Raw genomic sequence first — 56,629 nt, forward strand, 5'->3', positions numbered from 1 at the left:
AACGGCGTCGCCCCCGGGCCGGTGCTCACCCCGATGACGGCCATGTTCGCCACCGACGACGCGGCCAGGAAGGCGTGGGAGGCCCGGATCCCGCTGGGCTCGATCGCCCAGGTGGCCGACATCGTCCCCGCCGTGCTCTTCCTGGCCTCCGACGGCGCCCGCCACATCACCGGCGTCAGCCTCCAGGTGGACGGCGGCCAGCTCCTGGCCTGACCCGCCACCGGCGGGGCCGGGCCGCCACCCGGCCCCGTCGGTCAGTCCAGGGACACCCCGTCACGCAGGTGGACGATCCGGCCCGCGGTCACGGTGGCATCGACCGCGACCTGCGGCAGGTCGGCCGGCGCGACCTCCAGGGGGTCGCGCTCCAGCACGCAGAAGTCGGCGGCCTTGCCCCACTCCAGCGACCCCTTCCACGCCTCCGCGCCGTCCTGGACGGCGGGCGCGGTGGTGTAGCAGCGCAGCAGGCGGGTCATCAGCCGGGGGCGCGGCGCCCGCTCGCCGAGCAGCCCGCACGCCGCCGCCACCTGCGCCCGCCAGTCGGGCGTGGTCACCGGCCCGTCGCTGCTCAGGGTGAACGTCAGCCCGCCGGCCAGCAGTTCCTGCAGCGGCCAGGCCGTCCCGGCGACCTCCGGGCCGAGCGCGCCGGCCACCCAGTCGGCGGTGGCCGCCGCGATCACCGGCTGCGTGGTGAGGCCCATGCCGAGCCCGGCCATGCGGGCGATCTGGGCGGGGTTCACCAGGTCGCCGTGGATGACGTAGTGCCGCCTCGCGGCCGCGCGCTCGCCCGCCGGTTCGGCCGTCAGTTCGGCCACGGTGTCCACGAACGCGTCGATGGACCGGTCGCCGGTGGCGTGCACGCCGACCTGGAGGCCCGCCCGGTGCGCCAGCCGGATCATGGTGCGCAGGTTGTGCTCGCGCGCGGCGTCGTCCGCGCCCGCCACCAGCAGCGATCCGTGGCCGCCCGAGGTGTAGCGGTGGCAGGTCCAGGCCGAGCCCATGGGCGGGATGCCGTCGGCGAAGATCTTGAGCCCGGTCACGTTGAGCCAGGCGGGGTCGGTGCGGGGGAGGGGCGTGTCCAGGCCGGCGGCGACGTCCTCCAGGGTGCTGGGGCCGTCGAGGGTGCCGAACAGCCGCAACACGGTCACCCGTGCCCGCAGCTCGCCCTCCTTCGCCAGCGTCGCGTAGGTGTCCAGGACGGCCTGCGAGAAGCAGCCGGTCTCGCCGTCGTCCTCGCCGGGGCCGAGGCCGGGCTCGGTGTAGCTGGTGATGCCGAGCGAGGCGCAGATCCGCCCGGCGCGCAGGATGGCGGCCCGCCTGGACTCCTCGTCGGCCAGCAGCCGGCCCTGGTGGGCGGACAGGCCGTTCTCGCTGATCAGCGTGTCCGGCCAGACCGCTCCCAGCCAGGCGGCGTGCAGGTGCGAGTCGTTGATGCCGGGCAGGACCGTCCGGCCGGCCAGGGAGAGCACCCGGGTGCCGGGCCCGGCGTGCGCCAGGGCCTCCTCGTCCGTCCCGACCGCCACCAGGCGGCCGGCGCGCGCCGCCAGGCCGCTGGCCCGCCCGTCGCGGGCGTCGAAGGTGAGCACGTTGCCGCCGACCGCCACGAGGTCCGCGTACTCGTCCGCTGACACCGGGTTCCTCCTGAGGGGCTGTAATTGTTTGTCAACGAGTGTAGATTAACCACACTTAACGGTCGAAAGCCACGAAGGTGACCATGCCTACGAGAACCGCCGCCGCCGTCCTCACCGAGCACGGCAAGCCCCTCAGCCTTCAGGACGTACCGCTGCCCGACGCCGTCGAGCCCGGCGCCGCCCTGGTGCGCATCACCTGCACCACCCTGTGCGGCACCGACGTGCACCTGTGGGCCGGCCAGATGACCTTCCCCGGGATGTTGCCGATGATCCTTGGCCACGAGATGGTCGGCGAGGTCGTCGAGGCCGGGCCGGGCACCACCGACGCCCTCGGCCGCCCGATCGCCCCGGGTGACCGCATCGGCTGGTCGGAGTCCACCTGCGGCCACTGCTACGGCTGCGCCGTGCTGCGCCAGCCGGTCGCCTGCGCCAACCGCGGCTACGGCTTCACGCAGCGCGCCGACCGCCCCCCGTACGCCACGGGCGGCCTGGTCGAGTACTGCTACGTGACCCCGGGCGCGGCCAAGCTGCTGCTGCCCGCTGACGTCAAGGACACCTGGGCCTCGATGTCGGGCTGCGCGGCCAAGACCGTGCTGCGCGCCGTGGACCGGGCCGGCGGCATCAGGACCGGCTCCACCGTGGTGGTGCAGGGCGCGGGCGCGCTCGGCATCTTCGCCACGGCCGTCGCCAGGATCGCCGGGGCCGGCACCGTCATCACCGTGGGCGGCCCGGACGACCGGCTGGCCGCCGCCCGGCGCTTCGGCGCCGACGCGACCGTCTCGACCGACCTGGGCAAGGACGAGCGCGTCGCCCGGATCAGGGAGCTGGCCGGGGAGCGCGGCGCGGACTACGTGTTCGACCTGGCCGGAGCGCCCACCGTGGCCGAGGAGGCGGTCGCGGTGGCCGCCCAGCGCGGCACCGTCGTGATCGTCGGCTCCACCGGGTTCGAGCTCGCGCCCGTGCCGCTCGGCGCGGTCATGGGCAAGGAGCTGACCGTGGTCGGCTCGCTCAACGGCGACATCGCCGACTACCACCGCTCGATCGAGTTCTTCCAGACCTTCGCCGCCCGCATGCCGTGGGACGAGCTGTTCAGCGAGCCCGTCGGCCTGGCGCGGGCCACCGCCTGCGTCGAGTCGATGTCCAGGCTCGGTGAGATCAAGGCCGTCATCGACCCCCGCCTGCCCTAGGAGAGCCACCGTGCAGACCATCCCGCGCCGCCGCATCGGGCGCACCGGACCGGAGACGGGCGTGCTCGCGCTCGGCTCCTGGCACACCTACGACCGCATGGACTTCCACGACGCGGTCGCCATGATCCGCGAGGCCGTGGACCACGGCATCGACCTGTTCGACGTCGGCGTCTACGGCTTCCCCGGCATGCCGCCCGTGTTCACCGACGTGATCTTCTCGGCCCTGGTGCGCGCGGCCGGCCTGCGCCGCGAGGACTACCTGCTCTCCTCCAAGCTGTGGCTGGAGGGCTACCCGGAGCACAGCCTGCGCGACCAGCTGCTCAACGCCCTGTTCCGGGCCGGCGCCGACCACGCCGACCTCGTGGTGCTGGGCGACCTGCGGCACGACGGCGTGGACCTGCACCGGCTCGTCCTCGACCTGGCCGGCCTGGCCAAGGAAGGGCTGATCCGGAGCTGGGGCGTCAACAACTGGTCGGCGTCGAACGTGCAGACGCTCATCGACGCCGCAACCGGCGAGGGCGTCGAGGGCCCGGCCATCGCGCAGCTGAAGTACAGCGTCTCGCGACGCTCGATCCCCGACGGCGCGCCGTTCGCCCGCATCTTCGCTCAGGGCGTCACGCTGCAGTCCTCCGACGTGCTGGAGGGCGGCGTGCTGCTGGGCAAGGGCGTGGACCGGCAGGTCGGCCGCGACCCCGGCGGCATCAGGGAGCGCATCGCGGCCTCGGCGGGCGAGCTGGCCGCGATCGCCGCCGGCCTGGACGCCACCCCGGCGCAGGTGTGCGTGGCCTTCACGCTCACCCACCCGGCCAACACCACCACCCTGTTCGGCGCGACCAGCCTGGACCAGCTGCGCGACAACCTGGCGGCCGTGGAGCTGGTCGAGCGGGTCGGCGCCGAGGAGCTGCGGGCGCTGGTGGCGCCGCTGTGGGCCGACCAGGACGCCGTCGATCCGGAGGGGCCGTGAGCACGCCGCCGAGCAGGGGGTACGAGGGTTTCGGCGGCACGGCCCGCGAGCTGGCCTCGCAGTCCACGCCCTGGTGGCCGCGGCCGCGACGGGCGCGTCCCGGGGCGCCCAACGTGGTGGTCGTGCTGGTGGACGACCTGGGGTTCAGCGACCTGTCGCCGTTCGGCTCGGAGATCGACACGCCGCACGTGCAGGCGCTGGCCGAGTCGGGATACCGGTTCACCAACTACCACAGCACCCCGCTCTGCTCGCCCTCCAGGGCCGCGCTGATGACCGGGCTCAACCCGCACCGGGCCGGGTTCGCGATGGTGGCCCACGTGGACCCGGGCTATCCCGGCTACCGGATGGAGATCCCGCGGGAGGTGCCCACGCTGGCCGAGTCGTTCCGGGCCGGCGGGTACGCGACGTTCATGGTCGGCAAGTGGCACCTGACCATCGAGTCCAAGCTGCACGACGGCGCCGACAAGAGCTCCTGGCCGCTCCAGCGCGGTTTCGACCGCTACTACGGCTCCATGGACGGCTTCACCTCCCTGTTCCACCCGCACCGCCTGATCAGCGACAACGGCCCGATCCCCGACGAGGGCTTCCCGGACGACTTCTACCTGACCGACGCCCTCACCGACCGCGCCATCGGCATGATCAACGGCCTGCGCGCCAACGACGCCGACAAGCCGTTCTTCCTCTACTTCGCCCACCAGGCCGTGCACGGCCCGGTGCAGGCCAAGCCGGCCGACGTCGCCAAGTACCGCGGCCGCTACGACGCGGGCTGGGCGAGGATCCGCGAGGAGCGCTTCGCCCGCCAGCTGCGCGACGGCCTCTTCCCCGAGGGCACCCGGCCGTCCGACCCGGACCTGGCGCCGTGGGAGGAGCGCACCGAGCTGTACGCCCGCCACATGGAGGTCTACGCCGCCGCCGTGGACGCCGTGGACCAGAGCCTCGGCCGGCTGGTCGAGCACCTCAAGCGCATCGGCGAGTACGACAACACCGTCATCGTCGTCACCAGCGACAACGGCGCGACCGCCGAGGGCGGCCCCGAGGGCACCCGCAGCTACCTCAGCCGCTTCGTGCACCTGGCCGGCCTGCCCGACGACTGGTGCCACGACGTGCCGCGCGACCTCGGCCTCGTCGGCGGCCCCCAGGTCCACGGCCACTACCCGCGCGGCTGGGGGAACGTCTCCAACACCCCGTTCCGCCGCTACAAGGGCCACGCCTACGCGGGCGGCATCCACGTGCCGTTCGTGTTGTCGTGGCCGGCCGGGCTGCCCAGGCAGGCCGGCGACCCGGGCGTGCGCGACCAGTACGCCTACGTCACCGACGTCGCGCCCACCCTCCTCACCCTGGCCGGCCTGGACCAGCCGCCGGACGTGGACGGCGTGCCGTTCGACCACTTCCTGCGCGAGCGCGACCGGCCGAGCCGGCACCGCTCGCAGTACGTCGAGAGCGGCGGGCAGCGCGGCTACTTCGAGGACCACTACAAGCTCATCGCCCCGCACCTGCCCGGCACGCCGTTCACCGACGACGGCTGGGAGCTGTACGACATCGCCCGCGACCCGGCCGAGACCACCGACCTGGCCGCCGAGCAGCCGGAACGGGTGGCCGACCTGGCCGCGAAGTGGCGGGCGGCGGCCTGGCTCAACACGGTCTTCCCGCTGGCCGACACGCCGGACATGCTCAACACCCGGCCGCCGGCCGAGCTGGCGCTGTCGGAGCCGGTCACGATCCACCCGGGCACCCCGGTGCTGGAACGGTTCCGGTCGAGCAAGCTCACCGCCATGCGGTCGTTCACGATCGAGGCGTGGCTGGAGCGGCGGCCGGGCGACGAGGGCGTGATCGTGGCCCACGGCGACCAGGGCGGCGGCTACGTCCTGTACGTCGAGGACGGCGAGCTGCGGCTGACGTACAACGCCTACGGCGTGCCGGTGCGGGCGGCCGGCCCGATCCCGGCGGAGGGGCCGGTGACCGTCACGGCCCGTTTCACGGCGCTGCCGGAGGTGCGCTGGGACATCGAGGTGCTGGCGGACGGCAAGCCGGTGCTGGCCGTCGAGCGGGTCCCGCAGCTGCTCGGCATGGCCCCCTTCACCGGCATCAGCGTCGGCTTCGACTACGGCGGCCCGGTGGACTGGGAGCTGCACGAGCGCCGGGGCGTGTTCCGCTACCGGCGCGGCCTGGACCGGGTGCGGTACGTCCCGGGGGAGAAGGCGCCCTACAACCCGGAGATCATCGCGCTGGCCGAGGACCTGGCGCAGCGCGCGATCGAATGACGGGTCACAGGTGGTAGGCGTACTCGCCGAACTCCCAGTCGGTGACGTGCCGCTGGAAGCGGGCGACCTCGTCGCGCTTGTAGGCCAGGAAGGCGGCGGTGAAGTCCTTGCCGAGCAGCTCGGTGAGCTCGCCGTCGGCCTCCAGGGCGTCCAGGGCCTCGGGCAGGGTCATCGGCAGCACCGGGGCCTTGGAGGCGTCGTAGCCGTACCCGACGAGCGGCGCGGGCGGCTCCTGGGCCGCCCGCACGCCCAGCAGCGCGGCGGCCGCGGTCCCGGCGACCAGCAGGTACGGGTTGGCGCTGGCGTCACCGAGCCGCAGCTCGAAGCGGGCGCCCGCGCCGCGCTCCGGCGGGACGCGGAGCATAGCGCTGCGGTTGTCGAGCCCCCAGTCGACGAGCCAGGGGGCCAGCGTGTCGGGGCCGAACCGCTTGTAGGAGTTGACCGTCGGGTTGGCCAGCGCCGCCAGCGCGGGGGCGTGGGCCAGCACGCCCGCGATCGCGTGCCGCGCGGTCGCCGACAGCCCGTACGGTGCGGCCGGGTCGTCGAAGGCGTTGCCGCCGTCCTCGCCCAGGCACGACAGGTGCAGGTGGAACCCCGACCCGCCTTCGTCGTTGAACGGCTTGGCCATGAACGTCGCCAGCCTGCCCTCCACCCGCGCCAGCTCCTTGACCGCGGCCTTGAACCAGAAGGCCCGGTCGGCCGCGTCGAGCGCCTCGGAGTGCCGCAGGTTGATCTCGAACTGGCCGCTGCTGAACTCGTGGTTGCCCGCCGTCACGCCGAGGCCGAGGTCGCGCAGGTGCCGCAGAGTGCGGGTGAGGTGGCCGTCGGGGTCGCCGCGGCGGCCGGCGGTGTAGACGTTGCCGGTGGCCTCGGCGTAGCGCTGCCAGCCGCCCGCGGGGGCCGGGTCGCACAGGAAGTACTCCAGCTCGGGCCCGACGACCGGGCGCAGGCCCTGCTCGGCGCACCGGGCCAGCACGGCGCGCAGCAGGTCGCGGGGCGACTCGGGGGCCGCGGCGCCGGTGGCCGGGTCGACGACGTCGCCGTGGCACCAGGCCACGCCGGGCTCCCACGGCAGCGGCGCCAGCGTGGCCAGGTCGGGAATGACGGCGATGTCGGGCAGCCCCGCGTCCAGGCCGCCGCTGATGTCGGCGGTGCCGCCGCGCGGGGTGGAGTGGTAGACGGCGCGGCAGAAGGCGAGGCCGTGACCGAGGGCGTCGGGCAGCGCCTCCAGCAGGACGTCGCGGGCGCGGTCGGTCCCGGTCAGGTCGGGGTAGGTCACGCGGACCACGTCGACGCCCCGCTCGGTCAGGCGGTCGATGTGCTGCTGCACCGGTCTCTCCTAGGGTCGTTTGACGCCAAACGTAACGGGCTCGTATTGGCTGCCGCAAGAGCTGTTGACCGATCGGCCTCCATGTTCATATTTTATTTGGAACCAAACGAGTTCCAGGAGGACCATCTTGGCCGGCGTCCGCGGCTACTTCCACCCCAAGACGGCCACGGGCCGCTCGTCCCTCGTCCCGGAGCCGCCCTGGCACTACTCCGGCGACCTGCTCACGATCGAGTACCGCACCGACCCCGGCCGGGTGCGTGAGCTGCTGCCCGAACCGCTGGAACTCGCCGCCGAGGACCCGGGCGCGGTCGCGCTCATCTGGGCCGACTGGCAGTCCTGCGCCGCCTCCGGCGAGGAGCTGCTGGACCCGGTGCGCTCGCAGTACAAGGAGGCGTTCGCCGTCGTCCGGTGTTCCTACCGGGGGCGGACCTACTCCAGGTGCGTCTACATCTGGGTGGACAAGGACTTCGCCCTCGCCAGGGGGCTGCACCAGGGCTATCCGAAGAAGCTGGGGTCGATCCACCAGACCAGGCCGCACCCGTACGGCCCCGCGCCCCGCATCGAGGCGGGCGCCCGGTTCGGCGCGACGCTGGCCGCCGCCGACCGCCGCCTGGCCCAGGCCGTGGTGACCCTGCGCGAGCCGTCGCCGCACAACGGGTTCGTCAACGGCCACCCCATGGCCCACCACCGCTGGCTGCCCGCCATCGGCAAGGGCGGCGGCCTGGCGCTCGACGAGCTGGTCGAGTCCGGCGCCGCCGCCTTCGAGGCCGGCCAGGCGTGGGCGGGCGACGCCGAGCTGGAGCTGTTCGACGCCCCCACCGAGGAGCTGTCCCGGCTGGCCGTCCGCGAGCCCATCGGCGCCTACTTCCGCCAGGTCGGCGTGGTGTGGGACGGCGGCACGCTGCTGGAATCCGGCACCTCCGGCGCGCACTAGCCCCTTGAGATTGGAAGCACCCGACATGTCCGAACAGATCACCGTCGCCGGGGTCACCGTCGACACCCGCCACTGGATCGGCGGCCGGCGCGTCGCCTCCGCGCGCACGTTCACCGACCTCTCGCCCATCGACGGCGCCGCGCTCGGCGAGATCGCCCGCGGCGGCCCCGACGAGGTGCACGCCGCCGTCACCGCCGCCCAGGACGCCTTCCCCGGCTGGGCCGCCACCCCGCGCGCCGGCCGGGCCGCCGTGCTGCGGGCCATCGCCGACGGCGTCGAGAAGCGGCTGGAGGAGCTGGCCGCCGTCGAGACCCGCGACAACGGCGCCCTGCTGCGCTCGCACCGCCGCGGCGTCATGCCCCGCGTGGCGCACAACTTCCGCTTCTTCGCCGACTGGCTGGAGGGCCTCGGCCACGACGACTTCGACACCCGCGGCCACGCCAACCACGTCTCCTGGGACCCGGCCGGACCCTGCGCCCTGATCACGCCGTGGAACGCGCCGCTCATGCTGGCCACCTGGAAGATCGCCCCCGCGCTCGCCGCCGGGAACTCGGTGGTGCTCAAGCCCGCCGAGTGGTCGCCGCTCACCGCCTCCCTGCTGGCCGACGTCGCCGCCGCGGCCGGGCTGCCGGACGGCGTGTTCAACGTCGTCCAGGGGTTCGGCGAGGAGGCCGGGCAGGCCCTGGTCGAGCACCACGGCGTGCGCCGCGTCAGCTTCACCGGCTCGGTGCCGACCGCGCGGCGCATCGCCCGCTCGGCCGCCGCCAACCTCACCCCGCTCAGCCTGGAGCTGGGCGGCAAGTCGCCGCTGCTGGTCTTCGCCGACGCCGACCTCGACCTGGCTGTGGACCTGGCCGTCGAGCAGTACGACAACGCCGGGCAGGTCTGCCTGGCCGCCACCCGGCTGCTGGTCGAGGCGCCGATCGCCGAGGAGTTCGTCCGCCGCTTCACCGAACGCGCCACGGCCCTGGTCCAGGGCGACCCGCGCGACGAGGCCACCGACGTCGGCCCCAACATCCACCCGCGCCAGGTGGAGAAGATCGACGGGTTCGTCCGGCGGGCCCTCGCGGCCGGGGCGCGCGCCGTCATCGGCGGCGAGCGCGGGGACGGCCTGTACTACCGGCCCACCCTGCTCACCGGCGTGGCCCAGGACAGCGAGATCGTCCAGGAGGAGGTCTTCGGCCCGGTGCTCACGCTGCAGACGTTCGAGACCGAGGAGGAGGCCGTCCGGCTGGCCAACGACACCCGCTTCGGCCTGGCCGCCACCGTCGCGACCGGCGACCGCGAGCGCGCCCGCCGGGTCACCGAACGGCTGGTGGCGGGCACGGTGTGGGTCAACTGCTTCTTCGTGCGCGACCTGCGCGCGCCCTTCGGCGGCTCCCGCGAGTCCGGCGTCGGCCGCGAGGGCGGCACCTGGAGCTTCGACTTCTACTGCGACCTGAAGAACACCGTCACGGCGCCGAAGGGCTGGAACGACCATGGGTGAGATCGTCGGCGCGGGCCTGCTCGCGCACGTCCCCACCATCGTGCTGCCCGAGTCCACCCGGCGGGAGCTGAACGAGGGCAAGGAGATCACCCTCGTCACCGGCCTGCGCGAGCTGCGCCGGGACGTCTTCGAGCGCGACGACTACGACACCGTCGTGGTGCTGGACTCCCACTGGGCCACCACGGTCGAGTTCGTGGTCACCGCCCAGGCGCGCCGGGCCGGGCTGTACACCTCCGAGGAGCTGCCGCGCGGCATGTGCCGGATGCCGTACGACTTCCCCGGCGACCCCGAGCTGGCCCGCAACGTGGCCTCCTTCGCGGGCCGGCACGGCACCTGGATCACCCCCATCGACGACGAGTACCTGCCGATCTACTACGCCACCACCAACCTGTGGAAGTACCTCGGCGAGGGCCTGCCCGCCAAGCGCTGGGTGAGCATCGGCGTCTGCCAGACCGGCGACATGGAGGACCACCTGCGGCTCGGCCGCGCGCTGGCCGACGGCGTCGCGGCCACCGACCGCCGGGTGCTGGTGATCGCCTCCGGCGCGCTGTCGCACACGTTCTGGCCGCTGCGCGAGCTGCGCGACCACGAGTCCAGCGACCCGCGGCACGTCTTCACCCCCGAGGCCCGCGCCGCCGACCTGCGGCGCATCGAATGGTTCCGGCAGGGCCGGCACGACGAGGTCCTGCGCACGATGCCGGAGTTCCGGACGTACAAGCCCGAGGCCCGCTTCCACCACTACGTCATGCTGGCCGGCGCCCTCGGCGAGGAGCGCTGCACGGCCCCCGCCCGCCAGTACGGCGAGTACGAGAACTCCGTCGGCACCGGCCAGGCCCTGCTCTGGTTCGACCGCCCGTCCGGCGGCTGGACCGCACCCCGACAGGAGAACGCCCATGCCTGAGTACCGCCGCGTCCTGCTGGACGGCGCCGTCACCGAGACCGTCCGCGACGGGGACGAGCTCGTCGCCGCGGACGGCCGCCGGATCAGCGCCGACGAGGCCGCGCACCTGCCGCCGGTCGTCCCCACGAAGATCATCGCGGTGCACCTGAACCACCGCAGCCGGGTCGAGGAGTTCCGGACCCGGCTGCCGGACGCGCCGACCTACTTCCACAAGCCCACCTCCTCGCTCAACTCCCACCGGGGCGCGGTCGTGCGGCCCGAGGGCTGCAAGTGGCTCAACTACGAGGGCGAGATCGCCATCGTCATCGGCCGGACCTGCCGCAACATCGCCCCTTCCGAGGCCGGCGCGCACATCGCGGGCTACACCGTGGCCAACGACTTCGGGCTGCACGACTTCCGCGACACCGACGCCGGCTCGATGCTGCGCGTCAAGGGCTCCGACACGCTCTGCCCGCTCGGCCCCGGCCTGGTGACCGGCTGGGACTTCCGCGGCAAACGCCTGCGCACGTACGTCAACGGCGAGGTCGTGCAGGACGGCAACACCGACGAGATGACCTGGGACATGCACTACCTGGTCGCCGACATCGCCCGGACGATCACCCTCTTCCCCGGCGACGTGCTGCTGTCGGGCACCCCGGCGGGCTCGCGGCCCGTCCGGCCGGGGGACGTCGTCGAGGTCGAGGCCGAAGGGCTCGGCCGGCTGACCAACCACGTCGTGACCGGGCCGGTGCCGATCCGCTCCGACGTCGGCGCCCAGCCGACGGAGTCGGAGGAGGTGCGCTCGACCGCCCTCGGCGGCGACTGGGAGTTCCGCGGCATCCGCCCACCACACCGCTCGTAGCGACGGGGGCGGCGGCCCGCCGCGGCCGCTCGTGAGCCGCCCGGGGCGGCGGCCGGCTGCCCCGGGCGCTCACAGGGGGTGGCTGAGGATGCGGCGGCCCTCGTCGCGGAAGCCGCGCTTGCCGTAGTAGGCGAACAGGTGGCGCACGTCGGCGCCGTTCGGGGCGATCACGATCTCCAGGGCCGTGCAGCCCTGGGCGGCGGCCCACCGGCGGCTGTCCTCGATCAGCCGCTCCGCCTCGCCCCGCCGCCGCGCCTCCGGCACGACGAACAGGTCCTCCAGCTCGGCGTACAGCCCGTGCTCCAGCCCGAACGTGGTCGTGGTGATGCCGAACGCGATCAGCCGGCCCTCGCCCCCACCCTCGCTCTCGCTCACCGCGACCCGGACGCCGGGCGCGGCGATCAGCCTGGCGAGGTTGGCCTTGAGCGTCCGCGCCGGGGTGGTGAAGCCGTCCTCGGCGTAGAAGGCGACGGCGAGGTCGTGGAGTGCGGGCAGGTCGTCAGGGACGGCGGCGCGGATCATGACAGCCATGATGCCCCGACTCGCGGACGAGCGCGTCGAACAGGGCCTGCTGGGCCGGATCGCGGTGGGCGGTGTCCTCAGGATGCCACTGCACGGCGGTGAACCAGCCGGGCGCGCCGTCGAGCTCAAGGGCCTCCACCGTGCCGTCGGCGGCGTGCGCGGCGGGGGACAGGCCGTCGCCGAGCCGCTCGACGCGCTGGTGGTGGAAGCAGGACGCCTCCACCTTCGCCGTCCCGGCCGCGCGTTCCAGCAGGGTGCCGGGGCGCAGCGACACCGGGTGCACGACGTGCCGGTGGCCGCCCTCGGGGCCGCCCATGTCCTGCTCCAGCGTGCCGCCGAGGGCCACGTTGACGACCTGGAGGCCGCGGCAGATCGCCAGCGTGGGCAGCCCGGCGGCCAGGGCGTGGCGGGCCAGGGCCAGGTCGAAGGCGTCCTGGTCGTCGTCCACGTCGTAGACGTCCTCGTGGGTGTCGGGGGCGCCGTAGCGGTGGGGGGCGACGTCGCCGCCGCCGGGCAGGAGCAGGCCGTCGAACCTGGACATCCGGCCCGCCACGCCCTCTGCGGCCGCCGGGTGGATCGTGGCCGGTTCGCCGCCCGCCCGCCACACGGCCTCCACCAGGGCGCGGGCGCTCACCTCGGCGGCGTGGCGCAGGGCCGAGGCGGTGGCGGAGAAGCGGGCGGGGATCGCGATCAGGGGTCTCACAGCTGGATCCAGGTGGTCTTGAGCTCGGTGTACTTCTCCAGCGCGTGCGCCGACTTGTCGCGGCCGTTGCCCGACTGCCGCATGCCGCCGAAGGGCACGGTCAGGTCGCCCTCCTCGTAGCAGTTGACCCAGACGGTGCCCGCCCTCAGCGCGCGGGCGACGCGGTGCGCGGTGCCCAGGTCGGCGGTCCACAGTCCGGCCGCGAGACCGTACTCGGTGTCGTTGGCCAGGCGGACGGCCTCCTCGACGTCGTCGAAGGCCAGCACGGACAGCACCGGGCCGAAGATCTCCTCCCTGGCCAGCCGGGAGCCCGGGTTCACCCGGTCGAAGACGGTGGGTTCGAGGTAGGCGCCGCCGGTGCCGGCCAGGATCCGGCCGCCGCCCGTACGCAACCGCGCGCCCTCGGCGAGACCGGCCTCGACGTGGCCGCGCACCCGTTCCAGGTGGGCCTCGCCGACCAGCGCGCCCATCTGCGTGGCCGGGTCGAGCGGGTCGCCGACGCGCAGCGCGCGGGCGCGGGCGACCACGGCCTCCGTCACCCGGTCGGCGACCGCCCGGTGGACCAGCAGGCGGGACGGCGCGGTGCACATCTCGCCCTGGTTGAAGAAGATGCCCCAGGCGGCGGTGGCCGCGGCGGCCTCCAGGTCGGGCGCGTCGGGAAGGATGATGTTGGGCGACTTGCCGCCCAGCTCCAGCCACACGCGCTTGAGGTTGGAGTCGGCCGAGTAGCGCAGGAAGTGCCGCCCGACGGCGGTGGAGCCGGTGAAGGCCAGCACGTCCACGCCGGGGTGCAGGCCGAGCGCCCGCCCGGCGGTGGGGCCGTCGCCGGCGACCACGTTGAGCACGCCCGGCGGCAGCCCCGCCTCGGTGGCCAGCCGCCCCAGTTCCAGGGCCGACAGCGGCGACAGCTCCGACGGCTTCAGCACGACCGTGCACCCCGCGGCCAGGGCGGGGGCCACCTTCCACGAGGCCAGCGTGAGCGGGAAGTTCCACGGCACGACCGCGCCGACGACCCCGGCGGGCTCCCGGGTGACCAGGGCGAGGGCGTCGGCGGGCACGTGCGGGGCCTCGTCGGCCAGCTTGCCGGCCAGCTCGCCGTACCAGCGGAAGGTGGTGATCGCGGCGCGCAGCTCGATGTCGTGCGCGTCGGTGATCGGCTTGCCCATCTCCAGGCTGACGAGCAGCGCCAGGTGCTCGCGCCGCTCCTCGATCAGGGACGCCAGCCGCACCAGCGCCCGCCCGCGCTCGGCGGGCGCCATCCGCGGCCACGGCCCGGAGTCGAACGCCCGCCGCGCCGCCGACACCGCGAGCCCGACCTCCGCCTCGCCGCCGTCGGCCACCTCGGCCAGCACCCGGCCGTCGCGCGGCGAGCGCACCGTGAAGGACGCGCCGCCGGGCTCGTCGGCGCCGTCGATGTGGTGCGCGGACGGCGGCGTGACCGCGGCGGCCCGGCGCAGCCATTCCTCGTGGGTCACGACGTGCCCCGCTCCCAGGCGGACACCTCTTGTTCGGTGGCGAACGTCTGGTCGAGCGTCGGCTTGTCGCCGTTGACCGGCATCGTCGGCCCTTCTGTCGCGGACGGGTGCTCCGAAAATGTACGGTCCCAAACGATCGGCCGTCAATGGCCTGCCCTCGCCTGCGGGGAACCGGGCCCGGTGGCCCGATCGTTGGCCGGTCGTCACTCCGAGTCCGTGGAGGATCCTTGTTACGACTCGCCTGCCTCGCGCTCGTCGCCGCCCTGGCCGCCGGCTGCACCGTCACCGACACCGGTCCGCCGGCCGCGCCGGAGGAGACCGAAGAGGTCATCGACGACGAGCCCGACGACGAGTCCGACGCCGCGGCGCAGGACGAGTCCGCCCGCATCGCCGTCTGCGTGGACACCGGCACGCAGACCAGGGCCGACTACCGCCCGTGCGAGGACGAGCGCCGGGGCTACGCCTGGTACTTCTACGCCGGCGACGACACCGTCCCGGCGGTGGGCAAACGGGCCGACGGCGGCACGTACGAGGACCCCGGCGACGACGAGCTCACCAAGGCGTCGCCCCAGGGCGGCCCCGGCGCCGAGACCGCCATCGAGACGCCCTCGGAGTGGGTCGAGGTGTGCGTCGCGAAGCCGTCCCGGCGACGCGTGGTCAACAACTTCTGCGAGGACCGGCAGGCCGGCTACGGCTGGTACTACATCGCCATCGACGGCCGCGTGCCGCCCGTCGGCGAGCGGGCCGACAACGGCGCCTTCAGGTTCTACGGCGGCGACAGCTACCGGGCCCGCGAGTCGGGCGGCGACGCGGCGGACGCCGCGATCGGCTACGAGGAGACCGTCGAGGAGTAGGGCCCACCGGCCGCGGAAGGCCGGGCCGAGGGCCGGGGGCCGGGCCGCGCCCGGCTACCTGGGGCCGCCGGAGAGCCGGCGGGCGTTGTGGACGACCTTCGGCAACCGGCCGCCGAACAGCTCGCTGACCGTGACGAAGCGGTAGCCGCGGGCGGACAGGCCCTTCAGCACCCGCGGGATGGCCTTGACCGTGGTCGGGTGGATGTCGTGGAACAGGATGACGCTGCCGGGGCGGACCTGCTTGAGCGAGACGCGGGCCACCCTGGCGCTGTCGCGGTAGCGCCAGTCGAGGGTGTCCACGCTCCACAGGACCAGCGGCCGGTGCGCCTGCCGCCGCACGTCGCCGTCCGTCGCGCCGTACGGGGGGCGCACCAGGCCGGGCACGACGCCCGCGGCCGACTTGACGGCCTGGTCGGTGCGGGTGAGCTGGGACCTGATCGCGGCCGGCGACAGCCGGGTCAGGTCGGGGTGGGACCAGGTGTGGTTGCCCAGCTCGTGCCCCGCCTCGACCGTGCGGCGCACCACGTCGGGGTGGAGGCCGACGTTCTGCCCGACGACGAAGAACGTGGCGTGGGCCCGGTACTTCGCCAGGTGGCGCAGCAGCGTCCCGGTGTAGGGGCCGGGGCCGTCGTCGAAGGTGAGCGCCACGCACTTGACCTTGCGGCAGTCGGGCTCGCCCGCCTCGGCGGGGTCGGCGGGCCCCGTGGGCGCGGTGGTCTCGGTGGGCTCGGCGGACGGCCCCGTCCGATCTGGCTTGTGGTCATGCTTGTGGCCCTGCTTGTGGTCGGGCTTCGGCTCGGGGGAGGCCGACGGCGCCGGGTGGGTGGGGGAGGGCGTGGGGCGGGCGGGGGTGGCCCCCGTCAGCGCGGTCGTGACGGCCAGTGTCGCCGCGGTCATCCCGATACCGGACAGGTACCGCTTCATGCCGCCGTTCATGACGTTCCCCCTCATGCACCGCCCCCGGTGCGTCATCCCCTGAGACCGGCCCAGAAGGACCGTTCCAGAGAGTTGGACACCAGATCCGCCCGCAAGGTTCGCAAGAGTGGTCATCGGGCGGATGAAGGTTTCTCCCATGCTCATTGGGCAGAAGTGTTCGCACGTGACAGCACAGACCGTTCAATGAAGAAGTTGACGCCTTGTCAGGCACGGGAGGCATCGAGGATGCGGAACGGCCGGACCAGTACGACGCTCGCCCTCGCGGGGCTCCTGCTCGCCGGATGCGCCTCCGGCGGCGGCGGCGGCGCCCAGCCGCCGGGCGGCCCCCGGCAGGCCGAGGGCCCGGCGGCCAAGCTCGCGATCACCCCGGCGGACGGCACGAAGAAGGTCGCCCCCGACACCGGGATCAGCGTGCGGGTCACCGGCGGCAAGGTCACCAAGGTGACCGTCGCCGACGCCAAGGGACGCCAGGTGACCGGCTCGACGGCGGCCGACGGCACCTGGCGGCCACGGTGGCCGCTGCGCCCGGCGACGTCGTACACGGTGAGCGCGCAGGCCACCGGCACCGACGGCAAGGCCGTCACAGGGCGGTCGTCCTTCACCACGCTCAAGCCCAGACGGGCCCTGCAGAGCGGCATGTCGCCGCTGGACGGCGAGAAGGTCGGCGTCGGGATGCCGGTCCAGCTCCTGCTGTCCCATCCGGTCACCTCCAGGCAGGCCCGCGCGGCGGTCGAGCGCTCGCTGGTGGTGGAGATGTCCGAGCCGGTCGAGGGCGCGTGGAGCTGGGTGAGCGACCGCGAGGTGCAGTTCCGGCCGCGCGAGTACTGGCCGGTGGGCGAGAAGGTCAAGGTCGTCGCCCACCTGGCCGGGCTGCGCGCGGGCGAGGACCTGTGGGGGACCAGGGACCGCAGCCTGTCCTTCACCGTCGGCCCCCGGCACGTCACCAAGGTGGACGCCGACCGCCACCAGGCCGTCGTCACCGCGGACGGCAAGGTCGTCCGGACGATCCCCGTCAGCCTCGGCAAACCCGGCGACGACAGCTACTCCGGCACCATGATCGCCCAGGAGAAGGCCGCGGAGACCGTCATGGACTCGGCCACCATCGGGGAGCCGGGCGAGTACCGGATCAAGACCAAGTGGAACGTCCGGATGACCTACAGCGGCACCTTCTTCCACGCCGCGCCCTGGTCGACCGGCGCGCAGGGCAACTCCAACGTCAGCCACGGCTGCGTCAACGCCAGTCCCGCCGACGCCCGCTGGTTCTACGACTTCACCCAGCGCGGCGACGTCATCCAGGTCAAGGGCACCTCGCGCAAGCTGCGGTTCGGCAACGGCCCGACCCCGTGGGCCAAGTCGTGGGCGGAATGGCTCGCCGGCAGCGCCACGGGCAAACCCGTGACCGGCTAGACCGTCATCTGACGGCAGGACCTGCGCGAACATCAGAATGTCGCCTTGCCCGCGGGGGCCCGCACCACGATCATGTCGCCAATGGACGCCGACGTACCCCTGGACTACTACCTGATCTACGCCGCCGACCGTGGCCGCGGAACACTTCCCCTGGGCATCCTGGTCGAGGAGTTCGTGCTCTGCGACGACTACACCGCCGCGGGCATCGACTGCGCGGAATGGACCGCCGAGTGCGGCGAGTGGCGCGAGTCGCCCGGATCCAGCCGGGCCATCCGCGCCGACCCGGCGCTGCGGGATCGGGTGCTGCCCGTGACCCGGCGCGACGCCCGCGAGACCTACTCGATGCTCGGCGGCGGCGCGCTGCCGGAGGAGGCCGAGCTGCGGGCCTTCTTCCAGTACCGCCAGGCACTCCCCGCCGCGGCCCCGCTCGACCTGGGCAGCTCCCCTTCGGCGCAGACCCGGCGCTACCGCATCCTGTTCGCGGGCGAGCTCGGCGAGCGCGGCCTGGCGAACGTGAGCACGGTCCTGCGCCTGGAGCCGCCGCGGGAGAACCCGCGGGCCAGGATCGCCGGCACCGCCACGGCCACCGCCGCGGGGCACACCTTCACCTGGGAGCTGCGGCGCATCGGCCCCGGCATCGCCTGGTGCCTGGACGTCACCGTACGCCTGAGCGCCGGCCCGCTGGCCGCCATCGGCGCCCTGCTCCACCACCACCGCCAGGCGATCCGCGGCCAGGGCCTGATCCCGGTCACGATCGAACGCTTCGCCTGACCCGCCGGGCGGTCCGGCCCGGCCGGCGGGCCGCCCCGCACGGGCGACCGCCGCTCCCGCGGCCGGGGCGGCGGCCGGTCAGGGCACGGTGACCGCGCGGAGCGTGACCGGCCCGAGCAGCGGGTTCAGCTCGTCGGCCTGGGACACCCCGGCGGGGGTGAGCACGTCCAGGGCCTTGGGCACCGTGCCGGGGTCGGCCGCGCACAGGGGCGCGCCGCCGCCCTCCGGGCACACCCCGAACCGGTACGGCTCCGGCGTCGCCGCGAACCCCCTGGCCTGGTCGGCGGCGTAGCCGTCCTGGCCGGTCAGGACGACCGCGAACCGCCACCCGGGCCCCGGCGTGCCGAAGGACGCCCTGGGCAGCGCGAGGGTGATCGTCCTGGTGGCGCCGGACACGCGCACCGCGGCGCCGCCGCGCCCGTGCCCGTCCGCGCCGACCAGCGCCGGCGCGGCGAAACCTTGGGCCTCGACGCGCTGCGACCAGGCGTCCGCCTCGGCGATGCGGTAGTTGCGCTGCGGGAACGCGGCCTGCGCCGACCACCCGGCGGCGGCCGGGTCACGGACGTAGACGTCGAGCAGCTGCGCGCCCATCGGGCTGCCGAACGTGGGCGTCAGGTCGCGCAGCCCGGCCCGCAGGTAGACGGTGGTCGCGTCGGTGATCACCTGGAACCGCCGCAGGTCGAACGCGCCGGGACGGAAGTCGGCCGCCGTCGGGTAGGCGTACGTCCCCGGGCCGTCGTCGTCGCCCTCGGGGTCGGCCACGTCGAGCACGGTGGCGACGACGACGTCGCCGACGACCGAGCGCCGGGCGTGGGCGGTGCGGCCGCCCGCGGTCGCGGCGACGGTGAGCACGACCTCGCCGAACGCGACCGGCGCCCGCGCCGTGAACGTCCCGTCGGGCCCGGCGCGCACCGAGACGACCCGCGCGGGCGTCCCGAGGTCGACGGGCGCGGCCTCGACGTCCACGAGCGCGCCCGGCGCGGCCGTCCCCTTGACGGCGACGGAGCCGCCTTCGGGGGCCGCGCCGTCGGAGGGCGCGGTGACGGTGAGCGGGGTGGTGCCCGGCATACCGTGCGCGGCGTACCGCTCGCGGACCGCCTCCGGCTGCTCGGCCGGGCGGCGGGCGCCCAGCGCCAGGACGAGCCGTACCAGCTGCGCCTGCGCCCAGGTCAGCGGGGACGCCGAGCCCGCCGGACCGCCGTCGCGGAACCCGATCGAGGCGGTCGCGGGGTCGCTCCCGTACGGCGCGGCGGCCAGGCCGGGGTTCTCCCACGCCTGCTCGGGCACCAGCCCCGTGCCCGACGACATCGCCCGCATGGCCGCCAGCAGCGCCGCCGCCGCGGCCTGGTCGCCGGTCTGGAGCGCCTGCTCGGCCCGCTCCCCGGCCAGCACCGGCCACAGGTGGCCCGAGCCGGTGTTCCCGGTCGGCCACGGCCTGCCGGACGGCGCGCACGAGGTGGGGTCGGGCTCGTGACAGTCGCCGTAGCCGTCCTCGGTGCCCGGCGTGTCCGAGCCGTACCGGTACCAGCCGGGGCCGCTCGCGGTCGTGCGCCGCAGCACCCGGTCCACGACCGGCAGCGAGGCCAGCACGTCCGGGTCGTCAGCGGGCAGGACGCCGAGCCTGGTCAGCTCCAGGAAACCGGCGTCCACCACCCGGCGCTGGTCCTCGGTGGGGCCGCCGTTGCCCAGGTCGTAGGAGACGGCCGCGTCGGGGTCGCCGCCGCGCGACAGGCGCAGGAAGTAGCGGGGGGCGTACGGGCCGGTGCTGGTCACCGTCCAGTCCTTGACCGAGCGCGCGAAGTGGTCGGCGGCGGAGCGGTAGAGCCGGGCGCGGGCCCGGTCGCCCTGCCGGTCGGCGATCTCGCCCGCCGCGACCAGTCCGGCGATCTCGGCCGCGATCGTGGACGGCGAGTGGCCCGCCTGCTCCTCCCACCGCTCCACGCCGTACGCGGGCCCGCGCGCCAGCAGGAAGTCGGCCGCCGCCCGTACGCGCGGCCACAGCCCCGCCTCGCCGCCCAGCCCCGACTGGTGGGCCATGAGGATCGGGTAGGCCGTCTCGTCGAGCTGGTCGCCGCCGGAGTCGGGCGCGAGGCGGCCGTTGAGCAGCGAGTTGCGCGGCAGCCTGCCGTCGGGGAGCTGCTGGCGTTCCAGCAGGAAGCGGGCGGTGGCGCGGGCCGTGGCCAGGTCGCCGGCGGTGAGGAAGCCGGTGAACGCCTCGTACAGGTCGCGGGCGAACACCTCGCGATAGGAGCCGAAGTAGACCGGCTTGCCGCCGGGCAGCGCGCCCGCGTCGACCGCCTGGCCCCACGGGCTCGCCAGTGAGGCGACCACCGCGCCGGGGAAGGTCTTGTCCTCGCTCGCCTTCAGCACGTTGGCCGACAGCCGGTAGACGTCGGCGAGTGCGGCGGACGGCCGGCGCAGTCCGGCGTCGTAGGCCGCCCAGCCCGCCTCGAACGCGGCGCGGGTGGACTCGAACGGCCGCGCCGCCGCCGCGCCCGCCGTCCGCAGCGCGGCCTCGCCGGTGCGCCCGAAGCCCAGCGCGAACGTCACCGCGCCCGAGTCGTCGATCGGCAGCCGGGCGGTGGCCACGACGTTGCCGCGCGGCGCGCTGTCGTAGGGGGTCAGCTCGTGGTCGGCGTCGAGCTGCGCCAGCCCGTCGCCGGACGTGCCCGCGTAGCCGACGCTCGCCAACGGCAGGCGCCGTTCGGCCCGCAGCGCCAGGTGGGTGGGCACCGCGTAGTCGCGCTCGGGGGCCGAGGTCACGGTGCCGGTGTCGGAGATCACGGGTGCGCCGGTGGCGGCGTCCACCGTGCCGGTGTCGGCTCCGCCGTCGGCCGGGCCGCCGCCGTTGCCGTTCACGCTCGCGTCCAGCCGGACGTACAGCCGCAGGCCGGGGGGCCGCAGCCGGGTCCGGACGACGACCGCGTCGCTGCCCGGATCGGTGACGTAGGTGGTGGTCAGCCGGTAGCGGCCGGTCCTGCTGGTGGAGGTGACGGTGCAGCTCAGCCCCGAACGCCCGGTCTCCACCCGGTAGGTGGTGTCGCGGGCCTGCGACTCGGTGAACGTGCGGCCGTCGGTGACCACGAACTGCATCGTCTCGACGTTCGTGTTGTCGATCGTGGGCTCGTAGACGTCGGACAGCACGCCGCCCGCCACCGTGTACCAGACCTTGGACGCCCGGCCCGCCGCTGTCCCCACGCAGTCCTTGCGCGCCTGCCCGAAGTGCGCGGCGGCCCCGGGCCCGGCGGGCGCGGACCCGGCGGCGGCGGACGCGACCGGCAGGCCGACCGGCGGCACGCACAGGACCAGGGCGACGAGGAACCGCCGAAGACCACGCATGAACGCTCCCTCCGCCCCCACGCCTGGTTGCAGAGAAAACCACCCCGACCCCCCTGTCAACCCGGCCCACCGCCCGCCGAGGTCAAGGGATCTTTGGTACGCCGAGACGGCCGTTTGCCTGTAACGGGCCCCCGTTACGGGTACGATCACCGTCCGAAGGCCGGTCTTCAACCTGTGACACGAAGGCCGGCTGTGGACGACACCGCACCTGGCTTGCCCAGTGTCCGGGCGCCTTGGGAGCGACAGAGGTGACCGACAGCACCGCGGGCGAGGGCCCGGCCGACGGGAGACGCGCCCCGTGGCGGCGCGACTTCAACCTCCTGTGGAGTGCCTCGGCGGCCAACCAGCTCGGTTCGACGAACGCCATGCTCGCCGTCCCCCTGCTCGCCCTGTCACTGACCGGTTCGCCGGTGTTCGCCGGATGGGTGACGGCGGCCGGCACGCTGCCCCGGATCCTGCTGGCCCTGCCGGTGGGCGCGCTGGTCGACTACATGGACCGGCGGCGGATCATGATCGTCAGCCTGCTGGCCCGCGGCGTGCTCGCCGTGCTGCTGACGGCCGGCGCGTTCGCGACCATGCCGGAGCACGTCGTGCTGCCGCTGGTCGCCGCGGCGCAGGGCGTCTGCCTGGTGTTCTTCAGCACCGCGGAGGCGACGGTGGTGCCGCGGCTCGTCCCGCGCGAGCACCTGCCGGGCGCGATGGCGAAGAACGAGGCGCGCGTGCACGCGGCGGCGCTGCTCGGCCGCCCGCTCGGCGGCCTGCTGTTCGACCTGCACCGGGCGCTGGCCTTCGCCGTCGACGCGCTGACCTCGTTCCTGTCGGTGTTCGCGCTGCTGCGGATGGCCAAGGACCGGCTCACCCCGCAGGGCGTCCCGCCGCGACCGCGGGTCGGAGCGCTGGTGGCCGACCTGGGCCACGGCTTCGCCTACCTGCGCAGGGAACGGTTCCTGGTGCCGGTGCTGATCGTCTGCGCGCTGGCCAACTTCTTCTTCCAGACGCTCGCCCTCGTCCTCATCCTGCTGGCGCACCAGCAGCGGCTGCCGAGCCTGCTCATCGGCTGCCTGATCGCGGCCACCGGGTTCGGCGGCGTCCTGGGCTCGTTCACCGCGTCGCGGCTGCAGAGCAAGGGGCGCACCCGGGGCGTGATCGTGACGTGCGTGTGGTCCTGGCTGATGCTGACCGGGTTCGTGGCGCTGGTCGACCACGACAGCGTCGTGTTCGTCGCCGTCGTGCTGCCGCTGGCCTGGGGCGGCATCGGGTTCACCGGCGCGCACATCAACGTCGCGCTCGCGGTCTACCAGGCCGACGAGGTGCCGAAGGAGCTGCTGGGCAGGGTCACGGGCGCGGGCCGGTTCCTCTCCGGCGGCGCCGTCCCGCTGGGGGCGCTGTCGGCCGGCTACCTGATCGCCGTGTGGGGCACCAGGGGCGCACTCGTCCTGGTGGCGCTGGCCATCGGCCTGCTGGCCGTCGTCCTGACGCTCATGGTGACCTCGCTCGGGCACGACCTGGGCCGCCTGTGGCGGGCGGCCGTCAGCCGGACGGGACGGCGAGCTCGGAAGGGGGCGGCGCGGGCGGGAAGACCTCCGCGCTCAGGGCGCGCAGCGCCCGCTGGAGGGCCACCTCAACCTCCTCACCGGCCACAACAGGACTTGATACCGAACGGGCGTGCCCGAACGCCCTGGTGACCGCCGTGCTGAGCTGCTCGATGCGCTCGCGCGCGCCCTCCGGGCACAGCGGCCACAACCGCTCGACCGCCACCGCCGCCGCCAGGTACTCCACCCGCGCCTGCCGGAACTGGCTGGGCAGGTCCTCGCCGTCGAGGCGGGCGTCCCGGTCGGTGCGCATGTCGAGCGAGATGCTCACGGTCAGCCCGAAGCGCAGCACCGCCGACTGGGCGTCGGCGAACGCCGTGCGCAGGGTCTCGGCCCGCGCGTCCTCCCGGTCGGCCCGGCGCTGCTCGGCGGCGGCCCTGGTGGCCTGCCTGGCCTTCAGCCGCTCGGTCACCATCGCCCATCCGGCGCCCGACAGCGCGGCCAGCACGGCCGATGCGCCGGTGATGAGGGCCACCAGGGCGGTGTCCGGCATCACGAACCCGCGAGCAGCTTCCTGGCCGTCCGCCGCTGGTGCTCGGGCAGCGGCGGACGCCGGGCCGTCATGGCGCGGTCGGCCAGCTCCGTCGCCCTGGTGACGTCGCCGGTCAGCTTGTGGACGCGGGCGGCGCGCAGCAGCACGGGCCCGCTCTCCTCGGCCTCCTTCAGCGCCTCCTCGGCCTCGTCGAGGGCGTCGCCGAGGTCGTGGGCCACCTCGGGACGGGTCAGGCTGGCCATCGCCAGCGCGCGGGCCGCCTTGGTGGAGGGCGCGGGCCGGCCGCCGCGCAGCTGCCGCATGTCCCGCAGGGCCGACTCGGCGTCGCCGAGATCGGCCAGGAACTCCCCGCGCGAGCGCCGGGCCTCGGGCGTGTCCGCCTCGCGGTTGAGCACGTCGCTCAGCACCGCCAGGGCGGCGTCCGGCTGCCCGGCCTCCCACAGCGCCTGGCCGAGCGCGGTCTGCACGATGAGGTCGTCCGGCACCCGGCCGACGGCGGCGCGCAGCTGCTCGACGGCCAGGCCCGGCCTGCCCTGGGCCAGGACGACCCGCCCGACCGCCGTCATCAGCCAGCCGACGGCCGCGTTGTCGCCGACGGCCTCGAAGAGCCGGGCCGCGGCGCGGTAGTGCTCGATGCTCTCCGCCAGCAGCCCCTGGTCGTAGTCGATGTTGCCGGAGAGCGTGTCGATCTCGGCCCGCAGCCGGAGCGCCTGCGGCGGGCAGGTCTGGGCGGCCTCGTGGACGAGCCGGCGGGCGCGTTCGGGCTCGCCCTCGTCGCCGGCGCGTTTGGCGGCCCGCAGCCGGGCCTCCGGGTCGGGCGGGGACTGCGGCCACATGGCGGCGTCGAGCTGCCTGAGCGGGGCCAGCATCCGGGGGTGGCGGGGGCCGTGCATGGGCAGGCCGTTGCACTTGGGCGAGCTGACCAGGTAGCGGTCCTCCAGGGCGTTGAGCACGACCGCGCCCACGTCCGCGACCGGGTCGGACAGCCTGCCGTACTCGTGCAGGATGTCCCGGCGGAACCAGGCCATGAGGCGGCCGGGGGGTAACAGGTAGTCGGCGGCGACCCCGGCCAGCGTCTCGGCGCAGAACTCGCGCACCGCCCGGTCGGCGGCGGTGTCCAGCTCCGTCAGCAGGAACCGGTCGCGGTCCGGCGGATCGCCCCACAGCCGGGCGCCGGCGGCCTGCAGCAGCAGCGGGTCGACCTCGTCGGCGGCGGGCCAGGGCCGGCCGGTGTCGTCGCGGACCGTGCGGATCTCGTCGACCAGCTCCTCGACCTTGTCGGCGGCGGCGCCGTCGCCGGTGGACTCGGCCGACAGCCGCATCGCCTGGACGGCGCGCGCCCGGGTGAACGGCGGCAGCGCCAGCTCCTGCGGCTCCCGGACCGCGTAGCGCCTGAGCACGTGCCGCAGCTCGTCGAGGTGGTCGGTGCGGACCGACAGCAGCAGGCGCAGGTCGGGCCGCTGGGACAACGAGCCCAGCAGCTCGTCGAAGAAGCTCTCCCTGAGGTGCTCGTACGGGTCGGGCAGCCGCAGGAACGTCTCCACCTGGTCGACGGCGGCGAGCGTCGGCCCGGCGACGCCGTCGTTGCGCTGGAGCCTGTGCAGGAAGTCGCTCACCGACAGGCCCGCGAAACTGGCCAGCGAGCCGCCGCCCGACCACGACGACAGCAGCGCGATCACGTACGGGTTGTGCTCGGGCAGCGCGGCGGCGGGCCAGACGCGGGTGGAGCGGGCCAGGCCCACCGGCAGCACGCGCGCCCGCTCGTCCCTCAGCAGGGGGATCACGGCGGCCCGCAGCAGGGAGGTCTTGCCGGCGCCGGCCGGGCCGTGCAGGATCGTCAGCCGGTTGCGCCGCCACATGCCGGCCAGCTCCGCGGTCTCCGCGGACCGTCCGAAGAACAGGGCCCCGTCGCCTTCGTCGAAGGGACGAGCTCCGACGAAGGGACCGCGTCGGGGGCCGGAAGCAGTCATGGGACCAGACCTCACTCACCGAGGACGACGTCGTATTCCTTTGTGGCCCGGGACCGGACTGCGGAGGCGCCCGCCCCGGTCAATGCCGCAAGACGCGTGTGGCGGCGAGACTCCTGAATAATTCCGTCCGGTTTCGAGCTCAACGTCCGGCTGTCACCGCTGCACGATTCTCGATGGCTCCCCATGGTATGGCATCGCCGTGGCCGGCGCCCCGTTTTCGGGTTCGCCGAAACCCGGGGAAAGATCTCCCGCCGGGTCTCGGCGAATCGGTTCGTGATTACGGATTGCCCGGCCGGTACGGCACCGGCGTGCTGTTGTCGAACGCGGCGAACACCTCGTCTTCCCCGGGGCCCGACTCGAGCAGCTCGAGTAACTCCAGTGCGATCACGGAGTTCCCCAGCCCTTCGAGATGGGCGGGTGAGAGTGCGGACAAATCAAGAAGATCCTTGTGTTGCGTGACGACCTGCGGTGCCATGGGCGCTCCCTCGTCGGCTCTGGCCTGCCCGCAGCGTTCCCCGTCCGGATGACCGGCCCGTCCGGAGCGAAGTGCTCAACAGGCTGATCCCAGGGTGGCCGAATTCGGCGTGCCAGCCAATAGGCGGTGAATTAGTGCCGTCCTGAACCAGTCATTGGCGGACGCCGTTATCGGCCGGGTAGTACGGAACCCGCCGGGCCGCTACCATGACAGTCTGTCGTTTTTATCTTGGCCTATTCTCGAAAACGACTTTCCAATCCTGCACCAGCACCCGTGAAGGCACGGACAGAAGGGCGGGCACGTGACGATTCCAGAGCCGTCCGCCGCACTGCGCGCAGTGAGCGACTTTCCCAATGTCTGGAAGGTTCCACCCCGGAACAAGAACTTCACCGGCCGGGAGGAGCTGCTGTCCAGGTTGCGCGACAGCATTCTCCAGCAGCCCACCGCGGTCGTGCCGAACGCCCTGCAGGGCTACGGCGGCGTCGGCAAGACGCAGGCCGCGATCGAATACGCCTATCGTTTCCGCGAGGAGTACGACCTCGTCTGGTGGATCCCCTCCGACCAGCCCGGCCTGGTGCGCTCGACGCTGGCCCAGCTCGCGCCCCAGCTCGGCCTGCCGGGCCCGACCGCGACCGGCATCGACGAGGCGGCCAACGCCGTCCTGCAGGCGCTGCGCCGCGGCGATCCGACCCGCCGGTGGCTGCTGATCTTCGACAACGCCGACGAGCCGGACGACATCAGGGAGATCGTGCGTCCCGGCCCGGGGCACGTCCTGATCACCTCGCGCAACCACCGCTGGGAGAGCGTCGTCGACACCGTCCCGGTCGACGTCTTCCCGCGGCGGGAGAGCGTCGAGTTCTTCCAGAAGCGCCTGCGCAGGGCGATCAGCGAGTCCGTCGCCGTCGAGCTGGCCGAGGCGCTCGGCGACCTGCCGCTGGCGCTGGAGCAGGCGGCCGCGCTGCAGAGCGAGACCGGCATGGCGCCGGAGGAGTACCTCAAGCTGCTCCAGGAGCACACCAGTCAGCTGCTGAGCAGGGGCAAGCCCTCGGAGTACCCGGTCTCCATGACGGCCGCGTGGGGGCTGTCGGTCAACAAGCTCAAGGAGAACCTGCCCGAGGCCATGGAGCTGCTGCGCTGCTGCGCCTTCTTCGGGCCGGAGCCCATCCCGCGCTCGGTGCTCGTCCCGGTCAAGGGGGCGGTGCGCCCGGTGATCGCCGAGCTGCTCGCCGACCCCATCAAGCTGAGCGGGGCCATCGGCACGCTGGCCAAGTACGCCCTGGTGCGGGTCGAGGCCGAGGCGAGCGGTCAGGCCGGCGGCCAGCGCGGCCCCGGTCGACCGGCCACCCTCCAGGTCCACCGGCTGATCCAGGCCCTGCTGCGGGAGGAGCTCGAACCGGAGGTCCAGGAGGAGATCCGGGCGGAGGTCCACTCGCTGCTCGTCGGCGCGGTGCCGGCGGCGCCCGACGACCCGGCCAACTGGCCGCGCTACGACGCGCTGCTGGCCCACGTCCGGCCGGCGAGGGTGGCCGAGAGCCGCCGGGACGAGGTCCGCGACTTCGCCATCAAGATGCTGACCTACCTCAGCTCCTCCGGCAACTTCGCCGCGACCGGCAGCCACGTGGCGACGTTCCTGGAGCGCTGGACGCACGACTCCGGCGCCGACAACCGGCACGTGCTCCAGGCCAAGCGCCTGCAGGGCGACCTCTACCGCGAGCAGGGCCGCTACGCCGAGGCGTACGAGCTCAACCAGGCCACCCTGGTCTCCATGCGCGCGGCGCTCGGCGAGGAGGAGCGCGACACCCTGATCCTGCTCAACGGCATCGGCTCCGACCTGCGCGCGCAGGGCCGCTTCATCGACGCCAGGGAGCACGACGAGGAGTCGCTGCGCCTGCACAGGAAGGTGCTGGGGCCCGACGACGTCATCACGGTCAGGGCGATCAACAGCCTGGCCCTCGACTACGGCCTCACCTCCGACTACGTCCGCGCCAAGGAACTGCTCCTGGAGGCGCTGCGCACGGCCCAGGGAGGGGAGACCGCGGTCACCCGCGGCACCGAGCTCAACCTGCGCACCGGCCTCGGCCGCGTGGTGCGGCTGTGCGGCGACTACCGCCAGGCGGTCGACGTCTGCGACGACGCGCTGATCTTCGGCCGCGAGTTCTTCGACGCCAACCACCCGCGCATCCTGCTGGCCCAGAAGGACCTGGCCATCGCCCTGCTGCGGTCCGGCGAGACCGAGGACGCCCTCCTGCAGGCCATCGACGTGCACGAGCGCTACGTGCGGCTGTACGGGGTCGACCACCCCAGCACGCTGGCCGCCGCCACCTGCCTGTCCAACTGCAACCGCGCCAACGGCAACGTCGAGCAGGCCTACGAGCTGGCCTTCGACACCATGAACCGCTACCCGCGGATCTACGGCGCCGACCATCCGTACAACCACGGCTGCGCCAGCAACGTGGCCCTGCTGCACCGCGTGCTCGGCGACCCGCAGGCGGCGCGCGAGCTGAACAAGAAGGCGCTCGACGGCATCGAGCGCAGGCTGGGCCGCGACCACCACTACTACCTGCTCATCGCCGTCAACTACGCCAGCGACCTGGCCGTCCTGGGCGACCTCAAGAACGCCTGCGAGATCGGCGCGGAGGCCCACCAGCGCCTCAGCGCCCTGGTGGGCGCGCGCCACCCCACGACCCTGGCGGCGGCGGCCAACCTGTCGGCCGACCTGGAGGCCGCCGGGCAGTCGGAGGAGGGCAGGGCGCTGTTCGACGAGACCATGCGGTCCTACCTGGAGACGCTGGGCCCCGAACACCCCGACACCCGGGTGGCCGGCGAGCGGCGCCATCTCGACTGCGACTTCGACCCGCCGCCGGTCTGACCGGGCCGGGCCCCGCTCACCCCCCGGGCGCGAGGAGCTCGGGGGTGCGCGGGTCGGCTCTGGTCAGGTCGGCCACGTCTTCGGTCACGGTCCGCCGGATGTGGCTGATCAGCCGGTACAGGTCACGGCAGTAGACCGACGGGTTGCGGAACCCGCTGCCCGGACGGTACCGGTGTGGGTACAGGCCGCCGCCGCAGATCCTGGCCAGCTCGCAGGCGGCGCACTCGTCCGACAGCGCCCGCGCGCCGATCTGCCGGGCCGCGATGGAGGGCAGGAGCAGCGCCGCGTCGAAGGAGTCGCGGAAGGTGTGCAGCAGCGTGCCGGCTGCGCCGTCGTAGGCGGACTTGAGCGTGTCGACCTGTTCGATGCTGCCGTCGGTCTCGATGACCACGACCGCCACCGGCGACAGGCCGATCCCCTCGCTCCTGGACGGCCGGCCGCACACCAGCCGGATGATCTGGCTGAACATGCGGATCTGGGTCTCCCGCTCGGGCGCCCGGTACCAGCGGTCGAAGACGGCCACCAGCCAGTCGCCGTACGGCGAGCCGGTGTCCGACCAGCCGGGCGGGGGAGTCGTCCAGTTGCCGTGCGGCAGCAGGAAGTCCAGCACCGGGGGGCGGAACCGGAGCAGCGCCTCGTAGGTCGTGACCGGGTCGTTGGCCAGGTCGAGGGTGCACAGCAGGCCGCCGAACAGGTGGCGATAGGCGGGCGCCGTCAGGCGTTCGAGGCCGGCCCGCACCTGCTCGTAGCTGCCCCGGCCGGAGGCGTTGCGGCGGTGGCGGTCGTGCCCCTCCTTGTCGCCGTCGAGGCTGACGCCCACGTAGACGTTCAGGTCGGCGAACAGGCTCAGGAAGCCCTCGTTGAGCTGGACGCCGTTGGTCTGCACGCGTGCCACCAGCTCGACGCCGGACGGCAGCGCCGAGCGCAGGGCGGTCAGCGCGTAGCGCATGTGGTCGACGCCGACCAGCAGGGGCTCGCCGCCGTGCAGGATCACCTCGACGCTGTCCAGGCCGTTGGCCTCGGCGTGCTCGGCGATGCGGGCGGCCACGCGGTCGATGGTCGGCCCGGACATGCGGCGCGGCTGGCGGCGCCAGCTCTGGTCGGCCATCTCGTACATGTAGCAGTAGTCACACGCCAGGTTGCAGCGGCTGTGGAGCTTGAGTATGAACTGCCTGAACGGGGTGGGCCGCCACCCCGACTCCAGCAGTCTTCCCACATCGAGATCTGCGGGCCATTCGGCTTCGCCCACGCTGATCAGCTCCTGGGGGTGCGACGAAGCTCGGTGTCCGAGCTCGTTCATCCCCGGACCGGATTCCCGCCAGAGTAGATCATCAAACCGGGCAACTGGGGACCGTCGTTTCCGGAAGCGGGCCGTTCCCGACAGTAATTCATGTAAAGCCAGTAGGAAATGTTGACTTGGCGTCCGGGGTTCCGTAGCTTCGTACGCATGAGCCAGGGCCTCTACCTGACCCGGCGCCCGCACGTGGACCACGGCCACGTCGCCAGCGCGCAGTGTCGCTGATCACGCACCTCCGGCAGACCTCCCTCCCCCTGCGCAGTTCTCCCCAGAGGAACTCATCGTGATCAACATCAGACGTGCACTCCTCGCCGTGCTGCTCGCCACCGTGACCGCCGGCTGCGGCGCGGCCGAGGGCTCGGCGAAACCCGGCGAAACGGAGGTGAAGGAGCTTCGCTACCAGGGCAGCGCGGGCACCGTCACCTTCCCCGAACTGGCCGCGGAGCTCGGCTACCTCGGCGACGTCAAGCTCAAGTGGGTGGGCAACACCACCTCGGGGCCGCAGGACATCCAGTCCGCGGCCACCGGCCAGACCGACTTCGGCGGCGCCTTCGACGGCGCCGTCATCAAGCTCAAGGCGGCCAAGGCCCCGATCAAGGCGGTGATCGGCTACTACGGCTCGGACGAGAAGTCGTTCAGCGGCTACTACGTCAAGGACGACAGCCCGATCAGGACCGCCCGCGACCTCATCGGCAAGAAGATCGGCGTCAACACCCTCGGCGCCCACCACGAGGCCGTCATCAAGGAGTACCTCAAGCGTCAGGGGCTGACGCCGGCCGAGATCGAGCAGGTACAGCTCGTAGTCATCCCGCCGGTCAACACCGAGCAGGCGCTGCGGCAGGGGCAGCTCGACGTCGGCACGCTCGGCGGGGTCCTCAAGGACAAGGCGCTCGAACGCGGCGGGCTGCGTCCGCTGTTCACCGACGTCGAGCTGTTCGGGCCGTTCACGGCCGGGTCCGTCGTGCTGCGCGAGGACTTCATCGCCAGGAACCCCGGCACCGTCAGGACCTTCGTGGCCGGCTTCGCCAAGGCCATCGCCTGGGCGCAGACCCGCCCGCGCGAGGAGGTCGTCGCCAAGTTCGAGCAGATCATCGCCAAGCGCGGGCGCAACGAGACCACGGACGTCGTGAAGTTCTGGAAGAGCACCGGCATCGCGGGCAAGGGCGGCGTCATCGACAGCCGGGAGTTCCAGCGGTGGATCGACTGGCTCCAGCGCGAGGGCGAGATCCGTCCCGGTCAGGTCAAGGCGACCGACCTCTACACCAACGAGTTCAACCCCTACGCGAACGGGAGCGGCTCATGACCGCCACGATCAGCGAGACCGGCGTCCAGGCGAAGATCGGCATCCGGAACGTCTCCAAGGAGTTCACGGTCAGGGACGCGGGCGAGCCGTTCACCGCCCTGTCCGGGATCGACCTCGACGTCCGCGAAGGGGAGTTCCTGACGCTCGTCGGGCCGAGCGGCTGCGGCAAGTCCACCCTCCTCGACCTGGTCGCGGGCCTCACCGAGCCGACGTCGGGCCAGATCGTGGTCAACGGCGCGCCCGTCACCGGGCCCGGCCTCGACCGGGGGATCGTCTTCCAGCAGTACGCGCTGTTCCCCTGGCGGACCGCGCTGGCCAACGTGGCCTTCGGGCTGGAGGCCAAGGGCGTGCCCAGGGCCGAGCGTACGGAACGGGCGCGGCGGCACCTGGAACTGGTCGGCCTGTCCGGCTTCGAGGACCGCTACCCGCACGAACTGTCGGGCGGCATGCGCCAGCGCGTCGCCATCGCCCGCAGCCTGGCCTTCGACCCCGACGTCCTGCTGATGGACGAGCCGTTCGCCGCGCTCGACGCGCAGACCCGCGAGTCGCTCCAGGAGGAGCTGCTGCGCATCTGGCAGCACACCCGCAAGACCGTCGTGTTCATCACGCACGGCATCGACGAGGCGGTCTACCTGGGGCAACGCGTCGCCGTGATGACCTCCAGGCCGGGCCGGATCAAGGAGATCATCGAGGTGGACTTCGACTCGCGCGAGGGCGACCTGCGGGCCGACCCGCGCTTCGGCGAGTACCGGCACCACGTGTGGGGGCTGCTGCGCGACGAGGTCGCCGCGGCGCAGGTGCAGGAGCGGAAGGCGGCGATCCGGCATGACTGACGCGCGCGCCGACGAACGGACGCGTCCCGAGGGCGACGTCCACTGGTACGACCTCCCCGACGACGACCCCGACCCCGCCACCCGGGACGACCCCGCCACCCGGGACGACCCCGCCACCCGGGACGAGCCCACCGCTGTCCGGCCCACCGAGGGGGAGGACCGGAAGGCGCCACGCGGGACGAGCCGGCAGGCGGCCCCGGCCGGGACGAGCCGGAAGGCGGCGACGTGGCGGCGGGCGGCCGGGTCGGCGCGGCGGGCGGTGCGGAACTCGGCCGCGATCCTGCTGCTCCTGGCCGCCTGGGAGGTGCTGCCCCGCCTCGGCGTGGTGGACCCCGTGTTCGTGCCCCCGCTGTCGGAGAGCCTGGCCGCCGGCGCGGACCTGCTGCTCACGGGCCGGCTCCCGGAACACCTGGAGGCGTCGCTGGCGCGCTCGCTGTCCGGGTTCGGGCTGGCGATCGTGCTGGCCATCCCGCTCGGGCTGCTGATCGGCTGGTACAAGCCCGTCGCCGACTTCCTCACCCCGCTGCTGGAGGTGTTCCGCAACACCTCGCCGGTCGCGCTGCTGCCGGTCTTCACGCTCATCCTCGGCATCGGCGAGACGACGAAGGTGGCGTTCGTCCTGTACGCCTGCTCCTGGCCCATCCTGCTCAACACCGTCAGCGGCGTGAAGACCGTCGAACCCCTGCTGATCAAGTCGGCCCGGTCGATGGGCCTCGGACCGGTGCGGCTGTTCCAGAAGGTGATCCTGCCGGCCGCCGTGCCCGCCATCTTCACGGGGGTGCGCCTGGCGGGCGCGTACTCGATCCTCGTGCTGCTGTTCGCCGAGATGGTCGGCGCCAAGGCCGGGCTCGGCTACCTCATCCTCGACGCCCAGTCCAGCTTCCGCATCCCCGACATGTACGCCGGCATCATCACGATCTCCGTGGTCGGCCTGCTGTTCAACCTGCTCCTGATCGGCGTCGAGCGCCGCTTCTCCACCTGGAGGACCACGTGACGAGAAAGCTCCACCTGAACGCCTTCCTCATGGGCGTCGGCCATCACGAGGCCGCCTGGCGGCACCCCCGCACCGAGCCGAGCCGCCTGACCGACGTCCGCCACTACCAGGAGCTGGCCAGGATCGCCGAGCGCGGCAAGCTCGACTCGCTCTTCCTCGCCGACGGCGTGGCGCTGCAGGGCGACGTCCGGCACAACGCGCTCGGCGGGTTGGAGCCGCTCACGCTGCTGGCCGCGCTGGCCTCGGTGACCGACCACATCGGCCTGATCGCGACCGTCTCCACGACGTACAACGAGCCCTTCCACGTGGCGCGCAAGTTCGCCTCCCTCGACCACATCAGCGGCGGCCGGGCCGGCTGGAACATCGTCACCTCCGCCAGCGAGGCCGAGGCGCTCAACTTCGGCGTCGAACGCCCCACGCACGCCGCCCGCTACGCCAGGGCGGACGAGTTCCTGGAGGTCGTCGGCAAGCTCTGGGACAGCTGGGAGGACGACGCCATCCTGGGCGACCGCACCGGCGGCCGCTACGCCGACACCGGCAAGATCCATCCCGTCGAGCACATCGGCCGCCACTTCGCCGTCCGGGGGCCGTTGAACACCTCCCGTTCCCCGCAGGGCCGTCCGCTGCTGGTGCAGGCCGGGTCGTCGGAGGACGGCAAGGAGTTCGCCGCCCGGCACGCCGAAGCCGTCTTCACCGCCCAGCAGACCCTGGAGGAGGGCCAGGAGTTCTACAGCGACCTCAAACGACGGGTGGCCGCCCACGGCAGGCTGCCCGGCGACGTGCTCGTCCTGCCCGGCATCTCGCCGATCATCGGCTCGACCGAACGGGAGGCGCTGCACCTGGAGAAGGAGCTCGAAGACCTGATCATCCCCGCCTACGGCCTGGCCCAGCTCTCCCACCTGACCGGCATCGAGCTGACCGAGGACGACCTCGACCGCCCGCTGCCGGACGTGGCCGTCGAGACCGAGGGCGCGCAGAGCCGGCGCAAGCTCGTCATCGACCTGGCCAGGCGGGAACGCCTGACGGTCAGGCAGCTGCTCAACCGGCTGGCCGGCGGCCGCGGCCACCGCGTGGTCGCCGGGACGCCCGAGCAGATCGCCGACCAGCTCCAGGAGTGGTTCTTCACCGGGGCCGCCGACGGCTTCAACATCATGCCGCCGCTGCTCCCGTCGGGCCTGTCCGACTTCGTGGACCACGTCGTGCCGGAGCTGCAGGTCAGGGGCCTGTTCCGGTACGAGTACGAAGGCCGTACCCTCCGCGACAACTACGGCCTGACCCGGCCCGTCTCCCGGTACGCGGCCGGGCTGGCGGCGGCGGTGGCCGGATGAGCGTCGTCGCGCTGGTCGGCAACCCCCGCGAGGGCTCCAGGACGCGGACCGTGGCCGTGGAGGCCGCCGAGGCCGTCGCGCGGCGGCTCGGCCTGCCGGGCGCGCAGGACGTGATCGACCTGTCGGCGCTCGGGCCGCACCTGCTCGCCCCCGGGCCCGCGCCCGGCGTCGAGGTGGCGCTGGAGCTGGTCGCCGAGGCGCGGGTGCTGGTGGTGGCCAGCCCCACCTACAAGGGCACGTACACCGGGCTGCTGAAGGCGTTCCTCGACCGGTTGCGGCCGGAGGCGCTGGCCGGGGTGGTGGCGTTGCCGCTGCTGGTCATGGGCGATCCGAAGCACGCGCTGGCGGTCGAGGTGCACCTGCGTCCGCTGCTGGTGGAGCTGGGCGCGACCGTGCCGACGCCGGGGCTCGCGGTGCTGGAGTCGCAGCTGGCCGTGCGGGAGTCACCGCTGTCACCGCTGTCGGCGCTGGAGTCGCGGCCGCCCGCGCTGGAGTCGCGGCTGCCCGCGCTGGAGGAGCTGCTGGACCGCTGGGCGGAGCGCGTCGCGCCGCAGGTGGCCGCGGCTCTCGCCGTCGGCCATCCGGCCACCGCCTGAAGGACACCGGGCCACTGCCCGAAGGACGCCGGGCCACTGCCTGAGGGGGGCGGACCGCTGCCTGAGGGCGGCGGTGCCGCTCGCCTGCGGGCGGAGGTGCCGCGTGGGAGCGGGCGGGCGGGGGTGCGGGGTCAACGCCAGTCGCCGGACTGGAGCGCCCCCGCCGCCTGCGGTCCCATCGTGACCAGGCCGCCGTCCACGAACACCGACGACCCGGTCATGTACGAGGCGGCCGGCGAGGCCAGGAAGGCGATGACCGCGGCGACCTCCCGGGCGTCGCCCGGCCGCGGGATCGGGTACCCCGGACGGCTCCCGGCCCGCGGCGGCCGGTCCTCCTGCCCGGTCATCGGGGTGGCGATCTCGCCGGGCGCGACCGTGTTGACCGTGATGCCGTGCGCGGCCAGCTCCAGCGCCAGCACCCGGCTGAGCAGCTTCAACCCGCCCTTGGCCGCGCAGTACGGCCCCGCCCCCACCCGCGGGTACTCCTCGTGCACGCTGGTGACGTTCACGATCCGGCCGCCGCGCCCCTCGGCGACCATCCGCCGGGCCGCCCGCTGCGCGCACAGGAACGGCCCGTCCAGGTCCACCGACAGCACCGAGCGCCAGTGCCCGTAGTCCATGTCGAGCAGCGGCTCCGACGACCCGGTGCCGGCGTTGTTGACCAGCACGCCGAGCCCGCCCAGATCCCCGGCCAGCTCGTCCACGACGTGCGCGGCGCGGACTGGGTCGGTCAGGTCGTGGCGGCGCACGGCCGCCGCCTTGCCCGCGTCCCGTACCAGCGCGGCGGTCTCCCGTGCGCCGTCCTCGTCCTCGTGGTAGGTGATCCCCACGTCGAACCCGTGCTCGGCCAGCAGCACGGCGGTGGCCTTGCCGATGCCGGAGTCGGCGCCCGTGACGACGGCGACCCGGTCGTAGGTGTCGGTCATGCCGTCCTCCTGCCCCGCCCCCCGGCGCCTAACGCGGGCGTCTCACCAGGGGGCGGGGGCCGGTGGGGGGATCACCGGAGGGCGGTCGTCGCAGGTGAGGGTGTTGGGCAGGAGCCAGGGGGCGAGCCAGCCGTCGTTGCCGCCGCCGTCCGTCAGCGCGAACTCCGAGCCGGACGGGGTGAAGTGGAAGGTGCCGCAGTTGTTCACGGGGACCGCGCCCACGTTGCGGGCGTCCACGTTCTCGAAGGCGGCCGAGCCGGCGGCGCGGGCGCTGAGCACCGAGGTGCCCGTGCCGTCCACCCGGACGTCCTTGAAGCGCAGGTTCGTGATGGAGTAGAGGTCCTTGACGGGCCAGTCGGCGACCAGCATGACGGCGTTGTAGGTGTTGTCCAGGTAGTGGTCGCCGGTCACCCGGATGTCGGCGTCGATGTTCCGCTCCAGGGCGTAGAACCAGATGGCGCCGAGGCCGATCTTCCAGTTCAGCTCGTACGTGCCGGCCCGCACGGTGGTGTTGCCGGTGATGTCCAGGCGGCCGGCGAACGGCTCGGCGCCGAAGCGGGAACCGACCTGCAGGGCGCTGCCCTCGCGGACGGGGTCGGCGATCAGGTTGGCCGAGACCGTGTTGTCCGTGCCGCCGTAGATCGCGATGCCGTTGGCCAGCACCGGCGTCTGGACCGTGTTGTGGTCGAAGGTGTTGCGCGCGTCCGCCGTGCGCTCCGACCACATCGCCAGGCCGTCGTCGCCGGAGTTGCGGACGACGTTGTCCGACACGACCGTGCCGGTGACGCCGGTGTGCAGGTTGAGCCCGTCGGCGATCTGGTCGGCGATCACGTTGCCGGTGACGCGGGTGCCGCTCATCGGGCCGTCGAACCAGAGGCCGACCTTGGTGTGGTGGATGTAGAGTCCCTCGATCGTGGAGTCGCTCATCGCGCCGCCGACGCCGTTGACCTGGTCGGTGTCGACGCGCTCGCGGACGTCGCCCTCGATGGCGAACCCGGACAGGTGCACGTTGCGGCTGCCGCCGTCCGCGGCGTCCCTGCCGTAGAAGCCGACGCCGGTGTGGACGGACCCGTCGGGCGCCGGGGCGGCCAGGGCGACCTCGCGGCCCTTGATGATCGTGTACCAGCTGCCGGCGCCGGTGATCGTCACGTCGTCCACGACGATGTGCCGGTTGACCTGGTACGTGCCGGGCGGGACGTACACCTTCAGGTGGGCGCGCCGGGCGAAGGCGACGGCCCGGTCGAAGGCGGCCGACGACTCGCGGCGCCCGGACGGGTCGGCGCCGAAGGCCAGCACGCTGGCCGCGACCGGCTCGATCCGCGGCGGGGCGACGAGTTCGGAGTCGAGCAGGTCGATGACCGTCCAGGCGGCTCCGGCGCTCGCCGTCAGCCGGATCCGGTCGCCCGCCCGGTAGGTGCGCCCGAGCAGCAGGCGCTGCTCGTCGTAGAAGTGGCTGGGCCGGAACGGCTTGGCGATCGCCGGGGCCGGGGTGGTGGCGCTGGGGACGCAGGAGCACTCGGTGATCCACCAGTCGGGGTGCAGCAGGTCGGCGCCGGGGTCGTTGGTGAAGGGGTACTGGTTGTACAGCCAGGAGTACTGCGAGGTCAGCGTCATGGTGGCCCGGTGGCGGCCGTTGACCGCGACGTCGAGCGGCGCGGTGATGCCGCCGCCCGTGGGCGCGTCGGGGATGCTGTAGCGGACCGTGACGGCGTTGGCCGCGGCCGGCAGGGTGAACTCGACGTGCCGGCCGGGCGTCAGCCGGACCGCCCGCCGTCCGGACGCCTCGGCGGGCAGCGTGTACGCGGTGCGGTCGGGGCCGATGACCGTGCCGTCCGTCGAGGCGTTCTCGGCCTCCTGCTCGGCGAAGCCGACGCGCGCGCCCCGGCCGGCGACCAGGGCGGGGTCGAGGGCGGCCCTGGTGACCACGGGCCCATGTGCCGCGACGGGATGAGCGACGGCTTGAGCGGTGGCTCGCGTGGCGGCCTGCGCGGGGACGGCGAGCGAGGCGAGGGGGAGGCCGAGGGCCGCGGCGAGCACCGCCACGACCCTCCGGGATGTGCTCGTGCCTGACATCCGAAGCTCGATTCTCTCGGGGGGTGAGGTGACAGTAGGACCCCACGACCCAGCGGCACAAGGCTCCTGCGAAGGAGTTTCGGAGCTTTGTTGTCGAGCTGCAAGCGTTGATCGGTTTCTTGCGACAGTCATGCAAGTCGCTTGCGTCAGGGGAGCCAGCTCACCCGGCCGTGCAGGGCGGCGTACCCGACGAAGGCCACCACGTCGATCAGCGTGTGCGCGATCACCAGCGGCATCGCGCGCCCCCAGCGCTGGTAGAGCCGTCCGAACACCAGCCCCATGACCACGTTCCCGACGAACCCCCCGAACCCCTGATACAGGTGGTACGACCCCCGCAACACCGACGACACAGCCACCGCCCGCCACGGCCGCCAGCCCGCCTGGTCCAGCCGGTGCAGCAGATAGCCGCTGACCAGCACCTCCTCCAGCACGCCGTTCTGCGCGGCGGCCAGCAGCAGCACCGGCACCCGCCACCACACCTCGGGCAACTGCCCCGGCACCACCGTCAGGTTGACGCCCAGCGCGTGGACCACCAGGTAGAAGGCCAGCCCCGTGCCGCCGATCGCGGCGGCGAGCAGCGCGCCGCGCAACGTGTCGCGGCCCGGCTCGCGCAGGTCCACCCCGATCGTCCGCAACGACTCACCCGACCGCACCAGCAGGTACGCCACCAGCGCGACCGGCGCCACCGAGATCGCGATGTCCACGAGCTGCAACGTCAGGTCCAGCCACGGCCGCCCGGGGGCCAGCGAGCCGACCAGCACGGCGTGCTGCCCCTTCAGCTCCTTGGGCGCGGTCAGCGAGCCGATCAGCCGGACCAGCGACAACACCGCGCTGGCGCCGAGCGAGACCGACAGCACGACGAGGATCTCGGCTCTGATGAGCCTGGGGCCGAGGGCCGGACCGGGTGCGAGTGACTGGGTGTGCATGGGCCGCAGAGTAGCCGCCCAGCGCTCCGATCCGGATAAAGCACCCCTTGTCGGCGGGTCCCCGGGAACGGCTCAAGTCGATGTCACACTTCCCGTCCCGGGTTCCTCTCAGAGGGCATGAACGACATGATTCTCGTCACCGGCGCCACCGGGACGTTCGGACGCCCGCTGGTCGAACTGCTCACCGCCCGAGGGGCCAAGGTGCGCGCCGTCACCCGGTCGGCAGCCGGGGTGCGCCTGCCCGCCGGGGCCGAGGCCGTCGAGGGCGACCCGGCCCGCCCCGAGACCCTCGCCGGCCACCTGGACGGCGTCACCGCCGTCTTCCTGCACCCGCGCGCCATCGGCGACGGGGCGCCCGCCCTGCTCGCCCGCGCCGCCGAGCGCGGGGCGCGGCGGGTGGTGGCCCTGTCGGCGATGAACGTCGACGAGCCCCTCGACGAGCAGCCCTCCCGCTTCCGCGGCGACCGGAACAAGGAGGCCGAGGCCGCCGCCGTGGACAGCGGCCTGGAGTGGACCAGCCTGCGCGCCGCCTCCTTCGCCGGCAACGCCCTCCAGGCGTGGGCCCCGCAGATCCGGGCCGGGGACGTCGTCCGGTACGTGCACGCGGGCTTCCATGAGGTGCCGATCGACGAGCGGGACCTGGTCGAGATCGCCGCCAGGACGCTGCTCGGCGGGTACGCCGGACGCCGGCTCGAACTGACCGGGCCCGAGTCGCTGACCCACGCCGCGATGGTGGCCGTGCTCGGCGAGGCGATCGGCCGGCCGCTGCGCTTCGAGGAGATCCCGCCGGAGGCCGCCGAGCGGCGCCTGGTCGCGGGCGGCCTGCCGGAGCCGTTCGTCCGCGCCCTGCTGGCCCGCTACGCCAGGTACGCCACGCGCCCCCAGCACCCGGTCACCGGGGACGCGGCCGCGGTGCTCGGCCGCCCGCCCCGCACCTTCGGCGCCTGGGCCGCCGCCCACGCCCCGGCCTTCGCGCCGCAGGGCTGACCACCGAACCCGACCGGAGGATCCCGTGCCGCACTCCACCGCCTACGTCGTCACCGCGCTGGTGACGATCGCCTGCAACGCCTTCTCCGGGTTCGCCGCCATGACCCGGCTCGAACCGGTCATGCGGTCGCTCGGCCCCGCGCTCGACCGGACCGGGGTGCCGCGGTCGTGGCTGGTCTGGCCGATCGGCACGCTGAAGGCGGCCGGCGCGGCGGGGCTGACGCTCGGCCTGCTGGGCGTGCCCCTGGCCGGGACGGCGGCCGCGGCCGGGCTCGTCCTCTACTTCGTCTGCGCCCTCTACACCCACCTGCGCGTGGCCGACCGGTCGCCGCAGTTCTACCTGGCGATCGGGTTCCTCGCGCTCGCGGCCGGCACCCTGGCGCTGGATCCGGCGCTGGTGCTGCGGCCCTGAGCGGTCAGCCGCGCTCGGGGACGGCCATCTCGCCGAGCAGCGACCAGTCGTCCTGCGGGACGTTGGCGTTGACGATGCGCGGCGTCTCGGCCAGGTAGCCGGGCAGCACCTGCTGGGCCTGCTTGAAGTGCGCCGACGTCACGTGCGCGGCTCCGGCCGCGTCGTCGCGGAACGCCTCGACGAGGACGTACTCGGCCGGGTCGTCGAGGCTGCGCGACCAGTCGAACCACAGGCAGCCCGGCTCGGCGCGGGTGGCCTCGGTGAACTCGGCCGAGATCTCCGGCCAGCGGCCGGCGTGCTCCGGCAGGACGCGGAACTTCGCGGTGATGAAGATCATGACGGGAACTCCCGAGTTCGGCGGCGTTACGGCACGAGACTAGCCGCCCACCGCCGCCCGGCCACGGCGGGCCTCACGCGCGTCGCGTCGCTGCCCGGCTACGGCGGGTCTCACGCGCGTCGCGTCGCCGCCCGGCCGCGGCGGGGGCCTCACGCGCGTCGCGTCACCTGATCACGCCGCAGGCGGTGCGGCCGCCCGCGTCGCCCGTCCTGTGCGTGGCCTCGTCGGGGCCGTCGGGGGCGTAGCGGGCGGGGATGTTGGCCAGGTTGTCGGGGAGCGCGTGCACGATGACCGCGCTGCCGTCGGCGTCCGTCAGCTCGCGCAGGCCGAACCGGTCGGTGACGACCGACGCGGTGCCGGACCCGTCCTTGCCGACCAGCAGCGGCGGCAGGTCGCCCGAGTGCCCGGCGTGGACGGCGCCGCCGGCCAGGTCGAGGTGGCCGCCGGCGGTGAAGAAGGGTGAGACCTGGCCGGTCGCGGGATCGACGGCCTTGGGGTCGCACAGGCCCGTCGTGTGGATGTGGAAGCCGTGGAAGCCGGGCGTCAGGCCCTTGACCGAGACCGAGACGCGCGCCTTCCCGAACCCCTCGCGCAGGATGCTGAGCCGCCCGACCGCGACGCCGCCCGTGTCGCGGATGACCACGGGCCGCGGGTCGCCCTGGCGCGCGGCGGTGGCGTCGGCCACCGCGCTCACGCCGATGGCGGCGACCCCGGCGGCGAGCGCGAGGCAGAGCGCCAGATGTGTCCGGCCGAACGTCCGTGCCTTGGGCATGGCGGAACCGTCCCTCGTGAGGCGGAGATGTGCGGACTCATCGAGGGTACGGTCGCGCCGCGCCGCCTGTCGTATAGCTCTTGAGTCACCCGTCGGGGTTATGGACCGGGAGCCCTGGAACCGGCCGGCACGCCGCTCAGGGCGTCCTGCCCGCGCCCTGGTCGCCGAGGTCCGGCTCCCCGAGGCCGGTCTCGCCCGGGTCGGTCTCCCCGAGGCCGGGCTCGTCCGCGCCGGGACGGTCCGCGCCCCGGTCGGGACGGGCGGGCGCGCAGGCGTCGCCGCAGCCGCCGAAGCGCCCGGTGTCGATCGGCGTGAACCGCGTGGCGGGCACGCCCTTCAGCGCCGCCCTCATCGTGTCGTTCCAGATCGGCCCCGGCAGCGAGGCCCCTGCCACAAGGGCGAAGTACCGGCCGCCGATCGTGGTGTTCACCAGCTTGTACCGCTGCGAGCCGCGCGGGTCGCCGATGCTGACCGCGCCCGCCAGGTCGGGGGTGAACCCGGCGAACCACGCCGTGGCGTACCCGTCGGTGGTGCCGGTCTTGCCCGCCGCCGGGCGGCCGATGCCGCCGACGCGGCTCATCGTGCCCTTGGTGAACACGCCCGACAGGATGTGCGCGGTCGCGTCGGCGACGCCCGGGTCGAGCGCCTGGCGGCACGACGGCCGGTACGAGGTGGGCCGGCCGGTGGCGGCATCGGTGATCTTGGTGATGGCCATCGGCGCGCAGTATCTGCCCCGGGCGGCGATGGCGGCGTACGCGGTGGCCACCGTCACCGGGTCGGTCTCGTTGATGCCGAGCGTGAACGTCTCGTACTCCTGGAGCTCGCGGCCGTCGGCGCGGGCGATGCCGAGCGACCTGGCCGTCTCCACCGTCCGGCACAGCCCCACCCGCTGCTCCAGCGCCATGAAGAAGGTGTTCACCGAGCCCCACGTGCCGGTCCGCAGCGTCTTGAAACCGGGGGAGCCCTCGTCGTTGGTGACCGTCCAGGACGGGTCGCCGACGCCGGCGCCGGCGCAGTTCTTGAAGGCGGCGGTGGAGGGGGCGTTGTAGCCGTTGCCCACGGTGATGCCGTCGTCCACCTTCATGCCCTGCTTGAGCGCCTCGACCAGGGTGAACGTCTTGAACGTCGAGCCTGCCTGGAAGCCGATCAGACCGCCGTGCCGCGCGTCGGCCACCGCGTTGAAGGAGATCTGCTTCTTCCTGGCCGAGGAGCCGTAGCCGCGGCTGGCGGCCATGGCCCTGATCGCGCCGGTGCCGGGCTCGACCAGCGCCTCGGCGGCCAGGGCGTCGTCGGTGGCGTCGACGTGCCGCCTGATCGCCCGGTCCGCGGCGGCCTGGGCCTTGGGGTCGAGCGTGGTGTAGATCTTCAGGCCGCCCTGCGCGAAGGCGCGTTCCCTGGCCCGCCGCGTGCCGCCGAAGGCGGGGTCGGCCAGCAGCTCGTGCCGGACGTACTCGCAGAAGTACGGATGATCGCTGTCGCCGCAGCCGTTGGGCAGCCGGACGTCCTTGAACCCCAGCTTCCTCGCCTTGGCCGCGGCCGCCTGCTCCGGCGTGATCCGGCCCAGCTCGGCCATCCGGTCGAGCACCACGTTCCGCCGGGCCAGCAGCAGCGCGCGGGCCTTCCTGCCGCGGCTGGGGTCGGTCGTGTTCGGGTCCTGCACGGCGCCCGCCAGCGTGGCGGCCTGGGCCAGGTCCAGCCGGGACGCCGGGACGCCGAAGAACCGCCTGGCCGCGGCCTGCACGCCGTTGGCCCCCGCGCCGAAGTAGGCGATGTTGAGGTAGCGGCGCAGGATCTCGTCCTTGCCGTACTTCTGCTCGACGCCCATCGCGTAGCGCAGCTCCTTGAGCTTGCGGGCGTAGCTGGCCTCCAGGGCCTTGTTCTTGTCCTGCTCGGTGCCGGCCGCGTTGAGCAGCACCTGCTTGACGTACTGCTGGGTGATGCTGGAACCGCCCTGGCTGAGCCGGTCGGAGCTGAGGTTCTTGACCAGGGCGCGCAGCGTGCCCTCCAGGTCGATCGCGCCGTGCTGGTAGAACCGGTCGTCCTCGATGGCGACGACCGCCGTCCGCATCACCTCGGAGATCTGGTCCAGGCGGACGATCTCGCGGTTCTGGTCGTAGAAGCGGGCGATCACGTTGCCGCGGGCGTCGTACACGGTGGAGGTCTGCGCCAGGGGCGGCTCGGCCAGCGCCACCGGCTTGAGGTTCAGCTGCTCGGTGGCGGAGACGACCAGCGTGCCGGTGCCGCCGACGGCGGGCAGCGTGATCGCGGCCGTCAGCAGCCCGGCCGACATCGCCGCGACCGTGAGCCGGGCGACGTTCGACAGGCGATTGGGCATGCGGGAGCACCTCCGGGCGGGAACAGGGGCGAGCCCGGACATGACAGCACAGGACGAAACGCGGCGTCCAAGACCGATATCAGCCATCCGGTGATATCGGGATCGATATCACGCCAGCGTATCGGCCACGCGCGAACCTCCGTCGCGCGTGGCCGTCCGGCGGCCGGAGAGCGGCCGGGGAGGTCAGAGCAGGGACGGCGCGACCGGCTGCACCTGGTTCTCGACGTGCTCCTTCAGCCGCACCAGATCCTGCCGCAGCTTGCGCGCGGGATGCGCGCCGAGCAGCCCGGCGATGGCGTGCCCGGCCGCCCCCGCGATGGGGTTGTAGCACAGGTGCACCTGGACGCGCGTCCGGCCGTCGGCCTGGGCGTCCACGCGCAGCACGCCGGTGTGGGCGATGAGTTCGCCGTCGCCGGACTTCCAGGCGATCTCCGCGCCCTCCTCGCGCTTGGTCTCGGTGGCCGTGAAGCGGATGCGCGTCCCGGCCGGGCCCCTGATCACCCAGTGGGAGCGCAGCTCGTCGGCCGACAGCCGGACCTCCTCGACGTCCGGCATGAAGCGCGGGAACAGCGAGTAGTCGCTCACCAGCGGCCACACGGCCGCCACCGGCGCCGCGATCGAGACGGCCGCGTTGACGTCGATCGCCTCGCGACCGGCGTTGACGCCGGTGAGGCGGCGCAGCGGCAGGTTCGTCGCCGCCCGCACGGCCAGCGCGGACGCGGCGCAGCGGGTCAGCCAGGACAGCGGCCTCGGCAGCTTGCCGGTGACCGCCCAGATCGAGGCCGCCGCCCCGCCCGCGACCAGCCTGGCCGAGGGCGACCAGCGCTGCTGCAGCAGCTCCGGCACCGCCTTGCGGCGGCGGCCCTGGCCCTGCAGCCGGGGCGCGTCGGTGCCGTCCCTGTGCACGTGCCAGTTGGTCTCCACCCGCTTGACGCCCGGGATGCGGCGCACCTTCTGGCGGGCGCGCTCGTCCTCGCCCGCGAGCACGTCGCCGGAGAGCGTCACGACGCGCTCGTGCACGTCGACCTCGACGGCGTGCGGGTGGCTGATGTGGCGGCCCAGTTCGGCGCGTACGCGTTCGTGCAGGACGCGGTCGTCGGCGGTGCCGCCGGTCAGGCGGTACCGGGCCGCCGCGGCCGACCCGCGGCCCCTGTTGGACAGGTCGCGGCCGAGCACGCCCAGGCCGTCGCGCACCTCGTGGGTGGCGTGCGAGCCCTTGTCCCGCACGCGGGCGCGGCGCGACCGGCCCCGGTCCGGATCCAGCAGGTACGTCACCGCGGCCCCGGCGCAGGCGCCGAGCACGGCCGCGACGACCGGGTGCGACCGGCTTCGCGACTCCGTGTGCACGATCTGGATGCGCCGCGGAGCCGGTTGCCGCGATTCCCCGTTGAAGGAGCTGATGCCCCGAAAAGCAGTCGTGCGCATGACCACAATCCCCCTCGCTCGCACTTCCCGCTGGCCGTGGCCTACCCCGCAGGTCACAGCGCTAACGGAGGGCCGTCCGGAGGCGTTGGTCGCCCGCGATACCGGGCAGAAAGCACGATAGGGGATTTAAGGGGAGTTCTGGCATGGAGAGCACGGTTCGCACCGCGACGCAGGCGTTCTGGATCGACGCCGGGCACGGCGGGACGCAGGAGCACTACGGCGAACAGCTGCGCAGGTGGCGGCACGCGTTCGCGGCCACGGGCGGGGAGCCGGGGGCGAGCGGCGTCACGCTGGACCCGCTGCACTTCGCGCTGGCCGCCTGGGAGGTCGCCACCCGGCCGGTCGCCGACTCGCCGTACGTGCGCACCCACCCCCGGGTCCTGGACGCGGCCTGCCACCGGGCCGAGGACGGCCGCGACCCGCTGGCCGTGGTCGAGCTCGCCGCGCCGCCGCCCGTCCCGCTGCCGGACGGCTGGTCGAGCTGGCGGCGCCAGGGCGAGCAGCCGTACGCGGCCGGCGCGGAGAGCACGCCGACCGCCCTGAGCACGCTGGAGCTGCGCATCCCCCTGTCCGGCGACCGGCTGCCGACGCCCACCCGGCCGCGCGCCGAGGGCCTGCCCAACCTGGACGACGCCCAGGCATCACTGGAGGCGTTCGTCGCCGAGCTGAACGCGGCGGTCACCCCGTTCCTGCGCGAGCTGGAGGGCGCCGAGGGCGCGCCCGACACCGGCGGCGCCACGCTGGTCCAGTGGCTGCGCACGCAGATCGAGGCCGACAAGGCCACCGCGGAGGCGGCGGGCGCCGGACCCTGGCGCTACCTCACGGCCACCGGCTCGGCCGCCGCCCCGGTACGCCAGGGCGCGGGCGGCGCGCGGCGGCTGGAGTTCGGCGGCGGACGGACGGTCACCCGCGTCGGCTTCCACGACGACGACCTGCTCCACCCGGTCGAGGCGATCCACATCGCCCTGCACGACCCGGCCGACGCGATCGCCCGCTGCGGCGCCGAACTGGCGTTGCTGAACGAGCACACCCCGCCGCTGTCGGCCGGGGACGCCGGGGCCGCCGGCTGCCCGCTGTGCGGCGAGGCCGCCGGCTCCCCCTGCCAGACCCTGCGCCACCTGGCCTACGGCTACCGCCTGCGCCCCGGCTGGCGGCCCGAATGGAGCCCCTCCCGCTGACCGCTCCCGGCTCCGGTGTCTACATGTAGTTGCCGTCGCCCTGGGCGCGGACGCCGTCGGGGCGGGGCAGGGCGGCGCGGCCGGCGTGCAGGCCGAGCTGCTGCTGGCGGGCGGCGGCCTGCTGGAGCTGGAGCCCGGCCTGGATGCCCTGGAAGACGCCCTCCAGCCAGCCCACGAGCTGCCCCTGCATGACCCGGATCTCCATCTCCGTCGGCGTCCCGCCGTTCGGGGTGGGCCGCAGGCGCTCCAGCTCGTCGCGCAGCTCGGGCGCGACCGCCCCGGCGACCTCCTGGATGGCCTGCTCGTAGATGCGGTGCATGCGCTCCCTGGCGCGCTCCTCCAGGTGCACCCCCTTGGCCTCCTCCAGCAGGCTGCGGGCCATCGCGCTCACGCGGAGCAGCCGGGCGGGCTCCTCGACGCTCTCGATGTCCGTCCTCACGGCATCGCGCAGGGTGTGCTCGCGCTGCTCGTCCCCCGATGCTGGATGCGGCGTCGTCGTCATGTCCTCAGTCCTCGTTCACGCAGGTGAGCGGCTCGCTACCGCCAGCAACAGCTCTTCCCGGTGCCCCGCCGTTCACTCGTGGGTGCGGCCGGAATCCTGGGTAGGGGTCACCCTCATGAACCGGCGAGACGACGATCCCGAGGACGAGTTCTTCGCTCCGGTGCTGCGCGAGCCGCCGCCACCGGAGGAGATCAGCCGCTCAGGGGTGGTGAGCGACACCGGCGTGCCCGGCGTGCACGGCGGCGGCGAGGGGCACTGGCCGCGGAAGCCGCCGCCGTCGACCGCGCTCGGCCTGCGCCTGCTGGCCGCCGCGCTGCTGCTGCTCGCCGGGGTCGTGCTGGCGGTGCTCGCGGTGCTGGCCGGACGGCTGCCGCTGGCGCTGCCGCCGGCGATCCTGGCGGTGGCCGCCGCCGCGTACCTGGTGGTGTTCGCGCGGCGGCGCGCCCGCGACGACGGCGGCCCGCCCACCTTCGGCTAGCGCGACGCCGGGGCGGTTACCTGGGGTTTCGGACCGTCTGTGGGGGTACACGCCCGCTGAGGGGAAGAGGAGCCGTGATGTCTCTCATCGACCGTGACTGTGTCCGCAGGCTGCTGGAGTCGGAGCACGCCGACGCGACGCTCGTGTTCGTCCGGGGCGACTGCGTCGTGCTGCGGGCCGCGGAGATCGACGACGCCCACCGGGGGCTGGTGATAGCCAGCCGCGAGGACGTCATGGCCCAGCTCCCCGACGGCGCCGCGACGGACGGGCAGGCCCTGGACGACCTCGCCGTGCGGCTGGACAACGTGGTGCGCGACCTCGGCGCCTGACCGCGGCGCGGCCGCATGTCCTGAATCTGCAAGCCGCCACGTCCACCTGGGGAAAGACGGTGTCGGTCCCGCCGGGATTCACTGCCGGGAACACGACACGAAAGGGGCCGTTCAGATGCCCGACAACCCCACCGGCGAGTTCTGGAAGGACCTGCGGCCGATCGAGAACTCCTTCCGGCCGGACGCGCTGCCCGAGGTGTACCTGTCCAAGGTGGCCACCGACGACGACCGGTACTACGTGCCGTTCACCGAGACCGTCGGCTCCCGGCCGCTGTGGATCAACGTCAAGGACAACAGCTGGGCCGACATCCTGCGGGCCAAGGAGGCCGGGCTGGTCAACCGGCACTACCACCCGCACGAGGTGTTCGCGTACACGATCTCCGGCAAGTGGGGCTACCTGGAACGCCCCTGGACGGCCACCGCGGGCGACTTCGTCTACGAGGCCCCGGGCGAGGGCCACACGCTGGTCGCCTACGACAGCGGCGAGCCGATGAAGACGTTCTTCATCGTCAAGGGCCCGCTGGTCTGGCTGGACGAGAACGGCGACCCCGACGGCTTCTTCGACGTGCACGACTACATCAAGATGTGCCGCGAGCACTACGAGAAGGTCGGCATCGGCGCCGACTACGTCAACTCCCTGTTCCGCTGACCGCCGCCCCGCCGCATCCCCCGAAATGAGTGCGTCATGACCGACCTCGCGGCCGCGCCGGACACCAGGGCCGCCGACCGGTACGAGAACCGCCTTCTCGTCATCCTCTTCCTGTCCTTCGGCTTCGTCTTCTTCGACCGGCAGGCGCTGTCGTTCCTGGCGCCGTACATGGACCAGGACTTCGGCCTGTCCAACGCCGAACTGGGCACGCTGTCCGGCGTGCTCGCGCTCACCTGGGCGCTGGCCGGGATGTTCGCCGGCCGCCTGTCCGACGCGCTCGGCAGGCGCAAGCCCATCCTGGTCGTGGCCGTGGTGCTGTTCTCGCTGTTCTCGGCCTCCTCCGGGCTGATGGGCGGGTTCGCCGGGCTGCTGGCCGCCCGCGCGCTGATGGGCACGGCCGAGGGCGCCGTGCTGCCGATGGCGCAGTCGCTCATGGTCGAGGCCAGCCGGGAACGCCGCCGGGGCTTCAACATGGGCCTGCTGCAGGGCTCGTCGGCCGGGCTGCTCGGCGGCATCCTCGCGCCGCTGGTCGTGGTGTGGATCGCCGAGACCTACGACTGGCGGGTCGCCTTCTACGTCACGATCGTGCCGGGCCTGGTGATGGCGCTGCTGATCGCGAAGTTCGTCCGCGAGCGGTCGCCGCGGACGGCGGCCGAGGCGCCCGCCAAGGAGCCGCGGGTGCCGCTGGGCGAGGTGCTGAAGCTGCGCAACATCGTCGTCTGCATGCTCATCGCCTGCTGCTACCTGACCTGGTTCGTCACCATCATCACCTTCACGCCGACGTACCTGACCCAGGTGAAGGGCTTCGGGCCGGGCACGATGAGCGGCGTCATGACGTGCCTGGGCGTGGCCTGGGTGCTCTGGGGCTTCGCCACCCCGGCCATCTCCGACCGGCTGGGACGCAAGCCCGCGCTGATCGGCTTCACCGCGCTCGCGGTGTTCTGCCCGCTGGCCGTGGTCTACGTCGAGAGCCCCGTGCTGCTCGGCGCGATCATGATCGTCACCTACACCGGGCTCGGCTGCTTCACGCTGTTCATGGCCACCATCCCGGCCGAGACCGTGCCGCGCGGCGCGCTGGCCACCGCGCTCGGCGTGATCATGGGTGTGGGCGAGCTGGCGGGCGGCTTCCTGGGCCCGATGGTCGCCGGTTGGGCCTCCGACCAGTGGGGGTTGCAGGCCGCGATGTTCATCGCCGCCGGCGGTGCGCTGGTCGTGGTGGGGCTCGCCTTCGCCCTGAAGGAGACGGCCCCCGCCGTGCTGCGCAGGGCGGCCGCGTGAGGGCCGCGGTCTGGCACGGGGCCAAGGACGTGCGGGTCGAGGACGTCCCCGTGCGCGAGCCCGGCCCCGGCGAGGCGGCGATCGCGGTGGCGTACTGCGGGATCTGCGGCAGCGACCTGCACGAGTACGCCGACGGCCCGCACGCGATCCCCGTGGGCGAGCCGCATCCGGAGTCCGGCGTGCGCGCGCCGATCGTCCTCGGCCACGAGTTCTGCGGCACGGTCACCGGCCTCGGCGCCGGCGTGACCGGCCTGGCCGTGGGCGACCGGGTCGCGGTGGAGCCGCACTACCGGTGCGGGAACTGCCCGCGCTGCCTGGCGGGGGAGTACAACATCTGCCGCCATTTCGGGTTCGCCGGGCTGATGGGGCACGGCGGGCTGGCCGAACGGGCGACGGTGCCCGCGTACATGCTGCACCGGCTGCCCGAGTCGGTGCCGCTGGAGCAGGCGGCGGTGTTCGAGCCCGCGGCCGTCGCCCTGCACGCGGTGCGGCGGGCCGGGATCCGCGCCGGCGACACCGTCGCGGTCCTCGGGCTCGGCCCGATCGGGCTGCTCGTGGCCCGCTTGGCGGCGCGGGCCGGCGCGGGCCGCGTGGTGGCCGCCGACCGCTCGCCCGCCCGCCTGGAGCTGGCCCGCCGTCTCGGCGTCGAGACGGCGACGGGCGACGGGCTGGCCGCGGCGGTCGGCGGGGAGGGCGCGGACGTCGTCTTCGAGGCCGTCGGCTCGGAGGGCACGCTGCGCGCCTGCCTGGCCGCCACCAGACGCGGCGGCCGGGTGGTGTTCCTCGGGCTGACCGGCACGGTCTCCCTCGACGCCTTCGCCCTGGTCAACAACGAGCAGACGATCGTGACCAGCGTCGGCTACCGCGACGCCTACCCGGAGCTGATCCGCATGGTCGCCGAGGAGGGCGTGGACCTGGCCGCGATCGTCACCGCGACCATCCCGCTGGAGCACGTGGTCCCCGACGGGTTCGAGGCGCTGCTGCGCGGCGAGGACCAGGTCAAGGTGCTGGTACGACCCGCTCAGGACGGAGGGCGGCTCCGGTGACCGACGGACTCGCCCCAGGGCTGTTCACCGGGCGGCACGCGTTCGTGACCGGCGGCACGTCCGGCATCGGCGCGGCGACCGCCGTGCTCCTCGCCGAGCTGGGCGCCGCCGTGACCGCGCTCGGCCTGCCGCCCGCCGACCCGGCCGAGCTGCCCGCGCACCCGCTGGTCCGGGTGGTGGAGCACGACGTGCTCGACCGGGGCGGCCTGGCCCGCCTGCTGTCGGCCGGCGACCCGCTCGACGCGCTGGTCAACTGCGCGGGCGTCAGCCACGACCGCGAGGAGTACGACCTGGCCCGCTGGCAGCGCGTCATCGAGGTCAACCTGACCGCCACCATGGTCGCCTGCCAGGCCGCCCGCCCGGCACTGGCCGAGCACGGCGGCGCGATCGTGAACGTCTCCTCCATGTTCGCCTTCTCCGGCAGCAGGGACCGGCCCGCCTACAGCGCCAGCAAGGGCGGCGTCTCCCAGCTCACCAAGTCGCTGGCGGCCGAGTACGCCGCCGACGGCATCAGGGTCAACGCCGTCGCCCCCGGCTTCGTGGTCACCCCGCTGGCCCGCGGCGTGCTCGACGACCCGCCGGCCCTGGCGCAGGTGCTGGCCCGCATCCCCGGCGGGCGGCTGGGCAGGCCGCGCGAGGTCGCCTCGGTGGTGGCGTTCCTGTGCTCGCCGGCCGCGTCGTACGTCACCGGGGCGGTCGTCCCCGTGGACGGAGGCTATCTGGCTGTGTGACATCTCACTTAAGCTGTGTGTCCCCTGACCGGCACGAACGCGAGGAGGGTCGCCTTGTCCGCCGTCTCCGTGATCTCCCAGGCCACGACCGAGCACGTCGAACCCGCCGAGCGCATCCACTTCTGGGAGGACTACAACCGCAGGGCGCTGGTGGGCCTGTCGTGCACGTCGTACTCCGAGCACGGCCTGCTGGCCAGGCAGACCAACATCGAGCTGGCCGGGCTGCGGCTGGCCGAGATCGCCGGGAACGCCCACGCGATCGAGCGCAGCCCGCAGACCGTCAGGTCCACGCCGAAGGACTCGGTGTTCGCGACCCTGCTGCTCAAGGGCGAGGCGGTGTTCCTGCACGAGCACGGCTGCCTGGCCGCCACGGCGGGCGAGCTGGTCGTCTACGACACGCGCCGGCCGTACCTGTTCGGGTTCTCCTCCTCGATGCGGCAGATCCTGGTGGACGTCCCGCGCGAGCTGTTCGCGCAGGCGTGCGTGGCGGGCGGGCTGCCGGGGCCGATGGTGTTCGGCAGGGCGACGGCGCGGGAGGGCGTGCTCGTGGCCGCGCTGCGCTCGATGATCGGCGGTCTGGCCGCCCTGCGCTCCGCGCCCGACCCGGCCGAGGCCGAGCGGGCCGTGCTCGACCTGCTCAGGCAGCTCGCCGAGGAGCGTACGGGCGGGCGTCCGGGGCCGGACGCCTACCGGTCGCAGCTCATCGTCGCCGAGGACTACATCGACCGGCACCTGCACGACCCCTGCCTGGGGGCGGCGCAGGTGGCCGGGGTCATGGGCATCTCCGTGCGGCACCTGGCGCGCATCTTCGAGTCCACCGGCCGCTCGCCGGCCCGGCACATCGTGGAGCGGCGGCTGGTCCGGGCGCACGCCGAGCTGACCGGGCCGCACGCACGGGAGACCACGATCGCCGACGTGGCCCACCGGTGGGGCTTCTCCAGCCAGGCCCACTTCGCCCGCCTCTTCCGCGCCCGGTACGGCCTGACCCCGAGCGAGGCCCGCGCCGAGGCCACCCGGTAGCCGGCAGGCCCGCCAGGGGGGCCGGGTCGGCAGTCGGCAGGCCCGTCAGGGGAGCCGGCCGGTGTGCGCGAGGTCGGCCTCCATGCGCGCGGCCGTCCGCCTGAGCTCGGGCAGCACGTCGCGCAGCAGGTGGTCGCGGCTGGCCCGGCCGGCGTGCGTGGCCACGTTGACCGCGGCCACCACGCGTCCGTCCGGCCCGCGCACGGGGACGGCGATCGACCGCACGCCCTCCTCCAGCTCCTGGTCCACCAGCGCGTAGCCGTCTGCGGCGGCCTGCCGCACGGCCGCGGCCAGCCCGTCCGGCGAGGTGATCGTGTGCCGGGACAGCGGCTTCGGCTCGATGGCGGCCAGCCGTGCGGCGGGCTGCCCGGCCAGCAGCACCCGGCCCATGGACGTGGCGTACGCCGGGAAGCGGGTGCCGACCGTGATGTCCACGCTCATGATGCTGACCGTGGGCACCCGGGCCACGTAGAGCACGTCGTCGCCGGACAGCACCGCGACCGACGCCGACTCCCGGACGCGCGCCACCAGGTCGGCCAGGTGCGGCTGGACCACCTCGCCGAACGTGCGCCCCGACAGGTGGGCGTAGCCCAGTTCGAGCACCTTGGGCAGCAGCACGTGCCGGTCGCCCACGGCGGCGGCGTAGCCGAGGCCCCGCAGGCTCTGCACCGCGCGCCGGACGGTGGCCCGGGGCAGGCCGGTCACCCGGGCGGACTCGGCCAGCGTGCAGCCGCCGCGCGCCGACCCGAGCGAGACCAGCACGGCCAGGCCGCGGGCGAGCGACTGCAGGTAGCCCATGCCCAGCTCCTCCTTGACGGCCCGCGAACCGTCCAGCCCGGCGGGCGCGCGGAGCGGCTCCCGGGGGCGGGCGGCCTGGGCCGCCAGGACGGCCTCCATGTCCGCCACCGTCGCGCGCAGGCGGGGCAGGGCGTGCTCGCGCAGCCCCGCCACCGTGTGCCTGCTGGTGTGGCTGACCACGCTGACCGCGCAGACCGCCGTGCCGCCGGGGTCGCGGACGGGCAGCGCGACCGCGATCAGCCCCGGCTCGATGAGCTGGTCGTCCTCGGCCCACGGCGCGGCGGGGTCGAGCAGGGCCAGCCCGGCCGCGCACCGCCCGGCGGGCAGCAGGTCGCCCACCCGGAAGGCCACCGACATCGTGCGCCGCCGGGTGAACTGGCCGACGAAGCGCACGCCGTCGCCGTCGCGCACGGCCAGCGAGACCGACTCCTCCAGCTCGGCGGCCAGCCGCTCGGCCAGGGGCGACAGGCTCTCCTGGAGGCCGTCGCAGGCCAGGTAGGCCGCGCCCAGCGCCATCAGCGGCGGCGCGAGCAGCACGTCGCGGCCCTGCGCCCGCAGGTGGCCGAGGTGCACGAGCGTGGCCAGCACGCGGTCGACGGTGGACCTGGCCAGCCCGGTGGCGCGGACGAGGTCGGTCGCGCGCATGGGCCGCCCGGGGTCGGCGGCCAGCACGCGCAGCACGGCCAGGCCGCGCTCCAGGGTCCCGGCCGGTTCCATCGGCGACTCCTCGTCCAGGTGGGGGCTTTGACAGGAACGCCCCGGTTACAGATACTCGAACTCATAATAGTGAACTAAAGTTCGCAGAGCGAACACCCCCTCGGGCGGGCACTCGGCGGACGTCCTCGGCTGAACGGAGCGTCGTGCGGAGAGACAAGGTGGTCGCGACGGCCGCGGAGGCGCTGGCTGGCGTGCGGGACGGCGCGTCGTTCGCGGTCGGCGGCTTCGGGCTCAGCGGCATCCCCAACGTGCTGATCCAGGCCCTCTACAACACGGGCGTGACCGGCATCGGCGTCGTGTCCAACAACTGCGGCGTCGACGGCGGCGGCCTCGGCATCCTGCTGGCCGCCGGGCGCATCGCCCGCGTGACCGCCTCCTACATCGGCGACAACAAGGAGTTCGCCCGGCAGTACCTCGGTGGCGACCTGGAGGTCGAGCTGACCCCGCAGGGCAGCCTGGCCGAGCGGCTGCGGGCCGGCGGCAGCGGCATCCCCGCCTTCTACACCCCCGCCGGGGTCGGCACCCCCGTCGCCGACGGCGGCCTGCCGCTGCGCCACCACCCCGACGGCACCGTCGCCGTCGCCTCGCCGCCGAAGGAGGTGCGCGAGTTCGACGGCCGGGAGTACGTCCTGGAGCACGGCATCCGCACCGACTTCGCGCTGGTCCGGGCGGCCAGGGGCGACCGGTCCGGCAACCTGGTCTTCCACCGCGCCGCCAGGAACTTCAACCCGCTGGCCGCCATGGCCGGGCGTATCACCGTCGCCGAGGTCGAGGAGCTGGCCGAGCACATCGACCCCGACGAGGTCCACCTGCCCGGCGTGTTCGTGCAGCGCGTGCTCCCGCTCACCCCCGAGCAGGCCGCCGACAAGGGCATCGAGAGGCGTACGATTGCCCCGCCTCCGGCAGGAGGGACGGTCACCGAATGAGCTGGACCCGTGACCAGATGGTCGCGCGGGCGGCGGCCGAGCTGCGCGACGGCGACTACGTCAACCTCGGCATCGGCCTGCCCACCCGCATCCCGTCGTTCCTGCCGCCGGGCGTCGACGTGGTCCTCCACTCCGAGAACGGCATCCTCGGCGTCGGCCCCTACCCCGCGCCCGCCGACGTCGACCCCGACCTGATCAACGCGGGCAAGGAGACGGTCACCGTGCTCCCCGGCGCGTCGTTCTTCGACTCCTCGCTGTCGTTCGGCATGATCCGAGGGGGTCACATCGACGTGGCCGTGCTCGGCGCGATGCAGGTCTCGGCCCGCGGCGACCTGGCCAACTGGATGGTCCCCGGCAAGCTGGTCAAGGGCATGGGCGGGGCCATGGACCTGGTGCACGGCGCGCGCAAGGTCATCGTGATCATGGAACACAACGCCAAGGACGGCTCACCCAAGATCGTCGAGGAGTGCTCGCTGCCCCTGACGGGCCGGCGATGCGTGCACCGGATCATCACCGACCTCGGCGTCCTCGACGTCACCGAGCAGGGGCTGGCCCTGGTCGAGAGCGCGCCGGGCGTGGGCCTGGACGAGCTGCGCAACCGTACCGACGCGGAGGTCACCGCATGAAGGACGTCTACATCGTCGACGCCGTCCGCACGCCGTTCGGCCGCCACGGCGGCGCGCTGGCCAAGGTGCGCCCCGACGACCTGGCCGCGCACGTCGTCGCGGCGCTGGTCGAGCGGACCGGCCAGGAGAGCGCCGACGAGGTGGTCCTGGGCAACGCCAACGGCGCGGGCGAGGAGAACCGCAACGTCGCCCGCATGGCCGCGCTGCTGGCCGGGCTGCCGGTCACCACGCCCGGCGCCACCGTCAACCGGCTGTGCGGCTCGGGCATGGAGGCGGTCATCCAGGCGTACCGGGCCATCGCGGTCGGCGACGCCTCGGCGGTGATCGCGGGCGGCGTGGAGTCGATGACCCGCGCGCCCTGGGTGCTGCCCAAGCCCGACCGCGCCTTCCCGGCGGGCGGCGGGGAGCTGGTCTCCACGACGCTCGGCTGGCGGCTGGTCAACCCGAGGATGCCCGCCGAGCACACGGTCGCGCTCGGCGAGGGCGCCGAGCTGATCGCCGACAAGCACGGCATCACCCGCGAGGAGCAGGACGCGTACGCGCTGGGCAGCCACCGGAAGGCGGCCAAGGCGGCCCTCGACCGCGAGATCGTCCCGATCGCCGGCCTGACCAGGGACGAGGGCATCCGCGACGACACCTCGGCCGAGGCGCTGGCCCGGCTCAAGCCGGTGTTCAGAAGGGACGGCGGCACGGTCACGGCCGGCAACTCCTCCCCGCTGAACGACGGCGCGGCGGCGCTGTTGCTGACCGACGAGGAGGGGCTGCGCGGCCGCGAGCCGCTGGCCCGCCTCACCGCGAGCGCCGCCAGCGCGCTGGAGCCGCGCTACTTCGGGCTCGGCCCGGTCGAGGCCGTGCGCAAGGCGCTGGCC

50 protein-coding genes (2 of these 50 running past the window's edge) are annotated in these 56,629 nt (G+C 73.7%); 31 read left to right on the plus strand and 19 right to left on the minus strand.

Translation table 11 applies throughout. The features are described 5' to 3' along the window. A protein-coding gene (locus ABT158_RS11270; protein ID WP_352352634.1) for an SDR family NAD(P)-dependent oxidoreductase crosses the window boundary here: on the plus strand, positions 1 to 213 show its end. 534 nt of this gene lie to the left of the window's left edge; the window shows 213 of its 747 coding nt (coding positions 535-747); its start codon lies beyond the left edge, outside the window; its stop codon occupies positions 211 to 213. Positions 214 to 254: 41 nt separating this feature from the next. Here ABT158_RS11270 and ABT158_RS11275 read toward each other — a convergent pair whose 3' ends face one another. Then, positions 255 to 1,628, minus strand: coding sequence for an amidohydrolase (locus ABT158_RS11275; RefSeq protein ID WP_352352635.1), 1,374 nt, complete (start codon positions 1,626 to 1,628; stop codon positions 255 to 257). Between the two features lie 83 nt (positions 1,629 to 1,711). Here ABT158_RS11275 and ABT158_RS11280 point away from each other — a divergent pair, with 83 nt between their 5' ends. Genes ABT158_RS11280 through ABT158_RS11290 form a run of 3 tightly spaced genes read left to right on the plus strand, consistent with a single transcriptional unit; the run spans position 1,712 to position 6,040 of the window. Then, a complete protein-coding gene (locus tag ABT158_RS11280; protein ID WP_352352636.1) occupies positions 1,712 to 2,815 on the plus strand; it encodes a zinc-binding dehydrogenase in 1,104 nt (367 codons plus the stop codon). 10 nt (positions 2,816 to 2,825) lie between these two features. Continuing rightward, the gene (locus tag ABT158_RS11285) at positions 2,826 to 3,779 is read left to right on the plus strand and encodes an aldo/keto reductase (RefSeq protein WP_352352637.1); all 954 of its coding nucleotides are present in this window, start codon (positions 2,826 to 2,828) and stop codon (positions 3,777 to 3,779) included. Further along, entirely contained in the window at positions 3,776 to 6,040 is a 2,265-nt protein-coding gene (locus ABT158_RS11290; RefSeq protein ID WP_352352638.1) for an arylsulfatase, read from the plus strand. Before ABT158_RS11285 ends, ABT158_RS11290 begins: the two co-directional genes overlap by 4 nt. Positions 6,041 to 6,044: 4 nt before the next feature. On the opposite strand, the gene ABT158_RS11295 is transcribed toward ABT158_RS11290, so the two are convergent. Then, a complete protein-coding gene (locus ABT158_RS11295) occupies positions 6,045 to 7,370 on the minus strand; it encodes a glutamine synthetase family protein (RefSeq protein ID WP_352352639.1) in 1,326 nt (441 codons plus the stop codon). 127 nt (positions 7,371 to 7,497) lie between these two features. On the opposite strand from ABT158_RS11295, the gene ABT158_RS11300 reads away from it, so the two are divergent. From ABT158_RS11300 to ABT158_RS11315, 4 genes are read left to right on the plus strand one after another with little or no spacing between them, the layout of a single operon-like run. Then, on the plus strand, positions 7,498 to 8,304 hold the full coding sequence (locus ABT158_RS11300; protein WP_352352640.1) for an acetoacetate decarboxylase family protein: 807 nt from the start codon (positions 7,498 to 7,500) through the stop codon (positions 8,302 to 8,304). 25 nt (positions 8,305 to 8,329) lie between these two features. Next, positions 8,330 to 9,790 carry an aldehyde dehydrogenase gene (locus tag ABT158_RS11305; RefSeq protein ID WP_352352641.1) on the plus strand — a complete coding sequence of 487 codons (1,461 nt, stop codon included), beginning with the start codon at positions 8,330 to 8,332 and terminating at the stop codon, positions 9,788 to 9,790. Next, the gene (locus tag ABT158_RS11310) at positions 9,783 to 10,691 is read left to right on the plus strand and encodes a 3,4-dihydroxyphenylacetate 2,3-dioxygenase (RefSeq protein ID WP_352352642.1); all 909 of its coding nucleotides are present in this window, start codon (positions 9,783 to 9,785) and stop codon (positions 10,689 to 10,691) included. The genes ABT158_RS11305 and ABT158_RS11310 overlap by 8 nt, the downstream gene beginning before the upstream one ends. Further along, on the plus strand, positions 10,684 to 11,532 hold the full coding sequence (locus ABT158_RS11315; protein ID WP_352352643.1) for a fumarylacetoacetate hydrolase family protein: 849 nt from the start codon (positions 10,684 to 10,686) through the stop codon (positions 11,530 to 11,532). The genes ABT158_RS11310 and ABT158_RS11315 overlap by 8 nt, the downstream gene beginning before the upstream one ends. A gap of 69 nt (positions 11,533 to 11,601) precedes the next feature. On the opposite strand, the gene ABT158_RS11320 is transcribed toward ABT158_RS11315, so the two are convergent. Genes ABT158_RS11320 through ABT158_RS11330 form a run of 3 tightly spaced genes read right to left on the minus strand, consistent with a single transcriptional unit; the run spans position 11,602 to position 14,232 of the window. Then, a complete protein-coding gene (locus ABT158_RS11320) occupies positions 11,602 to 12,054 on the minus strand; it encodes a GNAT family N-acetyltransferase (protein WP_352352644.1) in 453 nt (150 codons plus the stop codon). After that, complete coding sequence (locus ABT158_RS11325) at positions 12,032 to 12,757, minus strand: gamma-glutamyl-gamma-aminobutyrate hydrolase family protein (protein WP_352352645.1); 726 nt, start codon at positions 12,755 to 12,757, stop codon at positions 12,032 to 12,034. Before ABT158_RS11325 ends, ABT158_RS11320 begins: the two co-directional genes overlap by 23 nt. Beyond that, positions 12,754 to 14,232 carry an aldehyde dehydrogenase gene (locus ABT158_RS11330; protein WP_352352646.1) on the minus strand — a complete coding sequence of 493 codons (1,479 nt, stop codon included), beginning with the start codon at positions 14,230 to 14,232 and terminating at the stop codon, positions 12,754 to 12,756. The genes ABT158_RS11325 and ABT158_RS11330 overlap by 4 nt, the downstream gene beginning before the upstream one ends. Positions 14,233 to 14,459: 227 nt before the next feature. On the opposite strand from ABT158_RS11330, the gene ABT158_RS11335 reads away from it, so the two are divergent. Further along, positions 14,460 to 15,086 (plus strand): hypothetical protein, encoded by a 627-nt coding sequence (locus tag ABT158_RS11335; RefSeq protein ID WP_352352647.1) that lies wholly within the window; start codon positions 14,460 to 14,462, stop codon positions 15,084 to 15,086. A gap of 54 nt (positions 15,087 to 15,140) precedes the next feature. On the opposite strand, the gene ABT158_RS11340 is transcribed toward ABT158_RS11335, so the two are convergent. After that, entirely contained in the window at positions 15,141 to 16,022 is an 882-nt protein-coding gene (locus ABT158_RS11340; RefSeq protein ID WP_352352648.1) for a polysaccharide deacetylase family protein, read from the minus strand. Positions 16,023 to 16,247: 225 nt separating this feature from the next. Between ABT158_RS11340 and ABT158_RS11345 the strand changes: the two genes are divergently transcribed. Together ABT158_RS11345 and ABT158_RS11350 are read left to right on the plus strand one after the other, a co-directional pair. Further along, complete coding sequence (locus ABT158_RS11345; RefSeq protein WP_352352649.1) at positions 16,248 to 17,429, plus strand: L,D-transpeptidase; 1,182 nt, start codon at positions 16,248 to 16,250, stop codon at positions 17,427 to 17,429. A gap of 81 nt (positions 17,430 to 17,510) precedes the next feature. Then, positions 17,511 to 18,200 (plus strand): hypothetical protein, encoded by a 690-nt coding sequence (locus tag ABT158_RS11350; protein ID WP_352352650.1) that lies wholly within the window; start codon positions 17,511 to 17,513, stop codon positions 18,198 to 18,200. A 78-nt stretch (positions 18,201 to 18,278) separates the two neighbouring features. Here the strand turns inward: ABT158_RS11350 and ABT158_RS11355 are convergent, their stop codons facing one another. Further along, a complete protein-coding gene (locus tag ABT158_RS11355; protein WP_352352651.1) occupies positions 18,279 to 21,539 on the minus strand; it encodes a glucodextranase DOMON-like domain-containing protein in 3,261 nt (1,086 codons plus the stop codon). A gap of 248 nt (positions 21,540 to 21,787) precedes the next feature. Here ABT158_RS11355 and ABT158_RS11360 point away from each other — a divergent pair, with 248 nt between their 5' ends. Next, a complete protein-coding gene (locus tag ABT158_RS11360) occupies positions 21,788 to 23,224 on the plus strand; it encodes an MFS transporter (RefSeq protein ID WP_352352652.1) in 1,437 nt (478 codons plus the stop codon). Positions 23,225 to 23,623: 399 nt separating this feature from the next. On the opposite strand, the gene ABT158_RS11365 is transcribed toward ABT158_RS11360, so the two are convergent. After that, the gene (locus ABT158_RS11365) at positions 23,624 to 25,594 is read right to left on the minus strand and encodes a tetratricopeptide repeat protein (RefSeq protein ID WP_352352653.1); all 1,971 of its coding nucleotides are present in this window, start codon (positions 25,592 to 25,594) and stop codon (positions 23,624 to 23,626) included. Between the two features lie 277 nt (positions 25,595 to 25,871). Next, entirely contained in the window at positions 25,872 to 26,069 is a 198-nt protein-coding gene (locus ABT158_RS11370; protein ID WP_352352654.1) for a hypothetical protein, read from the minus strand. A gap of 337 nt (positions 26,070 to 26,406) precedes the next feature. On the opposite strand from ABT158_RS11370, the gene fxsT reads away from it, so the two are divergent. Further along, the gene (gene fxsT / locus ABT158_RS11375; protein ID WP_352352655.1) at positions 26,407 to 28,938 is read left to right on the plus strand and encodes an FxSxx-COOH system tetratricopeptide repeat protein; all 2,532 of its coding nucleotides are present in this window, start codon (positions 26,407 to 26,409) and stop codon (positions 28,936 to 28,938) included. Between the two features lie 16 nt (positions 28,939 to 28,954). Here the strand turns inward: fxsT and ABT158_RS11380 are convergent, their stop codons facing one another. Then, on the minus strand, positions 28,955 to 30,238 hold the full coding sequence (locus tag ABT158_RS11380) for an FxsB family cyclophane-forming radical SAM/SPASM peptide maturase (RefSeq protein WP_352352656.1): 1,284 nt from the start codon (positions 30,236 to 30,238) through the stop codon (positions 28,955 to 28,957). Between the two features lie 280 nt (positions 30,239 to 30,518). Between ABT158_RS11380 and ABT158_RS11385 the strand changes: the two genes are divergently transcribed. The 5 genes from ABT158_RS11385 to ABT158_RS11405 are packed head-to-tail and all read left to right on the plus strand — an operon-like array spanning position 30,519 to position 35,289. Beyond that, positions 30,519 to 31,538: an ABC transporter substrate-binding protein gene (locus tag ABT158_RS11385; RefSeq protein ID WP_352352657.1), complete on the plus strand. Its 1,020-nt coding sequence runs from the start codon at positions 30,519 to 30,521 to the stop codon at positions 31,536 to 31,538. After that, positions 31,535 to 32,371 carry an ABC transporter ATP-binding protein gene (locus ABT158_RS11390; RefSeq protein ID WP_352352658.1) on the plus strand — a complete coding sequence of 279 codons (837 nt, stop codon included), beginning with the start codon at positions 31,535 to 31,537 and terminating at the stop codon, positions 32,369 to 32,371. The genes ABT158_RS11385 and ABT158_RS11390 overlap by 4 nt, the downstream gene beginning before the upstream one ends. After that, positions 32,364 to 33,365, plus strand: coding sequence for an ABC transporter permease (locus ABT158_RS11395; RefSeq protein WP_352352659.1), 1,002 nt, complete (start codon positions 32,364 to 32,366; stop codon positions 33,363 to 33,365). The genes ABT158_RS11390 and ABT158_RS11395 overlap by 8 nt, the downstream gene beginning before the upstream one ends. Beyond that, entirely contained in the window at positions 33,362 to 34,693 is a 1,332-nt protein-coding gene (locus ABT158_RS11400) for an LLM class flavin-dependent oxidoreductase (protein WP_352352660.1), read from the plus strand. Before ABT158_RS11395 ends, ABT158_RS11400 begins: the two co-directional genes overlap by 4 nt. After that, complete coding sequence (locus ABT158_RS11405) at positions 34,690 to 35,289, plus strand: NADPH-dependent FMN reductase (RefSeq protein WP_352352661.1); 600 nt, start codon at positions 34,690 to 34,692, stop codon at positions 35,287 to 35,289. Before ABT158_RS11400 ends, ABT158_RS11405 begins: the two co-directional genes overlap by 4 nt. A gap of 131 nt (positions 35,290 to 35,420) precedes the next feature. Here ABT158_RS11405 and ABT158_RS11410 read toward each other — a convergent pair whose 3' ends face one another. The 3 genes from ABT158_RS11410 to ABT158_RS11420 all read right to left on the minus strand — a co-directional run bounded on the left by ABT158_RS11410 (position 35,421) and on the right by ABT158_RS11420 (position 39,214). Continuing rightward, positions 35,421 to 36,215, minus strand: coding sequence for an SDR family oxidoreductase (locus ABT158_RS11410; RefSeq protein WP_352352662.1), 795 nt, complete (start codon positions 36,213 to 36,215; stop codon positions 35,421 to 35,423). 42 nt (positions 36,216 to 36,257) lie between these two features. Further along, positions 36,258 to 38,258, minus strand: a complete 2,001-nt coding sequence (locus tag ABT158_RS11415; protein ID WP_352352663.1) for a glycosyl hydrolase family 28-related protein — start codon at positions 38,256 to 38,258, stop codon at positions 36,258 to 36,260. A gap of 176 nt (positions 38,259 to 38,434) precedes the next feature. Next, positions 38,435 to 39,214: a CPBP family intramembrane glutamic endopeptidase gene (locus ABT158_RS11420; protein WP_352352664.1), complete on the minus strand. Its 780-nt coding sequence runs from the start codon at positions 39,212 to 39,214 to the stop codon at positions 38,435 to 38,437. A 117-nt stretch (positions 39,215 to 39,331) separates the two neighbouring features. Between ABT158_RS11420 and ABT158_RS11425 the strand changes: the two genes are divergently transcribed. Further along, positions 39,332 to 40,201, plus strand: coding sequence for an NAD(P)H-binding protein (locus tag ABT158_RS11425; RefSeq protein WP_352352665.1), 870 nt, complete (start codon positions 39,332 to 39,334; stop codon positions 40,199 to 40,201). A gap of 25 nt (positions 40,202 to 40,226) precedes the next feature. Continuing rightward, positions 40,227 to 40,613, plus strand: coding sequence for a DoxX family protein (locus tag ABT158_RS11430; protein WP_352352666.1), 387 nt, complete (start codon positions 40,227 to 40,229; stop codon positions 40,611 to 40,613). A gap of 4 nt (positions 40,614 to 40,617) precedes the next feature. On the opposite strand, the gene ABT158_RS11435 is transcribed toward ABT158_RS11430, so the two are convergent. From ABT158_RS11435 to ABT158_RS11450, 4 genes are all read right to left on the minus strand, one after another. After that, a complete protein-coding gene (locus ABT158_RS11435; RefSeq protein WP_352352667.1) occupies positions 40,618 to 40,950 on the minus strand; it encodes a putative quinol monooxygenase in 333 nt (110 codons plus the stop codon). Positions 40,951 to 41,113: 163 nt separating this feature from the next. Then, positions 41,114 to 41,722, minus strand: a complete 609-nt coding sequence (locus ABT158_RS11440) for a superoxide dismutase family protein (protein WP_352352668.1) — start codon at positions 41,720 to 41,722, stop codon at positions 41,114 to 41,116. Between the two features lie 136 nt (positions 41,723 to 41,858). Further along, positions 41,859 to 44,057 carry a transglycosylase domain-containing protein gene (locus ABT158_RS11445; protein ID WP_352352669.1) on the minus strand — a complete coding sequence of 733 codons (2,199 nt, stop codon included), beginning with the start codon at positions 44,055 to 44,057 and terminating at the stop codon, positions 41,859 to 41,861. Between the two features lie 183 nt (positions 44,058 to 44,240). Further along, complete coding sequence (locus ABT158_RS11450) at positions 44,241 to 45,404, minus strand: SRPBCC family protein (protein WP_352352670.1); 1,164 nt, start codon at positions 45,402 to 45,404, stop codon at positions 44,241 to 44,243. Positions 45,405 to 45,625: 221 nt separating this feature from the next. On the opposite strand from ABT158_RS11450, the gene ABT158_RS11455 reads away from it, so the two are divergent. After that, a complete protein-coding gene (locus ABT158_RS11455; RefSeq protein WP_352352671.1) occupies positions 45,626 to 46,660 on the plus strand; it encodes a DUF6221 family protein in 1,035 nt (344 codons plus the stop codon). A 19-nt stretch (positions 46,661 to 46,679) separates the two neighbouring features. Here ABT158_RS11455 and ABT158_RS11460 read toward each other — a convergent pair whose 3' ends face one another. After that, positions 46,680 to 47,162, minus strand: a complete 483-nt coding sequence (locus ABT158_RS11460) for a proteasome activator (RefSeq protein WP_352352672.1) — start codon at positions 47,160 to 47,162, stop codon at positions 46,680 to 46,682. Positions 47,163 to 47,277: 115 nt separating this feature from the next. Between ABT158_RS11460 and ABT158_RS11465 the strand changes: the two genes are divergently transcribed. The 7 genes from ABT158_RS11465 (at position 47,278) to ABT158_RS11495 (ending at position 52,693) form a co-directional block, all read left to right on the plus strand. Continuing rightward, positions 47,278 to 47,640 (plus strand): hypothetical protein, encoded by a 363-nt coding sequence (locus ABT158_RS11465; protein WP_352352673.1) that lies wholly within the window; start codon positions 47,278 to 47,280, stop codon positions 47,638 to 47,640. A 77-nt stretch (positions 47,641 to 47,717) separates the two neighbouring features. Then, positions 47,718 to 47,969 (plus strand): hypothetical protein, encoded by a 252-nt coding sequence (locus ABT158_RS11470; protein ID WP_352352674.1) that lies wholly within the window; start codon positions 47,718 to 47,720, stop codon positions 47,967 to 47,969. Between the two features lie 115 nt (positions 47,970 to 48,084). Beyond that, positions 48,085 to 48,618 (plus strand): 2,4'-dihydroxyacetophenone dioxygenase family protein, encoded by a 534-nt coding sequence (locus ABT158_RS11475; RefSeq protein WP_352324601.1) that lies wholly within the window; start codon positions 48,085 to 48,087, stop codon positions 48,616 to 48,618. A gap of 36 nt (positions 48,619 to 48,654) precedes the next feature. Next, complete coding sequence (locus tag ABT158_RS11480) at positions 48,655 to 49,896, plus strand: MFS transporter (RefSeq protein WP_352352675.1); 1,242 nt, start codon at positions 48,655 to 48,657, stop codon at positions 49,894 to 49,896. Then, complete coding sequence (locus ABT158_RS11485) at positions 49,893 to 50,942, plus strand: 2,3-butanediol dehydrogenase (RefSeq protein ID WP_352352676.1); 1,050 nt, start codon at positions 49,893 to 49,895, stop codon at positions 50,940 to 50,942. Before ABT158_RS11480 ends, ABT158_RS11485 begins: the two co-directional genes overlap by 4 nt. Next, positions 50,939 to 51,673: an SDR family NAD(P)-dependent oxidoreductase gene (locus tag ABT158_RS11490; RefSeq protein ID WP_352352677.1), complete on the plus strand. Its 735-nt coding sequence runs from the start codon at positions 50,939 to 50,941 to the stop codon at positions 51,671 to 51,673. Before ABT158_RS11485 ends, ABT158_RS11490 begins: the two co-directional genes overlap by 4 nt. A 54-nt stretch (positions 51,674 to 51,727) precedes the next feature. Further along, positions 51,728 to 52,693 (plus strand): helix-turn-helix domain-containing protein, encoded by a 966-nt coding sequence (locus ABT158_RS11495; RefSeq protein WP_352352678.1) that lies wholly within the window; start codon positions 51,728 to 51,730, stop codon positions 52,691 to 52,693. A 45-nt stretch (positions 52,694 to 52,738) separates the two neighbouring features. On the opposite strand, the gene ABT158_RS11500 is transcribed toward ABT158_RS11495, so the two are convergent. Beyond that, positions 52,739 to 54,208, minus strand: a complete 1,470-nt coding sequence (locus ABT158_RS11500; protein WP_352352679.1) for an IclR family transcriptional regulator domain-containing protein — start codon at positions 54,206 to 54,208, stop codon at positions 52,739 to 52,741. A 143-nt stretch (positions 54,209 to 54,351) separates the two neighbouring features. Between ABT158_RS11500 and ABT158_RS11505 the strand changes: the two genes are divergently transcribed. The 3 genes in view from ABT158_RS11505 to ABT158_RS11515 are tightly spaced (each overlapping or abutting the next) and all read left to right on the plus strand, a layout consistent with a single transcriptional unit that may run on beyond the window. Further along, on the plus strand, positions 54,352 to 55,134 hold the full coding sequence (locus ABT158_RS11505; RefSeq protein ID WP_352352680.1) for a CoA transferase subunit A: 783 nt from the start codon (positions 54,352 to 54,354) through the stop codon (positions 55,132 to 55,134). Continuing rightward, a complete protein-coding gene (locus ABT158_RS11510) occupies positions 55,131 to 55,760 on the plus strand; it encodes a CoA transferase subunit B (RefSeq protein ID WP_352328076.1) in 630 nt (209 codons plus the stop codon). The genes ABT158_RS11505 and ABT158_RS11510 overlap by 4 nt, the downstream gene beginning before the upstream one ends. Beyond that, positions 55,757 to 56,629, plus strand: the 5' portion of a protein-coding gene (locus ABT158_RS11515; RefSeq protein ID WP_352352681.1) for a thiolase family protein. Its footprint extends 276 nt past the window's final position; only the first 873 of its 1,149 coding nucleotides appear in the window; the start codon lies at positions 55,757 to 55,759; its stop codon lies beyond the right edge, outside the window. The genes ABT158_RS11510 and ABT158_RS11515 overlap by 4 nt, the downstream gene beginning before the upstream one ends.

This window comes from Nonomuraea sp. NPDC001636 (genome assembly GCF_040298265.1).
Taxonomy (GTDB): domain Bacteria; phylum Actinomycetota; class Actinomycetes; order Streptosporangiales; family Streptosporangiaceae; genus Nonomuraea.

Excerpts from the sequence above, each read along its gene's own strand:
- ABT158_RS11305 (WP_352352641.1), top strand. The coding sequence starts at position 8,330 with ATGTCCGAACAGATCACCGTCGCCGGGGTCACCGTCGACACCCGCCAC.
- ABT158_RS11470 (WP_352352674.1), top strand. The coding sequence starts at position 47,718 with ATGTCTCTCATCGACCGTGACTGTGTCCGCAGGCTGCTGGAGTCGGAG.
- ABT158_RS11405 (WP_352352661.1), top strand. The coding sequence starts at position 34,690 with ATGAGCGTCGTCGCGCTGGTCGGCAACCCCCGCGAGGGCTCCAGGACG.
- ABT158_RS11340 (WP_352352648.1), bottom strand. The coding sequence starts at position 16,022 with ATGAACGGCGGCATGAAGCGGTACCTGTCCGGTATCGGGATGACCGCG.
- ABT158_RS11310 (WP_352352642.1), top strand. The coding sequence starts at position 9,783 with ATGGGTGAGATCGTCGGCGCGGGCCTGCTCGCGCACGTCCCCACCATC.
- ABT158_RS11390 (WP_352352658.1), top strand. The coding sequence starts at position 31,535 with ATGACCGCCACGATCAGCGAGACCGGCGTCCAGGCGAAGATCGGCATC.
- ABT158_RS11445 (WP_352352669.1), bottom strand. The coding sequence starts at position 44,057 with ATGCCCAATCGCCTGTCGAACGTCGCCCGGCTCACGGTCGCGGCGATG.
- ABT158_RS11395 (WP_352352659.1), top strand. The coding sequence starts at position 32,364 with ATGACTGACGCGCGCGCCGACGAACGGACGCGTCCCGAGGGCGACGTC.
- ABT158_RS11420 (WP_352352664.1), bottom strand. The coding sequence starts at position 39,214 with ATGCACACCCAGTCACTCGCACCCGGTCCGGCCCTCGGCCCCAGGCTC.
- ABT158_RS11280 (WP_352352636.1), top strand. The coding sequence starts at position 1,712 with ATGCCTACGAGAACCGCCGCCGCCGTCCTCACCGAGCACGGCAAGCCC.
- ABT158_RS11460 (WP_352352672.1), bottom strand. The coding sequence starts at position 47,162 with ATGACGACGACGCCGCATCCAGCATCGGGGGACGAGCAGCGCGAGCAC.
- ABT158_RS11370 (WP_352352654.1), bottom strand. The coding sequence starts at position 26,069 with ATGGCACCGCAGGTCGTCACGCAACACAAGGATCTTCTTGATTTGTCC.
- ABT158_RS11315 (WP_352352643.1), top strand. The coding sequence starts at position 10,684 with ATGCCTGAGTACCGCCGCGTCCTGCTGGACGGCGCCGTCACCGAGACC.
- ABT158_RS11365 (WP_352352653.1), bottom strand. The coding sequence starts at position 25,594 with ATGACTGCTTCCGGCCCCCGACGCGGTCCCTTCGTCGGAGCTCGTCCC.
- ABT158_RS11410 (WP_352352662.1), bottom strand. The coding sequence starts at position 36,215 with ATGACCGACACCTACGACCGGGTCGCCGTCGTCACGGGCGCCGACTCC.
- ABT158_RS11435 (WP_352352667.1), bottom strand. The coding sequence starts at position 40,950 with ATGATCTTCATCACCGCGAAGTTCCGCGTCCTGCCGGAGCACGCCGGC.
- ABT158_RS11455 (WP_352352671.1), top strand. The coding sequence starts at position 45,626 with ATGGAGAGCACGGTTCGCACCGCGACGCAGGCGTTCTGGATCGACGCC.
- ABT158_RS11345 (WP_352352649.1), top strand. The coding sequence starts at position 16,248 with ATGCGGAACGGCCGGACCAGTACGACGCTCGCCCTCGCGGGGCTCCTG.
- ABT158_RS11465 (WP_352352673.1), top strand. The coding sequence starts at position 47,278 with ATGAACCGGCGAGACGACGATCCCGAGGACGAGTTCTTCGCTCCGGTG.
- ABT158_RS11380 (WP_352352656.1), bottom strand. The coding sequence starts at position 30,238 with ATGAACGAGCTCGGACACCGAGCTTCGTCGCACCCCCAGGAGCTGATC.
- ABT158_RS11500 (WP_352352679.1), bottom strand. The coding sequence starts at position 54,208 with ATGGAACCGGCCGGGACCCTGGAGCGCGGCCTGGCCGTGCTGCGCGTG.
- ABT158_RS11320 (WP_352352644.1), bottom strand. The coding sequence starts at position 12,054 with ATGATCCGCGCCGCCGTCCCTGACGACCTGCCCGCACTCCACGACCTC.
- ABT158_RS11480 (WP_352352675.1), top strand. The coding sequence starts at position 48,655 with ATGACCGACCTCGCGGCCGCGCCGGACACCAGGGCCGCCGACCGGTAC.
- ABT158_RS11350 (WP_352352650.1), top strand. The coding sequence starts at position 17,511 with ATGGACGCCGACGTACCCCTGGACTACTACCTGATCTACGCCGCCGAC.
- ABT158_RS11425 (WP_352352665.1), top strand. The coding sequence starts at position 39,332 with ATGAACGACATGATTCTCGTCACCGGCGCCACCGGGACGTTCGGACGC.
- ABT158_RS11440 (WP_352352668.1), bottom strand. The coding sequence starts at position 41,722 with ATGCCCAAGGCACGGACGTTCGGCCGGACACATCTGGCGCTCTGCCTC.
- ABT158_RS11510 (WP_352328076.1), top strand. The coding sequence starts at position 55,131 with ATGAGCTGGACCCGTGACCAGATGGTCGCGCGGGCGGCGGCCGAGCTG.
- ABT158_RS11475 (WP_352324601.1), top strand. The coding sequence starts at position 48,085 with ATGCCCGACAACCCCACCGGCGAGTTCTGGAAGGACCTGCGGCCGATC.
- ABT158_RS11355 (WP_352352651.1), bottom strand. The coding sequence starts at position 21,539 with ATGCGTGGTCTTCGGCGGTTCCTCGTCGCCCTGGTCCTGTGCGTGCCG.